The sequence below is a fragment of the Candidatus Halocynthiibacter alkanivorans genome (assembly GCF_003333265.1).
Classification (GTDB): Bacteria; Pseudomonadota; Alphaproteobacteria; order Rhodobacterales; family Rhodobacteraceae; genus Halocyntiibacter_A; species Halocyntiibacter_A alkanivorans.
On record NZ_QOLB01000090.1, the window covers coordinates 1 to 55,784 of the forward strand.

A 55,784-nucleotide genomic window follows, 5' to 3' on the forward strand; every position below is an offset into this window, starting at 1 on the left:
CAGCGGGAACCCCCCCTGGACGGCGAGTCGGATTGCGGCGACCGGGCGGCTGCGGCAGGCGGGAACCGGGCGGTGCTTTGCAAAGGAGGAAGCCCGGCAAAAGTCGTCAGGACCGGATCTTTCAGCCCGGCGATTCCGGCGCGATTTGAGCTTGGCGCGCCGCTTTGCCCCGAAATCTGCAGAAATATTTTGCCGGTGGTGATTTGGCCGGGGTGTTCAAAGAGGCCCAATTGTGCCGTCTTCTGCATGTTGTGGGTGCGATGGCGGTCCGACGCCAGACATAGGCGGATCAGCTGTTTTCCGCAGCGAAAATCAGCACCCAGTCGCGCGTAAATACACCGCAAAACCCCTTTTCCCTGCGAAGATCTGACCGGCGTTTACCATAAATCCATTCACTTTTGCGGCCAAATATGGCTTTCTTAATGCGGGGAAATGTTTGTGTGACGCTGATTTTTGTGCGGCGTGAGTAAAGAGTTGGGGGACGTATTTTGATACATCCGGTGATCCTGTGTGGTGGTTCGGGGACCCGACTCTGGCCGAGTTCGCGCCGCGCCTATCCCAAGCAATTTGTGGCTCTTCTCGGCGGCGAAAGCCTGTTTCAGAACACGCTGCGGCGCCTGTCCGGGCCGGCATTTTCAACACCTTTGATTATGACCAATGAACGCTTTCGCTTTCTGGCCCAGGAACAGGCTGCGGCCATCGGGCTGAACGATGCGCAGATCTATCTGGAACCCGCAGTGCGCGACACTGCGCCGGCCATTCTGACTGCAGCGCTGACGCTGCAGGATGTGCCCGATGCGTTGATGCTGGTGGCGCCTTCTGACCATCTGGTACGCGAGCCCGACAAGCTGCATACGGCGATTATGGCGGGTGTGCCCGCTGCGCGCGACGGGGCGCTGATCACCTTTGGGGTGCAACCGGCGCGGCCCAGCACCAGCTTTGGATATCTTGAACTGGCCATTGGGTCAGGTGCGGCGGAGTCCGGGCAGGCGGTAGCGCTGCATGCATTTCGCGAAAAACCGGAGGCGGCGGAGGCCGCTGACCTGCTGGCGGCGGGCAACTGCCTGTGGAATGCCGGCGTTTTTCTGTTTCGGGTCGGGGACATTCTGGCGGCCTATGAGACCCATGCACCGGATCTGATCGCGCCCTGCCGCGCTGCACTTGCGGCGGCGGAACCTGATCTGGGTTTCATCCGGCTTGGCGATGAAGAGTATGAGCAGGCGCGGCGCATTTCGATTGATTATGCGGTTATGGAAAAGGCCGACAACCTGGCAGCAGTGGCGTTTGACGCCGGCTGGTCGGATCTGGGCAGCTGGGACGGGTTGCTGAGCGAGCTGGCCTCCGGAGAATTGAACGGAGACGCGACCACGGAGCGGGGCGTGGTCTGCACCGGCAATGCCACCGCAATTGAGTGTGAAAACACCCTGCTGCGCTGTGAAGAGGATAACATTCAGCTGGTTGGGCTGGGCCTGAAAAACATTGCGGCGGTGGCGATGCGCGATGCGGTGCTGGTGGTGGACCTGGACCACGCGCAGCAGGTCAAACAAGTGGTGGCGGATCTGCGCGCCGCCGGTTGTGCCCAGGCCGATGACTATCCGAGATTTTTCCGCCCCTGGGGCTGGTATGAGACCCTTGGGCTGGGGGACCGGTTTCAGGTCAAACGCATCATGGTCAAACCCGGCGGCGTGCTCAGCCTGCAAAGCCATGTGCACCGCGCCGAGCACTGGGTCGTCGTCGCCGGCACCGCGCGGGTTGTGGTCGGCGAAGACACCAGGCTGCTGACCGAAAATGAATCTGTCTATATTCCGCTGGGCGCCACCCACCGGATGGAAAATCCAGGCAAAGTGCCGATGTATCTGATCGAGGTACAGACCGGCATCTATCTGGGCGAGGATGATATCGTGCGGTACGAGGATATATATCACCGCGGATAAATGCGCCCTGCGTGTCGTTGCTGTGGTCGCTGGCCACGGCCTTGTTGGAAGCCGGTGTTTCATCGCCGCCGGTTTCGCCCTTTGAAACCGTGGATGACCTTGTATGAAAGTCGTTATTCTGGGTCTGGGATATGTGGGATTTACCTCGGCGTGTTGCATCGCCAGCGAGGGCCACGAGGTCGTCGGCATCGATGTGAACGCCCGCAAGGTGCGCGAGATCATGGCCGGCACCGCGCCGATTGTAGAACCTGAAGTGGAGGCGCTGTTGCAGCAGGCGCTTGCGGAGGGCCGCATCAGTGCGGACACCGTGATCGGCACCCATCTGGACGCCTGCGACCTGGTGATTGTCTGCGTCGGCACCCCGTCCACGGCGGATGGCTCGCATCATATGGGCTTTATTGCCGATGTGACCCACCAGATTGCCACCGCCGTCAGAAGCAGCCGTCAGTCGCCGCTCCCGGTGGTCTACCGATCAACCTTCCGTCCTGGCACCATTGAAGAACTTGTGTGGCCGATCTTTGGCGCCACCCTGGGCGAAGACCCTCAGCAACGTGTCGAAATCATCTACAATCCCGAATTTCTGCGTGAAGGCAGCGCGGTGCGGGACTATTTTTCACCGCCCAAAATCGTCACCGGCACCAGGGACGGTGCCCCCAGCCCGGTGATGGAGCAGCTGAACGCGCGCATTGACGCCAGAAGCTTTGTGGTGGGCTATCGCGAGGCGGAGCTGACCAAGTTCGTCGACAACAGCTGGCACGCGGCGAAGGTGACTTTTGCCAATGAAATCGGCCGTATTTGCATGGCGCTGAGCATTTCCGCGCAACAGGTGCATGAGATTTTTGTCTCTGATACAAAGCTGAATATCTCGCCCCGCTATATGCGGCCGGGCGGCGCGTTTGGCGGCTCCTGCCTGCCCAAGGATGTGCGCGCTTTGCAGCATATCGCGGCAGAGGCCGGGGTGAATCTGAACATGATCGGCAGCCTGCTGCGCTCCAACGAGATGCACAAACACCGGATGTTTGAATATGCGGTCGAGGGGCTGGAAAAAGGCGCCCGTGTGCTGCTGGTGGGGCTGGCGTTCAAGGCGGAAACGGATGATCTGCGCAACAGTCCCAATGTGGACCTGGCGCGCAAGCTGCTGGCGGCGGGGTACCGGCTTGAAGTGTATGATCCGGGCATAGATGCGGCCAAGCTGATTGGCGCCAACCTGGGCTATGCCTATTCGCAGCTGCCGGCGCTCGAACAATTGCTGGTCGAAAAATGTCAGGCCGAGACCGTGGCTTATGACCGGGTGATTGTCAGCAATGCCGCCGCCGGTGCGCTGCATCTGCCGCCGGGCTGTGACATCCGCAACATAGGGGTTCTGGACTGACATGCTGAACTCTGACATGACCCCGTCGCGGCTTGATATGGCCCGTTTTGAACAGCCATTGGCGGGGCGGCGGGTGCTGATCATTGTGGAAAATCTGCCGCTGCCGTTTGACCGGCGGGTCTGGCATGAATGCTGCACGCTGCGCGCGGCCGGCGCAGACGTGGCGGTGATCTGCCCCACTGGCCGCGGCTATGAAAGCCTCTATGAAGAGCTTGAAGGCGTGCATATCTACCGCCATCCTCTGCCGCTGGATGCCAGCGGCGCGCTGGGCTACGCGGCGGAATATGCGGTGGCGCTGTATCATGAGTTGCGGCTGGCGGTGAAGGTGGCGCGGCGGCACGGGTTTGACACCGTTCATGCCTGCAACCCGCCGGATCTGATCTTTCTGGTGGCGCTGCCGTTCAAACTGGCGGGCAAGCGCTTTCTGTTTGATCACCACGACATCAACCCCGAGCTTTATGAGGCCAAATTCGGCCGCCGGGGATTTTTCTGGCGGCTGATGCTGCTGTTTGAACGGCTGACATTCCGCGCCGCTGACGTGGTGATATCGACCAATGAAAGTTATCGCGACATCGCGCTGGACCGGGGTGGCATCGCGGCGCAGGACGTGTTTGTGGTGCGCTCAGGTCCGGATCTGCACCGTCTGCGGGTCAGCGCTCCGGAGGCGCGCTGGCGCAAGGGCCGCGCCCATATGGTGGGCTACGTCGGGGTGATGGGCGATCAGGAAGGCCTTGATCTGTTGTTGCAGGCGGCGCGCCAGATGATTTTGGACGAGGGCTGCGACGTGCAGTTTGTGCTGGTGGGCGGCGGGCCGGCGCTGCGCGGGCTCAGGTCGATGGCGGCGGATCTGGGCATTGCGGATCACGTGACATTCACCGGCCGCGTACCGGATGCTGCACTGTTTTCGGTGCTTTCCAGCGCGGATGTCTGTGTCAATCCGGACCGGGTCAATGCGATGAATGACAAATCCACCATGAACAAAGTGCTGGAATATATGGCCTTTGGCAAAGCGATGGTGCAGTTCGATCTGAAAGAAGGCCGGTTCTCTGCTGGCCGCGCATCGCTTTATGCGCGGGCGAATGACACCGCAGATCTTGCCGATAAAATCTCCTGGTTGCTGGAGCATCCACAACAGGCGCGGGAGATGGGTGTTTTTGGCCGTCAACGGGTGGAAAACGAGCTGAGCTGGGACCACCAGGTAGACACGCTGATCGCGGCCTATCAACGTCTGGAGGCCAAAAAACCCGGCCGGAAGCGCACCGCGTCTAAGGCGTAGGCCGGCGACCTGGGCGGCGTTAAAGATTGTCCGGGCCGGGCCGGGCCAGGTCAGTCCAGCCCAGGCAGGGTCTGCGGTTGGAAGTCTGATGTCTGAAGGCCGTGGTCTGAAGGCTGTGGCTTGAGGTTTAGCGCCCGGGGTTTGGGCACAGAGTGTGGGCTTGCAGCCGGGCCGGGGCGCGGCTCCGGAGCCGCCAGTTACGGCCGCGGCAATGTTCAGGAGGAGACCGCTTGGGGGAAACGACACCACAGCCGCAAAACCGCAATATCACCACGCCGGCAGGGCTTGGCCCTGAGGTGCGGCGCTCCCGCCTGCGCCGCTTTCAGCAGGAATTCCCCAGTTTTGTCAAAAAGAACCGCGGTCTGCTGGCCCGGCCCGCGTTCTGGGCCATGCTGGCGCGGCTGGCGACGGCGCGGCTGCGGCCGATGCCGCTGGGGGCAGGGGCGAGGGCTAAAGTGAAGGTAAAGGCGGGCGCGCGCTCGGAACCGGTGATGTTTATTGCCACCCATCACAAGGTGATGACCACCTATTTCACCGCCGTTCTGCGCCTGCTGAGTTTTGGGATAAATCGACGCTATCAACGGGTTTTCAGCGACCCGCCGGACCCGGGTGCGCGGCTGGTGCTTGCGGCCCATGGCAAGCTGGATCTGCCGGCGCTGTGCCCGTCATACCGAGGTGTTCATATCATGCGTGACCCGCGTGATATGATTGTATCGGGCTATCACTATCACAAATGGACCTATGAGGACTGGGTGCATCGCCCGGATGAGGCCGGCGTCAGCTATCAGCAGAAGCTGAACCGGGCGGACCGCCGCGCCGGGCTGTTCATGGAGATCGAGCATTTCATCTTTTTCTATCGCGAAACGCTGGAACGGTGGGATGTGGAGGACCCTGATATTCTGGAAGTGTCCTATGAAGATCTGATGTCGGAGCAGCGGTCACAATTGTATCGCGACATGTTCACCCACCTGGGTTTTGCGGGCCGCGATCTGGACCTGGGCTGCGATCTGATGCGGCTGTTTGAAGCCGGCAGCCGCACCGGCCGGAAAACCGGCGTCGGATCGGGCCGCGGAGCTGCCGGGGCGGCGGGCGGCGGCATCGCTGTCGTGGCCAAAAACAATCATCTGCGCAGTGGGCGTTCCGGGCAATGGCGCGACGAGTTGGAGGCGGAACATCTGGACTATATCGAGCGCGAGCTTGGCCCGGTGTTGCGAAAATTCGGCTACTGAGCCCGGCCAGGCTGGTGTGCGGGCTTGCTGGTGCGCTGATCGGCCGGACTGGCCATAGTCAGACGCGCTGGGCGACGGCTGCGGCAGCCCTGCTGGCCCGGCATTGAACAACAAGGGGGGCGCCGCACAGGGTTTGCATCGCCCGGGGGCAACGAAGGCGTCGCCGGGGGGGCAGACAAAGCGGCCAGCCCGAGAGGCCGGACGGGGGGGCTCAGGCCGCTGGCAGAGCTGTCGGCAGACTTGCGGGCCGATCTGCTGGCCGAACAATGGACCGGACCATGGCGGCGACTGTCCGCGCCCGGCCGGTCAGGGGCGATAGCTGAAGTCGCGGCTCAGGCTTATGAACACCCCGGTTGAGGTGGCCTTGCCAACGGTGTCTTCGTCGCGCAGCCGGTATTTCGCCCCGAAGTTCATATCCCAGTCAGCGTTCACCGCCCGGCTGTAGGTCGCCGTCGCGGTGCCCTGGGTCACGGAATTGGCACCGATCTCGTCGAGCCAGGCGTAATCAAGGTCAAAAGAAATCGCGGAGACCTGGTTGATATCGCGGGCATATCCCAACGAGACCAGGGTGCGCAGCTGATAGCCGTCATCACCGACGGACCGTACACGGCGGGCCAGGCGCGCCTCAATCGCGCCAGTGGGCAGCGCCTGCTGCCAGCTCAGCGCGCCAATCAGATCCGTGCCGCGGTCATCGGTGTCAGACACCCCCAGGCGTGCGGAAATTTTGCTGCTGCGCCGTTCCAGCACACGCCCGAAGCTCAGGGTCCTCTGGGTGCCGTTCTGATCGATGGTGGAGGCAAAATTCGCCTCAATACTGCCGTCGGGCATGTCATATTCAATACTGAGCCGGGCGGTTGAGCCTTCTTCGCGGCTGCTGAGGCCGGGCTCTTCGGTGTCGATGACAGCATAGCCGAGCGCCGCCTCAAACCGGGTGGCCGGGGACAGCGCATGTTTGACGCCAAAATTGACAGTGGAAGTCTCGCGCTCGGTGTCGTCAGAGTCCTCATAGGTGGCATAGCTCAGCGCGACGGTGCCCTCGGTCACCGGCGATATCCGCAGTCGTGTGGTGGCGGCCAGGTTGCGACGGCTGCTGTCGACCAGGTCCGGGTCGGTGGTGCTGGAATAGTCCACCTCGCTCAGACCCGCGTCAAAGATCAGACCCAGTGGCGCGGCGGTGCCCAGCTCCAGCCTGGCTTTGGCACCATAGTTGATCCGCTGTCCGGTGCCGGTGATATCTGTGGTTTCGCCGGGATCGGTGTCGCCGCCATCCCCGTCTTCCCCCTCGTCACCGTCGTCAAACGGGGTCAGAAATTCGACCTGTTCCTCGCGGTATCTGGCGTCAAAGCTCAGCGCCGCATTGGCGCTCTGGCGTCCATAGGTGAGGCGCAGCGCCGGGCGGGCTATGCGGGTGTCGCTGCCGGTGCCGGGCTCTTCCGATAGCCACAGCGCGGCGGAGCCGGACAAGGAAAACTGCTGCGTGCGGGTGGCGCTTTCAAGCGCAAAAGACAGCGCGGTCGAGGCGCGGCTGGTCCGCCCCTCCGCAGGGAAGTCCAGCGCCAGGTTGTCGGTGCTTTCCAGCCGGTGTTCGATGCCGAAATCCAGCTGCAGACCGCCTTCCTGGGCGACCCCGGGAGAGATAGACAGGCTGCCCGCAGCCGTAGTGGCAGCCGCTGCCGCAGCGCGCAGTATGGATCGTTTTGCCAGCATGTTGTTTCCGTCCTGCCTGCCCGTGTCTGTGACGGGCTTGTTGTGAGACCCCGGCGCCCGGGATCCCGCCTCGGTTACATCTTATTCAAACAAGCGCCGTGACGGGACGATGACCACGTCCCCCGGTGCCATAACCGTTGGTCTGCTCAGTGCGGCGCCCCGTTCCAGGGCATGGTAGTTGACGGTGATGACCTGCGCAACACCGGCGCTGCTCACCCGTCGTAACTGGATGCGTTTGGTGGCTGCGAAGGGTGAAAACCCGCCGCTCAGGGCCATGAACTGCAACAGCGTGGTGCCTGGCTCGACCTCGTATTTACCGGGAGCTGCCGCCTCGCCCATTACAAATACATCGATCGTATGCGTCAGGTGCGGCACCACCTCTGTCTTCGGCGCCAGCGAGGCCACGCCGACGAACACATTGGGGGACACCGCAAAATTCCCCGCCAGCCGTTTGATTACATTGGCCTGGATCTGTTCGACCGTCAGACCTTCGGCCTGGATGCTGCCGGCCGTCGGGATCGAGATGCGCCCGTCAGGCAGCACCAGGATATTGCGGTTCAGGCTCGGATCTTCCAGAACCTCGACGCGCAGAACATCACCCGGGTTCAGCCGGTAGCCATCCTGTGCCAGCGTGGGCAGCGCCATCAGAAAAAGGCCTGCCAGTACGAATAAAAAGTGTCTCATCTGTTTCAACCCCTCATTCTCAACTGATTTGTATATGAAAAAGTCTAATGTTTATTGGTGCATCGGGGAAGACATAATCCGGTTATACCCATCCGGGGCGGTGGGCCTTACGGGGGTGTGTTGTTGCATATGGCGCCTGCTTCCATCCGGGACAGGGCGCTGCTTGGGCCATGGTTTTGCTGCCGGTGCAAAATATCCGGCGGCGCAACCACCAGCCCGGGGCGGGAAGGGGTCGCAGAACCGTGCCCGGAGTGCTCCGCCTCACTGGACCGTCTGCCCGTGGCGGATGCGCTCGCGGCGTGGCGTCAGCGGCCCGCTGCGAACCGGCGCGCCGGGGCGCTGACAACAGACAGCCCGCGTGGGCGCCGGGTTCCCCGCCGCAGCCAGAGCGCAGTCTGAACGGGCGGGCGTCGTCTGAGGGCTGCAGCCCCGTGCGGGCATCTGGTGCCGGCATCCGGTGCCCAAATCCCGCGTCTGATTCCCGCGTCTGAATCCTGGCCCGAAACCCGGGCCTGGCGCGCGCGCGGGCGCCAAATGCGAAAACGCTCGAATTTTTCGGCAAAAAGCGGTAAAATGACCCACGATCTGTTGCAGCGCATCTGTTCACTGCCGGATGTTGTCTGGAACCCGCCAATGTCTTGAGACCAGGGCGATTGTTCATAAAACCGGGCCAATTCAGCGCGTCTGCTGCGCTTTGCCCGGGCTCTGTAAGTGGCGCGTTTTCGTTCAGCGGGGCGATTCGGTTTGAGTATTTCACAACGCCGACCGCGTTGTCTTGCGACCAACTGCTGAGCGCTGCACCGGGGTTTAATCTGCGGGCCGCGCCTGCGCGGCGTGATCTGTGGTTCGGGATTGTTGCCCGGGACTGCGGGCCGGGACTGCGGTGTGGGGCCGTAGTGTGGGACTGCGGTGCGGACGCTGCCGGCTGCGAATGACATTCGGGGACGACACGCTGGGACCGGCAGGCGGCGAATGACCGGTCCGGAACGGCAAAGGCGCTGGTCAAATCACCGGAGACCGGTGCGTGTCTGATCTGCAGCGACACGCGGTCGGAACCAGGGAACTATAGAGCCCTGCAACCAGGGCTGCACGGGAACGACAACACAGGGATGAAACGGGACGCGGGGGATTTAGTAGGGGGTAACAGTGATGTTTTTTGTATGAGTGCAATTGGATCCGTCGACATCTATACCGACTATTTCGGGTTGCTGGAGCGCCCGTTTTCGCTGGTGCCGGATCCGGATTTTTTGTTTTGGTCTGCCGAGCACCGCCGCGCCTATACCACGCTGGAATACGGGCTGGTAACGCGTGCGCCGATTACATTGATCACCGGCGAAGTGGGCGCGGGCAAGACCACGCTGCTGATGCAGCTGCTGCGCTCGCTCGAGGACGACGTCTCCGTTGCCATGATCGCCAATGCTCATAGCGGCGACCGCGGCGAGCTGATCCGCTGGGTGCTGCAGGCACTGTCACAACCCGTGGGCACGGAGGCCAGCTATGTGGATATGTTTCACCAGTTTCAGGCCTATCTGGTGGCGGAATATGCCGCCGGACGCCGGGTGATCCTGATCTTTGACGAGGCCCAGAACATCAGCCGTGAATCGCTTGAGGAGCTGCGCATGTTCACCAATATCAACACCAACAAAGACGAACTTCTGCAGTTGATCCTGGTCGGCCAGCCGGAGCTGCGTGCGATGATAAACCGACCCGACCTGACCCAGTTCGCGCAGCGCATTGCCGCAAGCTTTCATATCCCCAACATGGATGCGGATACGGTGAAATCCTATATCGCCCATCGTCTGCGCGCCGCCGGGGCCACGGTCATGTTGTTCGACGGCAGCGCCTGTAAGATGATCCACCAGGTCACCGGCGGCGTGCCGCGGCTGGTCAACCAGATCTGCGACCTGTCGATGGTCTATACCTTTGCCGACAACCGCAAACGCATCACCGCCAATACCGTGCACCAGGTGTTAAACGACGATGTCTTTTTTGGCGGTGGCAAAGTGAACGGAAAGCCGCTGATTTTACAGGATCCGATCCATGAAATCTAATCTGAAATATTATCTGTCGATCTTCATGCGCCGGCTGCATTATTTCCTGCTGGTTGTCATTATTGTCTCCACCAGCGGCTTCATAATCGCCACGATACTGCCGGCCCAATACCGCTCTGAAGCGCTGCTGCTGGTGCAGAGTGAACAAATCCCGGACCGGCTGGCCAGCTCCACCGTGCGCACCGGTGTGGTGGAACGCATGCAGATCATCGAACAGCAGTTGCTGGCCTCTGGCACGTTGCTGGATATCGCGATGCAATTTGAACTTTACAGCGCGCAGCCCGGTCTGACGCGGCAGGAGATTGTCGATGATATGCGTATGCGTATCCTGATTGATGCCCGCTCCAGGCGCGGCGCGGCCACCACAATAGCGGTGATCTATGAGGGCAACTCTGCCGCAAAAACGCTGCAGGTCACCAATGATATTGCCGCACGTATCCTGCAGGCCAGTGTCGATATGCGCACCTCCAGCGCGGTGCAGACCCTGGAGTTCTTCAAACAGGAAGTGGCGCGGCTCGGGGCTGATCTGGACCGCAACGAAGCGGCGCTGCTCGCCTATCGCACCAGCCACCAGGACAGCCTGCCCGACAGTATTTCCTATCGCCGCAGCAAACAAAACGGATTACAGGAACGCGCGCTTCAGCTGCAGCGCGAGGCCGGCGCGCTGATCGAGCGGCGGGTGCGGCTGGCGGCCCTGTTCAAACTCACCGGCCGCACCGCCCGCAGCGAGGCTGTCAGCCCGGAGCTGCGTCTGTTGCAGCGGCTGGAAGCCGAGCTTGCCTCCTTGTTGCTGACCTTTTCGCCGCAGAGTCCGCAGGCGCGGCTGCTGCAAAGACGGGTGGATGCCCAGCGCCAGGCCGTCATCAGCCAGCAAAGTTCCAGCCTGCCGGTCGAGGACCCTCAGGTTGATCTGACGCCGTTTGACATCCAGCAGGCGGAGATCGACGGGCAGCTGTCCTATCTCTCAGTACAACAGAGTCAACTGGAGGGCGAGATCGAGATCCTGCGGTTGTCGATCGCCTCAACCCCGGCAGTTGCGGCGGAACTTTCAGAACTGGAGCGCGACAATGCGATCACCCAGGGACAATATAACGCCATGGTCAACCGGCTGGCTGAGGCGCAGACCGGCGAACGTATCGAATCCCTGTCCAAGGGCCAGCGCATCGTGATGATCGGGGAACCGGTCTTGCCCACGGACCCCTACAGCCCGGACCGCAAACTGATCGCCGGCGGCAGCGTTCTGGGCGGCATGGTGCTGGGCCTCGCGCTGGTTCTGTTGCTGGAACTTCTGAATCAGGCGATCCGCCGCCCCTCTGAAATTGTCGCCGGGCTTGGCCTCACCCCGATTGCCACGCTGCCCTATATCCGCACCAGGCGCGAAGTGGTGGCCCGGCGCAATATCATCGCGGCGACGTTTCTGGGCGCGGTGATAAGTGTCACCGGCAGTCTCTATGTGATCCACCAGTTTTATATGCCGGTGGACATGATTATCAGCCAGATCAGCAACCGGATATCACCCTGAAGAAAGCGGGACCCGCCTATGGAACGCATTCAGTCTGCCATCAACAAAGCGCGCGCTAACCGGCAGGGTGGCGGGGCGCCGCCGCCACAGGCAGCGGCGCCCCGGGCGCTACAGGCGGGCGGGGGCAGTGCGGATATTATTGCAGGGGCCTGGCAGGATATCGCGATGTTCAAACCGTCGGTGCGGGCGTTGAAGGACAACCGGGTTTTTACTTTGAAAGCCGGCGGCGACGCGGCGCCGTTTGACATGATGCGCACACGGGTGTTTCAGCAGATGCGCAGCAACAACTGGCGCCGGCTGGCAGTGGTTTCCCCTGGCAAAGCCTGTGGCAAAACAACGCTCAGCGCCAATCTTGCCTTCAGCCTGGCGCGGCAGCCGGATCTGAACCTGGCGCTGATTGAACTGGATATGCGCCGCCCGTCGCTGGCCAGAACACTGGGGTTGCAAGCGGGCAATGAGCAGTTTTCCCGCGCCCTGGAAGATCGTGACCCGGCGTTTCAGCATATGTTGCGCTATGGCCATAATCTGGCTTTTGCGTTCAACCGGAGCCCGGCCCCCAGTATGGAAGAACTGCTGCAAAGCAGTCACGCAACTGAAGTGTTCAGCGATCTGGAGCGGGTGCTTGATCTGTCACTGATGATTTTCGACATGCCGCCGATGCTGAGCAGTGGCGAAATGATGGGTTTTGCCGATCAGGTGGATTGTGTGTTGCTGGTGGCGGCGGCGGAACTCACCACACTGGAAGAAATTGACCTCTGTGAACGCAATCTGAGCGAAGTGACCAATCTGCTGGGGGTGGTGCTGAACAAGTGCCGCTATGCCGATCTCGCCGGCGGCTATGGGTAAGGTGGCCAGAGGGCAGCCAGAGACAGCCAGCGGGCAGCCAGCGGGCAGCGGCGACAAACAAAGGGGGCCGGCCCCCGCTTCGCCCTGGGCCGGCCCCCGGTCCCGCACTATACGAGCGTCACCTGGACGTCACGCTGGCGCCATCCAGGCTTAACCCGATACGGCCCGGTCCAGCCCGGCGGAGCCTGACGTACCGCCTGCGAAACTCCGGTGTGGCTCCGGTCCGGCACACCCTTCGCCGCGCAGGTGCCATGCAGTGCATGCGCCCTTCCTGTTTTCGCTGCCCCGCCCGCACCCCTGCTGCGGGGCGGGGCCAGCCGCGGCCCATTGCCCGGTTCAGCCCACCGGGGTTCAACCCTCCGCCCGGCCCGGCTCACATCCTGGCCCACATCCCGTCGCGCATCCCGGCCCGCAGCCCGGGCTCAGCCGCGGCGCCGCCAGGCGCCTGACATCGCCCTGCCGTCGCCGCCCGCCAGCAGCCGCAACATGCGGGTGCAGCGGTACAGCCGGATACGGCACAGGCAGCGCCACGCCAGCCAGCGTTCGCGCGCCCCTGATATGCGCTCTGAACCCAGAATGCGCAGGATCTCGGGCAGCGGCGACGCGGCAAGGGCCAGCGCCCGTATTCCCCAGCGCAGGTGTTGCCCGGCGCCGGACAGGGTTTCAAAATCATGGCCGATATGGCGGTCCCATTTGCGCGCCAGCTGGCAAAAGTCTTCGCGCGCGGCGGTGTCGATCCGCATCAAAGGCACGTAGTCCAGCTGCACCCCCTGTGCCGCGGCACGTCGCCCCCAGTCCATATCTTCCGCGATATGAATGCCGGCAAAGCCGCCGACCTGTTCAAACACGTGCCGCCGCACCGCCATATTGCCGGAGCCGCTGTAGCCGTGTTTTTCGATATAGAGTTTGAAACGGTAGCCATAGACGCTTTCATAAGCTTCAATCGCGGTGGCGCGGGCCGGATCGACCCGGGCGATACAGACATCGCCGCCGATGACGTCTGTGTCCGGATGGCGGGCGAAATGCTGCGCGATGCATTTGACCCAGCCGGGATGCGCGATACAGTCGCAGTCAATGAACGCCAGCAGCGGGCTCATGGCAAGGCTGGCGCCATGGTTGCGGGCCGGGCCGGGGCCGGGCGTTGGCTCATCGCTGAGCCGGACAAAATCATAGGCCGCACAGACCGCTTCCGGTCGCTGCTCGGAACCATTGTCCACCACGATCACATCAAAACGTACGCCGTCGTCGCGCTGGGCGGACAGTGCCCGCAGGCAGTGCTCCAGAACCCGGGGCGCATTCAGATGCGGGATGACGACCGTCAGGTCCGGCACACTGGCCGGCGCCGGGATCTCGGGCGGGATGTCGGACGGGGCCGGGATGTCACTCATGCGATGCTCCGGGTTTTTTCCCATGTTAGGCGGGTTCGCGGCACTTGCCAATCCGGCGGTGGGAGTGCAGTGCAGCGCGCGCAGAGCAACCCTTTGCCTGCAGGGGGAAACTGTCTGAGCGAACGGCGGCACACCGCGGCAACCACAGGGACATCCAAAAGGGCCGGTGCAGCGGATTATGAGTGGAACCGCCACAATTTCCCCCGGACAGGAGGCGTCAGAACAATTGAAAAATGTCCCGTTTGGCGTTAGTATTAAAACATTAATACCGACCATTTGATTCGAGTTTGATTCCACGAGGGGGGAATTGAGCACCGGCGAACCGGGCCATATTTTTAGAGGTATAGTGACGAGCTTCCAGTTGTGGAGTTATTAGTATGGCGATTCAGCTCAAAGGTGGGCCTGATGTTTTCAGAGCGTCAGGAAGTGTAAAGAGCATTGCGTTAAGCGGATCAGAAGGGGGATTTTATCGCAGACATGTGAAACGTGTATTCGATATTCTCTTTGTCGTGCTGAGCGCGCCGGTGCTGCTGCCTGTCATCTTCGTTTTAGTGCTTATCACCGCCTGCCAGGGCGGCAAGCCGCTGTACAGCCAGCGTCGTATCGGCCGCGGCGGTCGTATTTTCCGCATGTTGAAAATCCGCACCATGGTGACCGATGCGGACCAGATCCTGGAAAGCTACCTGGCTGAAAATCCGCGCGCACGGCAGGAGTGGGACGAAAGCCAGAAACTGAAGAACGATCCGCGCATCACCGCGCTGGGCCGGTTTCTGCGCAAATCCTCGCTGGATGAGCTACCGCAGTTCTGGAACGTCCTGTTGGGGGAAATGTCATTGATTGGCCCGCGTCCGATGATGCCGGAGCAAAGCGGTCAGTATCCGGGCACCGCCTATTACCAGCTGCGTCCCGGTATTTCGGGGTCCTGGCAGGTGTCCGCGCGCAACGGCAGTTCATTTGCCGCCCGTGCCAAGTTTGATACCGAGTATAACAACCAGTTGTCGTTAAAAACCGATGTGGACATTTTTGTGCGCACCCTCGGCGTTGTGCTGAGCTGTACCGGATACTGATCCGCCGGCGTCGGCCGCGCGCCTGATTTCTGACGGAACCGTTTGCCGCCGCATCCGCCGCACCATCTGGCTCCCCATCTGCACCACTATCCTCCTCAAGATCTGTCTGACCCTCCGTTTGTCATCGGTCAGACCCTCCGTTTTCCATCGGTCATGACGTCCGTTTGCCATCGGCCATGACAACCTTCAAGCCACCCGCCACGCCATCCAAAGCAGCTTTCGCCATGCCAACCGCTGGCGACGCGGTAACCCGCTGTCCGCCCGGTAAGCGGCGCCCCAGCTCCTTCGGCGAAGCCCCAAGGTCAGAGCGCTGGCAAGGGCGCAAAGAAGGACGCAGCGAAAGGAGAGGTGCCGCGCCGCTTATCCGTCGCGGAAGGCGCGCTGCAGCTGGTCCATCAAAGGTTTGGTCAAATAGTTCATCACCGAGCGCTCTCCGGTCAGCAAAAAGGCCTCAATCGGCATGCCGGGGATCAGATCCACATCGCCCAGCAGCGCCATTTGTTCCTCCGGAACGGTCAGGGTGATGCGGTAATAAGACACTCCGGTCGCCGGATCGGTAATACTGGTCGGGGAAATACTGTCCAGCGCGCCGAACACATCCGGGCTGACGCGCAAGTTAAACGCCGGGAACAGGATTTTGGCGCGCTGACCGACAAAGATTTCGTCCACCGATTTGGGGTCAACGCGCAGCTCCAGCACCACGCCTTCAGTCAGCGGCACCACCGACAGGATCACGCCTTCGGGTGCCACCACACCACCAACAGTGAACACCTGCATCTCGTGAACCACCCCTTCCACCGGCGCCAGCACGTCGATCCGTTCCAGCTGTTTCTCGGCGGTGACAATTTCCAGCACAATCTCTTCATGTTTGGCGGTGACTTCGCGCAGCTCTGTGACCACCTGTTCGCGGAATTGCCGTTCAGTCTGCAGAATTTCAAGCTCGGAATCGCGGATGGAATTGCGGATCCTGGCCAGTTCTGAGCGGTGCCCGACCAACTGGCCCAGCAGATCAGCCTCGTCGCGCTGCAGCGCCAGCACTTTGCTTTCCAGCGCCAGCCCCCGCTGTTTCAGCGCCAGCACATTTGTCAACTCGCTCTGGACAAATTCCAGCTGGGTCTGTTTTGACACGATCAGCCCTTCGACGCCGGCGATCTGATTGTTGAACTGCAATATGCGTTCCTGCAGTTGTTCTTTGCCGCCCGCCAGCACGTCGCGCCGGGCCTGAAATATCTCGTACTGTCCGGCGATGTCGCGCGCCAGCGCCTCCGGGTTCAGCGTGGCGGTCGGCGCCGGAAAGGTAATTTCGTCCTGATTGAGGTATTCCGCTTCCAGCCGGCTCTGGCGGGCAATGATTTCGGCCAGCCGGCTCTGGTAGATGTCCAGATTGATGCGCAGCAGGGTCGGGTCAAAGCGCAACAGCACATCGCCGGCGGCCACCACATCGCCATCGGTGACAAAGATCTGGTCCACCACACCGCCGTCGAGACTTTGCACCACCTTGGGTTTGCCGCGCACTGCGGTCTGCCCCGAAGCGATCACCGCGCCGCTGATCATGGTGAGATTGAGCAGCGCAAACAGGATCAGCAACATGCACAGGCTGGCAAAGATGCCCAGCCGGGCCACCCCGGTCAGATTGGTCTTGGGAATATAATCTGCGTTCACAGGAGCCCCCGTTATTTGGTTCCGGTTTTTTTGCCGGCGGCTGTCTCTGGCGGCAGAGACACGTTGACGATGTCATCGCGGTCGCCAAAATGCGCCACCTGGCCTTGTTTCAGGATCAGGATCTTGTTCACCGCTACAATCACGCTGGGCCGGTGCGCCATCACCACCACCACCGAGCCGCGACGGCGCAGGGTGCGGATCGACGCCGCCAGGGCTTCGTCGCCGCCGGCATCCAGGTTGGAGTTGGGTTCGTCCAGAATGATATACCGCGGGATGCCAAAAATGGCGCGCGCCAGACCGACACGCTGGGTCTGGCCGCCCGACAGCGGCTGGGCGATCATGCCGACCTGGGTGGCATACCCATGGGGCAGCGCCAGAATCATATCATGTACCCCGGCGATCTGCGCGGCCTCAATAACGTCCTTGTCATCTGCGCGGGGGTCAAAGCGCGAAATATTCTCGGCAATGGTGCCGGGCAGCATTTCCAGCGATTGCGGCAGGTAGCCGATGTGGCGGCCCAGTTCCTCCGGGTGCCACTGGTTCAGGGTGGCGCCGTCGAGCCGGATTTCGCCGGCGTCCGGCTCCCAGGCCCCGACCAGCAGTTTGGCGAGGCTCGATTTACCGGCAGCAGAATTGCCCACCACCCCAACCGCATCGCCGGGGTTCAGGGTGAAGCTGACCCGGTCGATGATCTTTTTGACTTCGGCGCCGCGGCTGCCACCGGGCACCAGTTTGGTCAGGTTGGAAACCTGTAACAGGCCTTTGGGATCGGGCAGTTTGATATGGCGGCGGGCGGCGGGCATCCGGTCCAGCGTCGCCAGCAGCCGTCTGTGCGCTTCTTTGGCCCGGGCAATACTGCGCCACTGGCCGATGACCTGGTCCACCGGCGCCAGCGCCCGACCGGCAATGATCGAGGTGGCGATAATGGCCCCGGCAGAGACCTCTTGCTGGATCGCCAGATAGGCCCCCAGCGTCAGCAACATCGATTGCAGCAACAGGCGGAAAGACTTGGAAAACGCGGCAAAAAACTCGGAACGGTCGCCGCCACGCTGCATTTGCGACAGGCTTTTTTCATGCATTTCGCGCCAGCGCTGCACGATCTTGTTCTGCATGCCAAGCGCCAGCACCGCTTCGGCGTTGCGCCGGCCCCGTTCAATGAAACTGCGCTCCGCCCCGTCCATCTCCATCGCCCAGCCGATCATCCGCTGGGTCAGCAGTTGATTGAGCAGCGCCGCAATCGCCACCACCACCGCGCCGGCCAGCGTCAGAAATCCAAGCCAGGGGTGGATGAAAAAGACGATGGTCAGGAAAAACGGGATCCACGGCACGTCAAAAATGCCCAGAATTGCCGGGCTGGCGAGAAAACCGCGCACGATTTCCAGATCGCGCACCGGGTTGTTGCCGCGGCGGTCATAACCGATGCCGGTGCGCATCCAGAAATCAAACGCATGGGCGCCGACCAGCGCATCAAGCCGGTAACCCGCGCGTGACAGCAGCCGCGCCCGCAGAAATTCGTAGATGCCCAAAAAGGTGTAAAGCACCACCACAAAGACAAACAATCCCTGCAGCGTCGGCACCGACCCGTTGGCCAGCACCCGGTCATAGACCTGCAACATATAGATCGGGCCGGTCAGCATCAGCAGGTTGATAACGGCGCTGAACAAGGCGACCTGGACAAAACTCCGCCGCAACTGGCGTTTTGCCTTCCGGTACGGATTATTTTCCGGGTTCGCGATATTTTGCATGTTTCCCACCCTGGCCTGAACCGGGCATTGGGGGCGGCAGCACATGTTTTTACCCGGTGCAGATCCCAAAACCCGACAGTGATAACACGTCACGCCCGGGTCTCCGCGCAGAGCCCCCGACGTCAGCTGTGCAGCCAATCAGTGGCTGCGAGTATGCCTGTAACGCCGCCTCAAATCAAATTCGCCGGTTTGAAAGCGCCGTGTGCGGGCGTCAGTGCCAAGGCCGCAGCGCTCAAACGCTGCATTTACGAATCTTGCGGGGACGGTTGAAATCCAGGACACTGGCCACGGGCCGGGCTTAATCTCAGGTCTGCCGGATCGGTGAGACGTTCCCGGTGGCAAGGCGGCGGGCCAATCGTGACCGGCAACACGGGCTGATCGCACAGAGCTCAGAAAAACGCAGCGCTGGTGCGAAGTATCCACCCTGGCTGTCCTGGATGGAGTTGATATGACAATGTCCAAAACGCAATTGATTTCCGGCCAGCCACCCGTCGTCAGCATCGGGCTGCCCGTCTACAACGGCGCCAATTTCCTTGCCGAGGCGCTGGAGTCGATCCTGGCGCAGGACATGGGGGATTTTGAGCTTATCATTTCGGACAATGGCTCGACGGATGAAACGCCGGATATCTGCGCGCGTTTTGCTGCCCGTGACAGCCGGATCCGCTGGCAGCGCCAGCCCTCGAACATGGGCGCTGCAAAAAACTACAACCTTGTGTTTCGCCTTGCCTCGGCCCGCTATTTCAAATGGGCCGCGCATGATGATCTGTTGATGCCGCAATTCCTGTCACACTGTATTGCGGCCTTTGAAACCTCAGCAAACGTGCCGGCGTTAGTCTATCCGAGATCCGATTTTATTGACGAGTCCGGCCAGGTTCTGCGACCTGACCCGGCGACGATGCATACGGGTTCGGCCTATCCGGCTGTCCGCGTATTCCGGGCGATTCAGGGCATGAGCAAGGTGACATCGGTGTTTGGCCTGTTCCACCGGGACACCCTGGCGCGGACCGGGCTGATCGGAAATTACATCTCTTCCGATTATGTGCTGCTGGTGGAATGTGCGCTGCTGGGCAATATCATGCATCTTGAGGGCGCGCCGCTGTTTCAGCGCCGCTTTCACCAGAAGATGTCGGTTAAGGCCAACAAGACCGACCAGGAGGTTCTGCGCTGGTTTGATCCGGAAGCACGCTCAAAACTCACCGCTCAGCAACGGCTTTACCTTGAGTATCTGAAGTCGGTCTACAACATCGGCGGGCTGACTGGATTTCAGCGACAGCTATGCGCGGTATCGCTTATCAGCAGTGTGCTGTCCCGCCGCGCACGGGTGGCGGCCGGGCGCTGGCGCAGGCAGCTGTTTCCCCACGCCTGAACACCCGCCTGGCGAGGTGACCGATTCGCGGAGATTCAATCCTGTCGCGAGGCGTGGATTCCTTAAAGTTGTAAATCCCAGGCCCTCGGTGGGAAATGCTTATTCAATACGCCTCAAACGGGCAAGTATGTAGAGTTTTGGGTGGTTTTCAGGTAGTGTATCCGGGTTGATGTAACGATTTTCTAAGCGAGATCCGTGAGCCCCGGAGGAAACGCTTTGAGTACTTCTGACGACTTTTCAAATGGTGTTCTGGACCCGGTATGGCGCCTCGAAGGCCCCGCCGGAACCGCCGCCAGCCTGGGAACAAATGCCACCGATGCGTACCTGTCTCTGGTCACACCGGACGGCGACTATGACATCTATGGTTCAAACAATTCCAGCCGCGCGGTGCAGGACACTGCCGATACCGACTTTCAGATTTCGACGCGGTTTCTGACCACGCCGACCGAAAAATATCAGATCCAGGGTCTGCTGGTGGAACAGGACGCCGACAACTGGATCCGCTTTGACACCTATTCCAACGGTAAAAAACTCTTCGCTTATGCCGCGATCACCATCGACGGCGTCACCAGCCAGCAGCTCAGAGTGCGCATACCCGAAGGGACCGCGCCCTATCTCCGGGTAACGCGCGAAGGTGACACCTGGACGTTGGAATATTCCATCGACGGTGCCAGCTGGACCACTGCCGGCAGCTTTACCCATGTGATGGCGGTCAGCGCCGTGGGTGTCTATGGGGGCAATACCGGGGCCGCCACCGGCTATACCGCCGAGGTGGATTTCTTTGAAAACTCCGCCAATCCGATCCTTGACGAAGACGGTGTCATTACCCCCGTCAACATGCCACCTGTGGCGGTGGACGACCCTGGTTTTGTCACCGCTGCGGACACGCCACTTGTGATCACCAGCGCCACAGAGTTGCTGGGCAATGACAGCGACCCGGAGGGTGACGGGTTCAGCATCACCTCTTTCACCCAGCCCACCAACGGCACACTGAGCGACAACCTGGACGGCACCTTCACCTACACGCCAGATGCCGGTTTTAATGGCGACGACAGTTTCACCTATACCATCTCGGACGGCAGCCTGACTGACAGTGCCACGGTAAGCCTGACCGTCGGCGTGCCGCCCAACACGGCACCGGTGGCGGTGGATGACGCTGGATTTACCACAGCTGAGGACACGCCGCTGGTGATCACCAGCGCCACAGAGTTGCTGGGCAATGACAGCGATCCGGACGGTGACGCGTTCAGCATCACCTCTTTCACCCAGCCGGCCAACGGCATGCTGACAGACAACCTGGACGGCACTTTCAGCTATACGCCCGATGCCGGCTTTAATGGCGGCGACAGTTTCACCTATACCATCTCCGACGGCAGCCTGACTGACAGCGCCACGGTCAGCGTGACCGTCGGCGCGCCGCCCAACACGGCACCTGTTGCAGTGAATGACGCTGGACTTGTCACCGCTGAGGACACGCCGCTGATGATCACCAGCGCCACAGAGTTGCTGGGCAATGACAGCGATCCGGACGGCGACGCCTTCAGCATCACCTCTTTCACCCAGCCCACCAACGGCACGCTGAGCGACAACCTGGACGGCACCTTCACCTATACGCCGGATGCGGGCTTTAATGGCGGCGACAGTTTCACCTATACCATCTCAGACGGCAGCCTGACTGACAGCGCAACGGTAAGCCTGACTGTGGGCACCCCGCCGCCCAGCACGCTGGTGTCAGATGATTTTGCCGGTGGTTTTCTGGACCCGGCAGTCTGGCGTATCGAAGGTCCGGCCGGCATTTCCGCCGGACTGGGCACAAGTGCAACAGAGGCCTGGCTTGAGTTGGTGACCCCGGACGGGGACTATGACATTTACGGCTCAAACAACACCAGCCGCGCGGTGCAGGACACTGCCGATACCGACTTCCAGATTTCGACGGGGTTTCTGACCACACCGACTGAAAAATATCAGATCCAGGGCCTGCTGGTGGAACAGGACGCCGACAACTGGATCCGCTTTGACACCTATTCCAACGGTAAAAAGTTATACGCTTATGCCGCGATCACCATCGACGGCGTCACCACTCAGCAGCTCAGAGTGCGCATACCCGAAGGGGTCGCGCCCTATCTCCGGGTAACGCGCGAAGGTGACACCTGGACGATGGAATATTCCATTGACGGTGCCAGCTGGACCACCGCCGGCAGCTTTACACATGCGCTGGCGGTCAGCGTCGTGGGTGTCTATGGGGGCAATACCGGCGCCGCCACCGGCTATAGCGCCGAGGTGGATTTCTTTGAGAACACCGATGATCCGATCATGAATGAAGACGGCGTCATTACCCCCGTCAATACGCCACCTGTGGCGGTGGACGACCCTGGTTTTGTCACCGCTGCGGACACGGCGCTGGTGATCACCAGCGCCACAGAGTTGCTGGGCAATGACAGCGATCCGGACGGCGATGCCTTCAGCATCACCTCTTTCACCCAGCCCACCAACGGCACGCTGAGCGACAACCTGGACGGCACCTACACCTACACGCCCGATGCCGGGTTTAATGGCGGCGACAGTTTCACCTATACCATCTCTGACGGCAGCCTGAGTGACAGCGCCACGGTAAGCCTGACCGTCGGCACGCCGCCCAACAGGGCACCGGTGGCGGTGGATGACCCTGGATTTACCACTGCTTTGGGCACACCGCTGGTGATCACCAGCGCCACAGAGTTGCTGCTCAATGACAGCGACCCGGACGGCGACGCGTTCAGCATCACCTCTTTCACCCAGCCGGCCAACGGCACGCTGACCGACAACCTGGACGGCACCTACACCTATACGCCGGATGCCGGTTTTAATGGCGACGACAGTTTCACCTATACCATCTCGGACGGCAGTCTGAGTGACAGCGCCACGGTCAGCGTGACTGTGGGCGCCTCGCCGCCCAGCACGCTGGTGTCAGATGATTTTGCCGGCGGTGTGCTTGATCCGGTGTGGCGCATCGAAGGCCCGGCCGGGATAACTTCCAGCCTGGGCGCCAGCGCCACGGAGGCCTGGCTGGAACTGGTCACCCCAGACGGGAATTTTGACGTCTGGGGCGTCAACAACGGCAACCGTGCGATGCAGGACAACAGCGATGAAGATTTCATTATATCGACCCGGTTCCTGACCACACCGACGGAACAATATCAGATCCAGGGTCTGCTGGTGGAGCAGGACGCCGGCAACTGGATCCGGTTTGACACCTATTCTGACGGCAGCACGCTGTCTGCATTTGCCGCAGTCACCGTTGCCGGCAGTTCCGCGGCGCAGTTCAGCGTGGCAATCGCGGGCAATGTCGCGCCCTATCTCCGGGTGACCCGCGCGGGTGATCTCTGGACCATGGAATATTCTGTGGACGGCACCAGCTGGACCACTGCCGGCAGTTTCACCCATGCGCTGACGGTCAGCGCCGTGGGCGTATTTGCCGGCAATACCGGGCCGACCGCCGGTTATACTGCCCAGGTCGATTTTTTTGAGAACGCTGACGCGCCGATTACGGATGAAGACGGCACCATCATTATTCCCAATGATCCGCCCGAACCCACCAATGACGCCTATCTGCTGGCGGCGGATGGCACGCTTGCGGTGATCGCCAGTGACGGTGTGCTGCGCAATGATGTGGACCCGGACGGCGATCCGATGAGCGTGGTGGTCGAAACCGGCCCCGCCAACGGCATGCTGACCCTGAACCTGGACGGCAGTTTTACCTATGTGGCCGACGCGGGATATGCCGGTGACGACAGTTTCACCTATACGGTCACCGATGACCAGGGCGCCGGCGGCAGCGCCACCGTCAGCCTGCGTCAGGCCAATACCGCGCCGCTGATCGTGACGGGCACCAGCGCCTTCACAAAAACCATTGTCAGCACCGCAATGCCGCTGACCCATATCGCGCTGGCGGCGGATTTCGACTTTGATGGCGACCTCGATATCGTCGCCACCTCGGAGCAGAACGATTCCGTGGTCTGGTTTGAAAATGACGGAGCGTTGAATTTTACCCCCCATGATATCGACATAAATCTGGAGTCCTCTTATCCCGCCTCTCTGGCTGATCTGGATCAGGACGGCGATATGGACGTGCTGGCTGCCGGCTATCGCTCGGATGAATATGTCTGGTATGAGAACAACGGCGCCGGCGGGTTTGTCAAACATATCATCGCGGTGCAGGACGGGGCCCATTCGCTGTTCGCGGTGGATCTGGATGGCGACGGCGAGATGGATCTGGTCACCGCCGGGCAGGATTCCAACTCGATCAGCTGGTATAAGAATGACGGGGCGGAAAACTTCACCGCCATAGAGATCGACGGGGCTTCGATGGCGGCCAAATCGGCGGTGCCGGTGGATCTGGATGGCGATGGCGACATCGATATTATCACCGCAAGTTTTGATGATGATACTTTTGCCTGGTATGAAAATGACGGGGCAGAAGGTTTTACCAAACATGTGATCGACAGCAGTGCCAACGGCGCTTATTTCGCCACCTATGCCGATATTGACGGTGACGGCGACATCGACATTGTCACGGCCAGCAAACAGGATGACACCATCGCCTGGTATCGCAATGACGCCGGCATTTTTAGCAAGGTGCTGATCAGCGCCAGCGCCGAAGGTGCCCGTTATGTCTCCACCGCCGACATTGACGGGGACGGCGATATTGATGTGCTCTCCGCCAGCGTCGATGACAATACAATCGCGCTGTATGTCAATGACGGCAGCGGCGGTTTCACCACGGTGATTGTCGACAGTGCCGCGCTGGGGGCCTATGGCGCCACGCCGGTGGATATGAACGGCGACGGGCTGATGGATGTGCTGGGCGCAAGTAAGACCGACGGCACCATTTCGGTCCTGTTGCAGCAAAAAGAGCAGCAGATCGCGCTCACCCCTGGTCAGAGCTTTGTGCTGGACACGGCGCTGCTGCAGGCCACCGACTCCGAGCAAAGCGCCGCTGAGCTGATCTACACCCTGGTGAGCACCCCGGGCCTTGGGGAATTGCGGCTCGATGGCACCGCGCTTGCTCTGGGCGACAGTTTCAGCCAGCAGGATGTGGATCTCGGGCGGGTGTCTTATGTCCAGAACGGCAGTGTCGACGGGCTGGATGTGTTTGAGCTGTCGCTGAGCGACGGTATCGCGCCGGCTTCCACCGCCGCCTTTGAGCTGGCCATTGGCACGCCACCACCCGGCAGCCCGATTGTTTCGGATGATTTTTCAAACGGGGTGCTGGATCCGGTCTGGAACATTGAAGGCCCGGCCGGGATTTCCGCCGGGCTGGCGACAAGTGCGACAGAGGCCTGGCTGGAACTGGTGACACCGGACGGCAATTATGACGTCTATAATACCAACAATGGCAGCCGGGTGATGCAAAGCACCACTGATACGGATTTCCAGCTGAGCACCCGCTTTCTCTCCACGCCCGTCGAGCAATATCAGCTGCAGGGCATTCTGGTGGAACAGGACGCCGATAACTGGATCCGCTTTGACACCTACTCAGACGGCAGCAATCTCAGGGCTTTTGCCGCAGTAACGCTTGGCGGCAGTTCCAGCGCTCAAATCAGCGTGATCATCCCGGGCGGGACCGCGCCTTATCTGCGGGTGACCCGTGCAGGGGACAGCTGGACGCTGGAATATTCCGTGGACGGGGCCAGCTGGGTCACCGCCGGTAGTTTTGTCCAGGCGATGAGCATCAGTTCAGTCGGAGTCGTCGCGGGCAATACCGGAAGCGCCACCGGTTATACCGCCCAGGTGGATTTCTTTGAAAACGCGGATGCGCCGATTGTGGATGAGGATGGCACCATAGTGCAGGTGAACAATCCGCCGGTGGCGGCGGATGATGTGTTTGTCACCGATGTCGGTGTGGTATTGAACATCAATGTCGCCGCCGATCTGCTGGCCAATGACAGCGATCCGAATGATGACGTGATCAGCCTCACCGGATTTACCCAGACGGTGAACGGCACTCTCGTTGACAATCTGGACGGCACCTTCACCTATACGCCTGACGCGGGTTTTAACGGCGGCGACAGTTTTACCTATACCATCACCGACGGCAGCCTGTTTGACACCGCCGATGTCAGCCTGACCGTCGGCAATCCGATCGATGTCTGGTACGGGCTGAATCAGACCTTTGCCAGCCAGGGCGAAAGCCAGGTCTGGATCAACATTCTGGGCAATGTGTCGGGCAGCGTCACCTCGCTGACCTATTCGATCAACGGCGGCCCCGAACAGGTGCTGGAACTGGGGCCGGACACCCGCCGGCTGCAAGACGATGGCGATTTTAACGCCGACATTGCCTATGCCCAGCTGGATGGCTCGGCCACCGATGATATTGTCACCATCACCGCCACCATGGCGGACAGCAGCGTCTTTACCCGGGACGTCACCATCGATTATCAATCCGGTGCGGTCTGGAGCCCCAATTACAGCATCGACTGGGCCACGGTCACCGATCTTCACGATGCGGTGCAGGTGGTGGACGGCACCTGGAGCTATGACGCCAGCGGCGCCCGCCCGACGGATCTTGGTTATGACCGGCTGCTGGTTCTGGGCGATCAGGACTGGGACAATTACCGGCTTGAAATGACCATCACCATGCATGACCTGACCAATGTCGATCCGCTGGGGCGGGACGGCGGCGGCGTTGCCATCGGCATGCTCTGGGACGGGCACACCGATCAGCCGAAGGCTGGCTGGCAACCGAAATCCGGTTATGAACCCGGCGCCACGTTCTTTTATGAGAACAACTTCAAGAGCCACAGTTATCACAGTTTCTCCGAAGTGCTGGGCAGCCAGGCGTTCACGCTGACCGAGGGGCTGAGCTACAATTTTATCGTCCAGGTCGAACAGACCGGGCTTTATGACCGGATCTACAGTCTGAAAGTCTGGGAGGTGGGCACCTCTGAGCCGGTGGGCTGGACGTTGCAGACAACCGAGGTCTTCAGCATTGATGAAGCCCCGGCCACCGGGTCGATCTATCTGAATGCGCATTATTATGACGTGACCTTTGGCGATCTGAGCGTCACCGAAATTACCGGCAGCGATATTATCCAGGGTGACGCGCAGAATGAGATGCTGATCGCAGTGGACACAGGCGCGGCGCTGCCGGGGTTGGCGGAACTGGATGTCTTTGTCGGTGCCGGCGGTGCCGATCTGTTCATATTCGGTGACGAAGACAACGTGTTTTACGACGATGGCGACGGGCTGACCACTGGTGTGGCGGATTACGGGTTTGCCTGGGATTTTGTCTCCGGCACCGACCAGGTGCAGCTGCACGGGGCAGAGACGGACTATCTGCTGACTGAGGATGCGGCCGGACTGCCCGCGGGTACTTCGATCTGGCGCGTCGGGACGGGCGGCGATACGGACGAGCTGATCGGGGCGCTGAACGGCGTCTACGGGCTGGATCTCAACAGCAGTGATTTTGTCTTTGTCGATACGCCAATGGCGTGATGCGGCAACAGGGTCAGACCGGACCGACTGAGCGGGGGGCGCAGCAGCGGACGGGATGCAAATGATCAGCACCGGGGTCTTGGGGGCCGGGTTTTGAGGGCCGGAAAATGGGGGGCAGATTTTTGACAGGCCGGGCTTATGCGCCGGTTGGGAATTTTGAGACGATATTGAGACTGAAAGAGGGGGAAACAGATCCGAGAAATTGGTTTTAACTGTCTGTAGTGGAGAAAACGTCCATGAAAGTAGCAATTCTCGCTGGCGGCAAAGGCACGCGCCTTGCAGAAGAAACAACCATCCGACCCAAACCCATGGTCGAGATCGGCGGCAAGCCGATCCTGTGGCATATCATGAATATTTATTCCCATTACGGGTTCAACGATTTTGCCGTGGCGCTGGGTTATAAGGGCGAATGCATCAAACGATATTTCGCCGAATATGGCGCGCTGTCGGGCAATCTGACCATCGATATGAACAACACGGACCCGGTGATCCGGCACGAAAAGGCGCACGCGCCCTGGACTGTCGATCTGATCGAAACCGGTGCTGAAACCCTGACCGGCGGCCGGGTGAAACGGCTGAAACCTTACCTTGGAGACGGCACCTTTATGCTGACCTGGGGCGACGGGGTGGCCGATATCAACATCGACAAACTGCTGGACTTCCACCGCTCGCACGGCAAGCTGGCGACCATTTCGGCGGTGCGCCCTCAGGCCCGTTACGGCCACATGCGCTTTGACGGCGATCTGGTCACCGCCTTTGAGGAAAAACCGCAGACCGCGGAGGGCTGGATCAACGGCGCTTTCTTTGTGCTGGAACCCGAGGTGCTGGACTACATCGACGGCGACATGATGATGTTTGAACATGCGCCGCTGGAAAATCTGGCGCGGGATCATCAGCTGATGGCCTACCGCCACGAAGGCTTCTGGGCGGCGATGGACACGCTGCGCGACAAGCACATCCTGCAAAAAATCTGGGACTCGGGCGAGCGGCCCTGGGCAGTATGGGAAAAATGATATGCGCGTAATGGTAACGGGCCACCGCGGCTATATCGGTACAGTTCTGACACCGATGCTGCGGGCCGCCGGACATGAGGTCGCCGGCATCGACAGCGATATTTATGAACGTTGCACCTTTGATCCGGGTGGCAAAATGCCCTTGGTCGCGACTACATTAAAGGATATCCGCGAGGTCACGCCCTCGGATTTCCTCGGCTTTGAAGCGGTGTTGCATCTGGCGGCTCTGTCCAATGATCCGCTGGGCGATTTTCGGCCTCAAACCACCTTTGACATCAATTTTCAGGCCACAATGCAGGTGGCGCGGGCGGCCAAAGCGGCGGGGGTTGAACGGTTCATCTTTTCCTCCTCCTGTTCCAACTATGGCGCGGGGGGGGCGGATTTCATTGACGAGGATGGCGCTCTGAACCCGGTGACGCCTTACGGTGAAAGCAAGGTAATGTCGGAACAGGGGCTGGCAGAGCTGGCCTGTAATACGTTCTGCCCCACCTTCCTGCGCTCGGCCACCGCCTATGGGGTCAGCCCGCGCATCCGCTTTGACCTGGTGCTCAACAACCTGGTGGCCTGGGCGGTCACCACCGGTCAGATCCATATGAAATCAGACGGCACCCCGTGGCGCCCGATCACCCATATTGAAGACATCAGCCGCGCCTTTGTCGCCACGCTGAACGCACCGCTGAACCAGATCCGCAACGAGGCGTTCAACGTCGGCATTACCGAGCACAACTACCAGATCCGCGAACTGGCGGAGATCGTGGCGCAGGTGGTGCCGGGCTGCGAGGTGACTTTTGCAGAGGGCGCCGGGCCGGACAAACGCTCGTACCGGGTGAACTGCGATAAAATCCGCCGGGTGATGCCAGATTTTCAGCCGAAATGGGACGCGGTAAAAGGCGCGCAATCGCTCTATGCCGCTTACAAAAAACAAAAGCTGACGCTGGAGATGTTTGAAGGCGCGCGCTATCAGCGCATCGGCCATATCAAACAGCTGATCAATGATAATATCATTGATGAGAGCCTGAAACACACGCCTCAGGCCCTGCGCAAACGTCGTTCCAACGGGGCTTCGGTCTCTGAGCCGGACTGGGCGGGCGATGCGGCAAAAGTGCGCTGTATTTCCTGCGGTCACGCCGGGTTAAAGCCGATCCTGGACCTTGGGCTGATGCCGCGCTCAGACGGGTTGCTGGACAAAAAGATCCTTGATCAGCGCGAATCCCTGGTGCCGCTGCGGCTCGGTTTTTGCCCTGGCTGCACCACGGTGCAGCTGCTGGAAACGCGCCCGGCGGAAGAAATGTTTGGCGATGACTACCTGTATTTCTCCTCCTTTTCCGAAGATCTGCTGCGCCACAGCCGCGAAAACGCGCTTGAACTGATTGTTAACCGCGGGTTGGACAAGGACAGTCTGGTGGTCGAGATCGCCTCAAACGACGGCTACATGTTGCAGAACTTCAAAGAAATGGGGGTGCCGACCCTTGGCATTGACCCGGCCAGCAAACCGGCAGCGGCGGCGCAGAAAAAGGGCATCGATACCCTGGTGGATTTCTTTGGCACAAGAGTGGCGCGCCAACTGCGCAGTCAGGGCAAACGCGCCGATGTCATCATCGCCAACAATGTGGTGGCCCATGTGGCCGATCAGAACGACCTGGTGGCGGGCTTTGCGGAGTTGCTGGCGGAGGACGGCATTGTGGTGGTTGAATTCCCCTATGTGCGCGACCTGATCGACTTTATCGAGTTCGATACCATCTATCACGAGCACCTGTGTTATTTCTCGGCCGGCTCGGCGCAGAGCCTGTTCGCGCGTCACGGACTTTACCTCAATGACGTGCGCCGCCTTCCAATCCACGGCGGCTCATTGCGGCTCTATTTTGGCAAAACAGATGCACCCTCTGATGCGGTAAACTACCTGCTGGCCGAAGAAAAACAGCTGGGGCTGGACAGGTTTGAGTATTACCAGAGCTTTGGCGCCAGGGTGCGTGACTTCCGCAACAAAGCCCGCGCCCTGATCGGAACGCTGAAAGCCGAGGGCAAAACCATTGCCGCCTATGGCGCCGCCGCCAAGGGCACCATCATGCTGAATTTCCTCAATCTTAATGCGCGCACTATTGAATATGCGGTCGATAAGAACGTGCACAAACAGGGCAAATACATGCCCGGCGTGCGGGTGCCGATCGACGACCCGGCCCGGCTGCAGACCGACCGGCCGGATTACGTGATGATCCTGCCGTGGAATTTCCGCGATGAAATCCTGCGCCAGCAACAGGATTTTTTGCAGGCGGGCGGTAAATTCATTGTGCTGATCCCGGAGCTGGAGATCGTTGAACATTAAACCCAGGAGGTCGATTTGAGTGGAGATCTGAACCCTTGTCCGGCCTGTGGCGGGCGGCACCTGAGCGAAATTTACCGGCTGGATGCCATTCCGGTGCAGAGTTGCGTGTTACTGGACAGCGCGGACCAGGCGCGGGCGTTTCCGCGCAGTGCTCTGGTGCTGATGTTTTGTGACAGTTGTGGCCTGGTCTTTAACCGCGCCTTTGACCCGGGGCTGGTGGATTACGCGTCCACCACCGAAGAAAGTCAGCATTTCTCCGGCACGTTCAACCGGTTTGCCCGCGATCTGGTGGCTGAAATCGCCGCGCTCTACGATCTGGACGGCAAGCAGACGCTGGAGATCGGCTGTGGCAAAGGCGATTTTTTACAAGAGCTGGTGCGCCAGACCGGGACAAGGGCGTTGGGAGTGGATCCTGGTTTTATTCCCGAACGTCTGCCCGGCGCCAACGGCAAGGATATCCGCTTCCGGCGCGAATATTTCGACTCCACCCATATCGACTATGCGCCGGACCTGATCGTCTGCCGCCATACGCTGGAACATATTCCGCAGGTGGGGCGGTTTCTGCGCGACATTGCCCGCCTTATTGGCGCGCGGCGCGATGTGGCGCTGTTCTTTGAAACGCCGGATGTGCGCCGGGTGCTGGCAGAGGGGGCGTTCTGGGACATCTATTACGAGCACTGTTCTTATTTCACGCTCGGCAGCCATGCGCGTCTGTTTCAACATACCGGGCTGGATGTGACCCGGCTCTATGCCGCTTACGCTGATCAGTACATCATCCAGTATGCCGCGCCGGCGGCAGGGCGGGTGATGCCACCGGCGGCGGATGACCTGGCGGATCTGCGCAAGCTGGCGGCGGCGTTTCCTGCCCGGGTCGCCGAAATTCGCGCCCACTGGGCGCAGTTTGTGCGCCGCCGTCAGGGGGCGGGCAAGCGCGTCGCGATCTGGGGCGGCGGCTCCAAAGCGGTGTCTTTCCTGACCAGCAATGATCTTGGGCCTGAGGTGACGGACGTCATCGATATCAACCCGTATAAGCAGGGCAAATACCTGCCCGGCAGCGGCCACCGTGTCAGCGCGCCCGAAAGTCTGCAACAGGCGCCGCCCGACACGGTGATTGTGATGAACCCGGTTTACCTGGCGGAGATCGGCGCTCAGTTGCAGGGTATGGGGCTCGACCCTGAACTGGTGGCGGTGTGATGGAAAGTACAAGCCATTGCCCGGTCTGTGACGCTGTGGATCCCAAGCCGGTGTTTGCGCTGCGCGATGTGCCGGTGCTGTGCAATCAGCTCTGGCCTGACGCCACGGCCGCGCGTGCTGCCGCCTGTGGCGATGTGGAGCTGGTGCGCTGTAAACACTGCGCGATGATCTGGAACCGCGCCTTTGACGCGGCCCGTATGGTCTATGCGCCGGGATATGAAAACGCGCTGCATTTTTCGCCCCGTTTTCAGAGTTTTGCCGAAGATCTCGCCGCCGGCCTGGTCACCCGCCACGACCTTGCGGGCCGGCATGTAGTGGAGATCGGCTGTGGGGACGGCCATATTCTGGATCTGTTGGCTAAAAACGGTGTCGCGACGGCCACCGGCTTTGACCCGTCGATGGCAGGCAAAGACAGCCCGTTCTCCGCGCGCGAGGGTGTTGCCATCATCCCCGAGTATTTCCACGCCGATCACCTTGAACGCCCCTTTGACGCCGTGATCTGTCGCCATGTGCTGGAGCATCTGGACCAGCCGGCGGCGCTGCTGCACCAGATCCGCGCTGCGATCGGGAATCGCGATGTGCTGGTCTATTTTGAAGTGCCAAACGCCGGCTGGATGCTGGACACCGTGTCGATGTGGGATGTGATCTATGAACATGTGGGCTATTGGAGCGCCGCCCCGCTCAGCACAATGTTCCGCCGCGCCGGGCTGGAACCCGTTTCGGTCGCCACCGGCTATGACCGTCAGTTCCTGATGATCGAGGCCCGCGCCGGCGCGCCGCAGCCGCATTTTCTGTCCAATACTGGCGGTGAAGGCGGCGATGTGCGCCAGGAGAGGCGCCGTGGTGACAGCGCCAACGCTGCCATTTCCAGCGGTCCCACGAGGCCTGCAAGCCGCACCAGGCCCGGCGGGTATGCCGCCCATGCCCGGACGGATGGGACCGCAGAAGGCACCGGCGGTATCGCCCGCGCCGCCGACATATTCGCCGAAGTCGCCAATGGTGAACTCGAGCGCTGGAAAACGCGCCTCGCGGGATTGCGCGGCCGGGCGGTGATCTGGGGGGCGGGCTCCAAAGGCATTACTTTTGCCAATGCGCTGGGCGAGGCGGGGGTGTCACTCGCGGCGCTGATTGATCTGAACCCGCGCAAACACGGATTGTTTGCGCCCGGTGTGGCTTTGCCGGTGCTGGCGCCCACTGCGCTCTCCTCCCTGCGTCCTGACCTGGTGCTGATCTCCAACGCGCTGTACCGCGGTGAAATCACCACCCGGTTGAACGCCATGGGGCTGGCCCCCGATATCGAAGTGATTGCGGGATAATGGCGCAGGTTCAGCATCAGAATATCGTGCTGTCCAAACGGCTGGTGGTGGTCAATTCCGCCAGCTCGGTGCTGGCGCGGGTGGTAAATTTCTCCGTGCTGCTCTGGGTCTACCAGTTCCTGCTCAGACATCTCAGCGCCGAAGAATTCGCGGTGCTGCCGGTGGTCACCGCGCTGATGATCATTGCACCGCTGTTCTTTTCGGTTTTTGTCGGCGGCATCGGCCGCTACACAATCGACGCCTATGCCAAAGGCGATTTTACCGAGGTGCGCCGGCTGGTCAGCTCGCTGTTCCCGATCCTGGCGCTGGTGGCAGCGCTGTTTATGCTGGGCGGGATGCTGTTGGCACTCAATATCGACCGGGTGTTTAATATCCCCCCCCAGTCCGCCGCAGATGCGCGGCTGATGATGGCGCTGCTGGTGGTCAGTTTTGCGCTGCAGATGCTGGTGGTGCCGTTTAAGACCGCCTATCTGATCCGGCAACGCTATCTGGAGATGAACCTGCTGGAGATGGGCCGCGACGTGCTGCGCGCGCTGCTGCTGGTTTATTTTCTGCTGTTCATTGACGTGGCGGTGCTCTGGGTGGTGGTGGCCACGTTTATTTCCCAGGTCTCGCTGTCGGCGGTCACGCTGCTTCGCGCCTTAAAGATGGTGCCGGAGCTGCGGCTGGACTGGCGCCTGTTTGATGCGAAGAAAGCGCGCCAGCTGATGTCTTTTGGGCTCTGGACCTCGCTGGGTCAGCTCGGCACGATCCTGTATACCAGCGCCGCAACGCTGATCCTGAACCTGCTCGGCACCGGGGTGGATGTCACCACCTATCATATCGGCGCCACGCTGTTCCGTCAGTTGCAGATGATCATCAGCAAAGCGGCGTCGCCGCTGCAGCCGGCGATCACTGCGATGAACGCGCTGGGGGATCATCAGCGCCTGGCCTCAACCGTGCTGCGTGGCGGACGTTATGGGCTCTGGGTCTCGATGCTGCTGGCGACGCCGCTGATCATTTATGCGGATGTTTTCATCGGGCTGTATCTGGGTGCGGATTACGCCAGTGCGGCGGCGATCATCATCCTGTTCATGATCATCTTCCCTTTTACCCAGCCCACTGCACTGCTGGCGATCACCGCCCTGGCGATGGCAAAGGTGCGCGCTTTTTTTCTGCCGGCGTTTCTGTTTCAGTTCGCCGGCGTGGTGCTGATGCTGGTGTTTATGCGCTGGTTTGACATGGGCGCGGTGGGGGTCACCCTGGCGTTGACGCTGATCACCATCGCCTCGCAACTGGGTTATTTCTGGTCCCTGTGCCTGCGGCTGACCGGCGAGAGTTTTCACCGCTTTGCAACCGAAGTTCTGCTGCGCGGCCTTGCGCCGGCGCTGGCCGGGGCGCTGGTCTGGGGCGGGCTCAGGCTGATCGCGGAACCCTCAAGCTGGGCCGGGCTTCTGGCTTATGGCGGCGTCGGCGCGCTGGTCTATTTTGCGGTCATGCTGGGCCTCTGTCTGACCGGCGCGGAACGCCGTGATCTGCGCGCGGTTTTGCACCGGGTGCGGCCCTGAGCCGCTCTGCCCTGGCGAGGCCGCAGCGGTGCCACGCAGCGGCTGCCGAACGGCGGTGATATTAGGTGAAGCGAGGCTGGCGTGATAAAATAGCCGCGCGGATCAGAGAGGATTGAAAGCCGCAACCTGGTTGCGCGCTGAACAGAAGGAAGCGCTGAATGAACCCGTTGGTCTCTGTTATTCTTCCGGTTTTTAACCGCCGCCTGACCCTGCAAGCGGCCGCCCGCAGTGTGTTGGATCAAAGCTTTCGCGATCTTGAACTGATCATTGTCGACGACGCTTCAACCGAAGATCTGCGCCCGGTTGTCGAAGCGCTTGAAGACCCGCGGGTGGTTTTTATCCGGTTGGCGGTGAATGGCGGGGCTTCGGTGGCGCGCAACGCCGGGCTGCAGGCCGCGCGCGGTGCGTTTATCGCATTTCAGGACAGCGATGATTACTGGCTGCCCTGGAAACTGAAACTGCAGATGGACCTTATGGAGACGCTGCCATCAGAGTTCGGCGTGGTGGTGCACAGCAAGATTGTCTACGGCACGGGCGGCAAAAAAAACCTGAACGGTCGCGGCGGTGTTGTGCTGTTGCCACCGCCGGAGAGGATCCTGAAGCAGGACGAAGATCAGGTGCGGAAGTTTCTCGTCGAAAACCGGATTAGCCTGCAAAATTCCCTGTTTCGCCGAGAGTGTTACCCGAACATGACTTGGTTTGACGCCAGCACCCGCGCCAACGCCGACTGGGCATTCAGCTCATCTCTGGCCCAGCACACCCGCATTTATGAGAGCCCGGAACCCGTGGTGCTGGCCTTTATGTCGGATGACAGTATTTCGCGAAACCGCAAGCAAAAGGCGATCGGGCTGATCCGCATCATGAAGCGGAACCGCAAGCTGTTTGATACTTACCCGGCAGAATACGCCTGGAACCTCTGGCGCATTGGCCGCATGTTGATGGCGGTTGGCCACCGGCGCATGGGCGGCCGGTTTTGCCGTGGTGCGCTGCTGCGGCGGCCGCAAATCATCAAGCTGATCCTGAAGCGGATACTGGCATGAACCCGCAACCTGACATCAGCGTCTCTCCCTGCGAAGTCGGTGCGTTTTGCCGCTGCATTGGCCCGCTGGAGGGCGGCAGATGAAGTATCAGCGTATTCCCGATATCCAGAGCGCAGCAGGGTCGACGCCCGGCCGGCTGGCTCTGCCGGTTGTATTTCTGCTGCTCAGCCTTGTCATCCCCTTTGTGTTTTCGGCCGGGCCGCTGCGCCTGTCAGTTTACCGGCTGGTGCTGATCTTCTTCTTCTTCCCCTGTGTGATTCTATGGGTCAGGGGCAGGGCCGGCCCGGTCCGCCTTGCGGATCTGTCGCTGCTTTTCTTCTGCGCCTGGGCCGCACTCAGCTTTGCGGTCGTTCACGGGGTCGGAAAGTCGATTGAAGGCGGGGGGATATTGTTTCTGGAAACCATGGGCGCGTATCTGATGGCGCGATGTTTTGTCCGCGATGCAGAAAGCTTCCGGCGCATGGTGCGGCTGCTGTTTATCATTATCGCGGCCATGCTGCCCTTTGCTGTTTGGGAATCCGTCACGGGTCAAAATATCATGCGTGAGATTTTTGATAAAATTTACCCCGCTTACCACGATGTGTTCAAGCTGCCGCGCTGGGGTCTGCGCCGGGTTCAGGGCCCGTTTGAACATCCGATCCTGTTTGGGGTGTTTTGCAGCGGCATTCTCGCGCTGGTGCATGTTGTGCTGGGCTATCAGACCTCCTGGATCAGACGTATGTCGCAGACGCTTGCTGTTGCGACGACCGCATTTTTGTCTCTCTCTTCCGGGCCATTGATTTCCATGGGTGTGCAGATCGCATTGCTGGGCTGGGACGACACACTGAAAGCGATCAAAAGCAGGTGGAAAATATTCGCCGGCCTGGCGCTGTTCGCTGTGTTGCTGGTCAATCTGTTCTCAAACCGCTCGATTCCAAGATTGCTGATCAGTTTTTTCGCCTTCAACACTTCAAGCGCATGGAACCGTCTGCGCATCTGGGAATACGGCTCGGCTTCGGTGCTGAACAATCCGCTCTGGGGCATTGGCCTGAATGAATGGGAACGGCCAGAGTTTATGGTCAAAAGCGTCGATATGCTGTGGCTGGTGCCGGCCATGCGCCACGGGCTTCCGGGCGGGCTTGCGCTCCACCTGGCCTTTTTTGCAGTGTTCCTGCCGGTGCTGTTTAAAAAGGGGCTGGACGCGCGACAGAAACGGTTCCGGGCCGGATTTCTGATTTCCATGGCGGGGTTTTATATATCCGGCTGGACGGTGTATTTCTGGAACGCCACCTATGTGCTGTTTATTTTCCTGCTGGGCAGCGGCGTCTGGTTGCTGGAGGCAAAACCCTCATCGGGTGCGCACCGCGATGTCAGACCGGTCCGCCCCGTCGGGCAGATGCCACGCGGCTCACTTTACCGGAGAAACCCAATCAAGAACCGGCACCGCGATGCCCAATCACACAGTGGGACCGGTCGGGCATCGGCGGAGTCGCCAGAAATTCACACGGGAGCTGGCGCCCCGGCCGCAGAAGAGAAGCAAACCGGTGCACATGCTCAAACAAGGGTAAAAGATCCGGCCAGCGCAAAGAGTCACGGCGGCGGGAAAATGCGCACAAAAAGAAAACCACCTGCCGGCGCCGCACGCCTGAGAGGCCGTCTCAACCAGGCCCGGCCCGGAAGGCGGTCCTGATGGCTGGGCAGAAAACAGAGAGCGTGCCAAATCTCTTTGTGATCGGCGTTGCCAAGTCGGGAACCACGTCCCTGTTTCAGTGGTTGAGTGATCACCCTGAGATTGGGGCCAGCCGGGACCGTGAAACGCGACACCTTATGGATGCGGACGACGATCTTTGCCACAGCGACGGCTATGCCGACAATGGCCTTCAGGGCTATGCGGATCTGTTTGAGGACAGGATCGGAACCGGCGGAATCCGCTACCTTATCGACGTCAGTCCGCAGTATTATTATCAGGAAACTGCGCTGGGTGTCATTCCCTTCCTGGCCAGTAAAAAGGTCATTATGGTCCTGCGAAAACCTTCAAGCCGACTGTATTCACTGTTCAAATACACCAGTCACAATCTGTCGATTCTGCCCGACGACATGGATTTCCCGGGGTTTGTCGAACATCTTCATCTCGGGCGTGATTCATCGCTGTTTCAGGGCAAACGCATGCTGGAAGACGCATTGCTTCACAATCAGTACGCCATGTATATCCGCCAGTGGGCGCTACAACTTGAGCCGCAGGATTTTCATATATGCCAGTTTGACGATCTGAAAAAAGACCCTTTGCAATTCGCGCTACGCCTGTCTGAATTTCTGGGGATCGACCCTGAATTCTACGCAACCTATTCCTTCCGCGCTGAAAATAAGAGTGTCGCAATTCGTAATAAAAAGCTCCACCGGCTGATCAGGCGGTTTCGGGCGCGGATCCCGGCCCCTCTGCGGCGACGTCTCAAGCCGCTGTACATGGCGGCAAACAGTACAAAATCAGCCCGTAGCATTCCCGCCGGCGACCAGGCAGCCCTTGCGGCGCTGGATGCACATTTTTTGGACTGGGAAAAAGATCTCTCAATCGTTTTGAAGCGCAACGCTCCGTTTTAGCGCTAGGTACATCGGCAGCAGAAAGGGCTCGCTTCCTGCCAGGCAGCCCTGACACCAACTGGTGGCAGACCCGCCCCTGGAGCCCGGCCCGCCGCGTCTCTGACCAGGCACATAGTCCGCAGTGAGGTGAATATCATGGCTGATACCTATACCGTTACCAGCGCCAGCGAACTGCAGACTGCGCTGACACTTGTTGCCAGCGGCGGTACTATCCTGTTGCAGCCCGGGAATTATGGCGCGCTGGACATCAGCAACCGGGACTTCACCAGTTTTGTCACCCTGCGCTCTGCTGATCTTCAGAACCGGGCGGTAATGACAGCTGTGACGCTGAACAATGCAAGCTTCATCCGGCTGGATGGTCTGCACGTCAGCAGCGGCAGCAACGGCGCCCCCGGCTCCAAAATCATGCAGATCATCAACCGCAGCCGGAATATCGAAATCATTAATTGCGAAGTGAACGGTCTGGTCGACGGCAATTTCGACGGCCATTATGGCATCTATGTCGACCACTCTGATGTCGTCAGCCTGTACAACAACAACGTGCATGACGTGCATGACGGCATCGTCGCTTTCAGCGTCCGGGACTTTGTCGTCCGCGAAAACTTTGTTGATTATGTCGGCTCCGACAATTTCAAGTTTGGTGGCCTCACCGGCGTACTGATCGAGAACAATACCGGGGGCGGCAATCTGTTTGCCAACGCCGGTGCCCATGCGGACTTTATGCAATTCCAGGCAGCCACCCGGGACGCAGTGATCCGGGGAAACGTTTTTCTGGCGCAGAACTCCGAGCGGCCCCAGGGCATTTTTATGGGCTCTGACTTTTTGCAGCGCAATATTCTGATCGAGAACAACATCATCTATTCCGGCAAGAGCAACGCCATCCGGATCAAACAAGGCACCGATATAATTGTGCGCAACAATACACTGCTGACCACGCCCTGGCTTGGCCATGAGAGTGCCAATATCCGGGTGCCTCCCGGAAGCATTGTGGAGAATAATATTTCAACCGCCAGCGAGGGGCGTTATTCCGGCAGCAACATTATCGCCCAGTATGACGACCCTGGTGACATTTACTATTATGGCGATTTGTTCCTCAATGCGTTTGCGGGTCCCGGGATCAGACCGGAAGATCTGCGCCCGGTCCCGGGCAGCCCGGCTGCAACCACCGGGGCCTGGACGCGGCTGCAGGAACTTCTGAACGCCAGGCCCGGGCCAGAAACGGCACCGGAAACGGCGCCAGGGACTTCGCCGCCCCCTGAAGTGCCGGCTGCACCCGCTTCAGATCCCACAGCCGTACCCGCCGCTGAAGACAAAGCAGGGTATTCAGACGGGCCGTCGGATTTTTACCCTCGTTTGGCTGCTGTAAAGTGCAGCACCGGTGCAGCGGCAACGGACTGGACCAGCCAGCAGGTATTCTTTGCGTACGGCGAGGCGGGCTGGTTTGAAAACAGCAGCGCAGGAACGCGTGCGGAGGTGCGCGCGGAGACGGCTCTTTTTGACGCGGTCCTGATCCCGCCTGCCGGTGATTTTTTGGCTTAACGCGGCCCGGCTGCCGCAGCGTAAGCTTCTGACAGTGCCTGGCACGGCTAATGTTCCGGCGGAAGGCGGCCCGGCTCAGGGCGCATTTTTGCGGCGGTGTTTGCGGCGGGATTTCTGCAGCCAGGCGGCAGGGAAAATTGCAGGGCCGTCCGGTGCAGATCCGACGGCATTTGGTACGCCGGTTCTGCAGGTATCTTGCCAGGTTTTGAGAACCGGATTTCCCCCCCCCGGACGGCGGCAGACATAGCCAGCCTGCAGCGGCGTTCCAACTTTTGTCCCCGTGTTTTCGGCGTCTCCCTAAAGTTGTACACTGTCATATTAATACTGCCGCTGGCGCATCTCTGCCGGTAAAACGCGATGTGGACATTTGCACCGCGGGTCCGAGATAATCCGCAAAATAAGTTAATAATCTCGATTTTTGGCGCCGAAATCAGATTTTATCTCGGCGGAAACTTGCGCAATGCGAATCCAACCGCGCAAAACCGCGCCCTGAACGTCAGCGAAATCATGGTTAATATCTTGAAAACAAATCCTTCTGTCTTTCCCCCTGCGGGAAGCTGCCGACAGCACAGGGGGGATCTTGATCCGGCATGGTTGCATCCGTAATTGTTGGGACAAGAACACCACAGGCAACACGAAAAATGAGTACAAAAAAACATGGCTAATACATATACAGTTTCCAGCGCCAGCGAACTGATGTCGGCGATCGGAAACGTTTCGGGCGGTGATACTATCCTCCTCGAAGCAGGTGATTACGGTTCAGTAAACCTAAGCAATCTGAATTTTTCCAGCTATGTCACGCTGCAGTCGGCTGACCCCGACAATGTCGCGGTGATGGACTATCTGAAGGTGGACAATTCAAGCTTCATCCGGGTGGATAATGTGCATGTCAGCAGCCCGTCCAATGGTGCCCCCGGAGCCGCGGTCGTTAAGATCATCAACGGCAGCACTAATATCGACATCATCAATTCCGAAGTGAACGGTCTGGTCGATGACGATTATACCGGTTTCTACGGTATCTATATTAAAGACTCCAGCTCGATCAATCTGATCAACAACAACGTGCATGACGTAAAGGACGGCATTGTCGCCTTTGGCGCACAGGATCTGGTCATCAACGAGAACTTTGTCGACTACGTCGGTTCCGATAACTTCAAGTTCGCAGGCATCGACGGCATCTTGCTGGAAAACAACACCGGTGGCGGCCACTTGTTTGCCAGCGTTGACGCCCATGCGGATTTCATGCAGTTCCAGGGTGAAACCAATGATGCGATCATTCGTGGCAACGTCTTTCTGGCGCAGAACTCTGAACGTCCTCAGGGGATCTTCTTCGGCTCGACTGATACGCACAGCAATATCCTGATCGAAAACAACATCATCTACTCGGGCAAAGCCAACGCGATCCGGGTGGCCAACGGTGAAAATATCACCGTGATCAACAATACACTGCTGACCACACCTGATGCCGGTCACGATGTGGCCAATATCAGCGTTCCTGCCGGCAGCACGGTCGAAAACAATATTGTCACCTCTAACAACGGCAGTTTCTCGGGCAGCAATGTTGTGGCCCAGTGGGATGACGCCAGCGACATCAACTATTATGGTGACCTGTTTGTGAATGCGGATGCCGGGCTTGGCGTCACGCTGGAAGACCTGCGCGCCGTCAGTGGCAGCCTTGCGGAAACCACCGGCGCTTATGCGCGTCTGGCTGAATTGCTTGATGGTGTGGCCCCGGTTGACCCGGCGCCGACGCCGGACCCCACTCCCGAACCCACACCTGAGCCGACACCGGAACCCACACCGGAGCCCGAGCCCACACCAGAACCCACTCCGGAACCCACTCCGGAACCCACACCGACCAACCCGAATGCGGTCTATCAACTCGCCGGCGACCTCGAAGTGTCCAGCTCCTCTGACGTGGTCGAAATGGCGTCTTCCGCCGATTGGAACCTGGCGGCCGCAACCATCGCGCTGACCTTCAATGCCGATACAGTTGCTGGCAGCCACGGGCTGTTCTCTAAAGACGCCAGCGGTTATGCTGGCGGCGGCAACCACTTCACCAGCTACGTCAAAGACGGCTCGCTGTTTGTGCGCTTCCAGGACGGTGACAGCAGCGAAGTGATTGAAGTCCCCGGCATCCTCGCCAACACAGACTACAATCTGCAGATGGGTTTTGGCGACGGCACTGTTGCGGTCTATCTCGACGGCACGCTGGTCGGTGAAGCGGCAATGGACACCTCCTGGGTGACCAATGGCGAACACATCCAGATTGGCGCCAACGGCTGGGCCAGCGACACCGGTGCTGCCGGCTTTACCAATGTGTTTGACGGTACGATCTCCAATGTGGTGGTCGTTGCCGGTCAGCAAACTCCGGCGGAACTCCAGGCGATCCTGGACGGCTCGGTTGATGCGCCGGTGGCCGAAGTTCCAATGGATCCGATGCCCGTCTATATGCTGCAGGGGGATACCGAGTTTAACGGCAGCAAACGGAGCATCGTCAACGTCGACCATGACGCGGCAATGGAAACGGATCAGGGCACCATCGCCTTCAGCTTTGATGCGGACAATGTGCGCAAAGGCGGCCTGATCTCCAAAGATGCCAGCGGTTATGAGGGCGGCGGCAACCATTTCTCGATGTGGCTGAAAAACGGCACCCTGAACGTGCGTTTCCAGGACGGCGACTCTGATGCGGTTATGCAGATAAGCGGCATTGAGGCCAACACCCAGTATGATGTCATGGCGACATTCGACAATGACACCGTGAACCTCTATCTCGACGGCGAACTGGTTGGCACCCAGGAGTTCACCATGGACTGGAGCAGCAATGAAGAGGTCCTGCAGGTCGGTGGTCTGGGCTGGGGCAGCGCCACTGGCGATGACGCGGTCAGCACCGCGTTTGACGGCACCATTTCTGATGTTGTGATCCTGGACGAGGTCTTTACCCCGACTGAATACGACTACTTCGCCTGATAAAAAGCAGATGGCACCTCCCTGGTGTCATCTCAACTGGGCCGCCCCTTCACCGGGGCGGTCTTTTTTGTGCGTTTTTTCCGGATTGAGCCGCCAATTTGCTGTCCGGCAGGCGGCGCCGTTTACAGCAAGTCCGGAACCTGTTTCGCCCGTGTCTCTGCGATGAAATCCACCAGGGTCACCGGTTTTCGTTCCGCAGTTGTGCCGGAGAAATCCCAGTGCCGGGCGCGCGGGATCACCAGTTGCAGCCCGTTTGTCGACATCTCTTCCAGCTGATGGTCCGAGATCTTGGTCTCCAGCGTGACCAGGTATTTTAAGTCCAGCCGGTGCGCTTCCGAGAGCACCTGACGCCAGCGGTCCTTACAACTGGTTTTGGCGCCCAGCCCGGTGAGATAGCGGGTCGGAAAACCCTGGTCGTGATAGAGGCTGCCACGGGGAAAGAAAAAGTCGATGGTCTTGCGTCCCTCGGTGCGGACCTCGCGTTCAAACAACAGCTCATTGGCCGCAAGCACCGCCGCCACCTGGTTGGCAAAACCGGCCCCCGCACGCGATTTGCGCCGGTTCTGCACGCTGAGCGAATATTTCAGAAACCCGTCCACATCAGCAATACCATCGCGCATGAACCCCTGTTCAATGCGTTTGGAAACGATCGATTGCTCCAGCGCCCGGAACAACAGGTCTTCCTGTTCAAACCAGCTTAAAAGCGCATGATCCGGATCGGCGCGGGCATCCGTCCTGCCAGCCACATGGCGGGCAAATTCGGAGAACTTAGTGGTGCTGGGAAAGGTGCCGCGGAATTTTTTGATCATGCGCTGCAGATGCTCGGGCGCTGACACCGTCATCGAAATGCCGAGATCGTCCAAAATGGCGCGGGCCTGGAAGTCGGGGCTGATCTGCGCGATTTCTGCGGTCTGTGCCTGCTCCGCCATCTGTTCAAGCGACAGGCCAAAGAGCCAGGGCAACTGGCCAAACATGGTGCTGCCTGCGGGCGTGGCGATCACCAGCAGTGAGCCGTCCGGCCGCAGCGCCACGATCAGCAGATCGCCGGGCTGACAGCGTTGCATCACCGGGTTGGAGCGGCCGTAATAGAGCCGCCATTCCGGACTGCGGCCCGCTTTGCCAGCGCGGCTGTCATACCAACTGGCGCTGCGGGAATGGGTGATCACCTGATCGGATTCATCCGGCAGCCAGATGAATTTCGCCGCAAAACCATTGCCCGCCGAACCCTTGCGCGGCGCGTCCCCCAGAAACTGGGCGAAAGAGGTGGTCTTGCCGATCTCGTTCTGGTGCGAGCCCTGCGGTGTGTCCACTTGCGCCAGCCGCTTGCCGCCAATGCCCTGAAACTGATCTGCCAGAAATCCGGCGGTTAACTGTGTCATTCCAACGCCTTATGTCATGGGCCGGTCAGGTGTTGTCGCCCGGCTGTGCCACTGCCCTGCGCCACGCGGTTCGTCCCACTCCGCCCGTGCCACCCGGCCCGTCCAGGTCTTGCACCGGTCTTCCCCGCCGCGTGTCTGTGGCGACCCGTGGGCTGCGCGCCCCGCTCAGCCGACCGATTTTTGGGGCCGGATCGCCACCGCATTGTGCAGCCATGGCTCCATACATTCCGCGATCGCGCGGGCCACCGGCGCGGCCACCGCATTACCGAACTGTTTATAAGCCTGGGTGTCCGACACCGGGATCACAAAGGGGCGGTTGCTGCCGGCACGGTCAAACCCCATCAGCCGCGCACATTCGCGTGGTGTCAGCCGGCGCGGGTTTTTGCCTTTTTGGGCAATCAGGATTTCCGAGCCGTCTTTGTAGTAGCGCGCCGACAATGTGCGCGCGGTATTGCTGCCATCCACGAGGCCAAAGCCAAATCCGTTGCCCTTGGCTTTGTGTTTGGCGGCGTAGTTCTGCAGATATTGCCACAGCCCGTCGGTCAGGGTGTATTTGGCCGCCACACGCGCCTCCGCGCCCTCGGTAAAGGGCGCCTCGGCGGTTTCGCTGCCATCCTCCGGGTGCAGAATGCTCGACAGGGTCGGGCGCTCCGTCGGGATGTTCAGATCGTCAAAGCTAAAATTGCTCGGGTCGCGGAAGCCAACCATAAAAATGCGTTCCCGGTGCTGCGGCAACCAGGGTTTGGCGTCCAGAATGCGCCAGTGCACCTGATAGCCCAGATCCTCCTGCAACACTTTCAGGATCACTTCAAACGTCTTGCCCTTGTCGTGCGACACCAGGTTTTTCACGTTCTCCAGCAGAAACGCTTTGGGCCGGTGATGGCGGATGATGCGCGCCACGTCAAAAAACAGCGTGCCCTGGGTTTCATCCAGAAACCCGTGCGCCCGGCCCAGCGAATTTTTCTTGCTGACGCCGGCAATGGAAAACGGCTGACAGGGAAACCCGGCCAGCAACACGTCATGGGCGGGGATATCGCTTTCGGCCACCTCGGTGATGTCGCCGGCAATGTCATGGTCGCACTCGTAGTTTTCGCGATAGGTCTGCTGCGAAAACTTGTTCCATTCGGAGGTGAAAACACATGTGCCGCCAATGTCTTCAAAGCCAACACGCAGCCCGCCGATCCCGGCAAACAGGTCAATAAAGGTAAAGCCTGGTTTGTTCTGCATCTGCCTGCCTCAAGCGGTCCTGCCCGGCGTCACGTCCGACGCTGCGCGGCCACAGTTATGGTGATTTTTGAAACAGGAAGTTCCTGTATTGTTCACGGGGGATTGTAACAGAGGCGCGCGCGATCGCAAGTTCCGTTTCCGCCTTTTGCCGGGCTGTGGTTTCCGTGGCAACATGTTGCTGCCTCTGCGTGTCTCTGCGTTGACCGCGGGGGCGAATCACTGCGTGGCAGGGGCCCGCCTTTGCGCTGGCTTCGCTGCAGCCTCCAGTTGAGCTGCGCGGCCGCCCGGAGCCCCGGCACCGGGCCGGGCAGATTTTGGGAACCGGAAATGCGGGGTTTGACAGGGTGCGACAATTTGGCACAGCCGTCGCTGCAGGCGCGCTGTGCAACCGATTGCAAAACGGGAAGAAATACAGGTGTCCAGTCACCGGAACCACCCCGGATGTTCGGCCGCGCGAACTGCGAAAGTATCAGAAAAACCATGCAAAAACGTGACCGTATCAGCGGCGATGTTAGCGAAAACAGTTGGCAGATTGCGCGCCGGGTGTACTCTGATCTGAGAAATTATCTCTGGGAGGAAAACGATATGAATAAATCTGTTTATTTACTGACAGCTGCCACCTTTGCTCTTGTTGGTTTTACCAACTCAGCCATGGCCGCCAAGCTGACGCTGTATTGCAGTGCCCAGGAAGACTGGTGCCAGGTGATGGCACGCGGCTTTGAAGACGCCACCGGCATTGATGTGAACATGACACGCAAAAGCTCGGGTGAAACCTTTGCCCAGGTCAAAGCCGAAGCGGTGAACCCCAAGGGCGATATCTGGTGGGGTGGCACCGGCGATCCGCATCTGCAGGCCGCCGAAGAAGGGCTGACCCAGGCTTATATGTCGCCAATGCGTGAACAGCTGTTCCCCTGGGCCATCGCCCAGTCCGAAAGCGCTGACAATAAAACCATCGGCATTTACAGCGGTGCGCTTGGTTTTGGCTATAACTCCGAACTGCTGGCCGCCAATGACCTGCCAGTGCCTGCCTGCTGGAAAGACCTGCTGAAGCCGGAATACAAAGGTCATGTTCAGATGGCCAACCCGAATTCTTCCGGCACCGCCTATACCACGCTGGCCACCATGGTGCAGCTGTTTGGCGAAGAAGGCGGCTTTGACTTCATGAAAGGCCTGCACGCCAATATCAACCAGTACACCAAATCCGGCTCCGCCCCGATCAAAGCCGCAGGACGTGGCGAAAACACCATCGGTATCGTGTTTATGCATGACGCGGTGAAACAGGGTGTTGCCGGTTTCCCGGTTGTGACGGTGGCGCCCTGTGAAGGCACCGGTTACGAAATCGGCTCGATGTCGATCATCGACGGCGCGCGCAATCTCGACGAGGCCCGGCAGTTCTACGACTGGGCTCTGAGCACTGAAGCACAGAACCTGGCGCTGCAGGTCAACGCCTTCCAGGTGCCCTCCAACATGGGCTCGGAAACATCGGACAAAGCGCCGGATCTGTCTGAAATCACCCTGATTGACTATGATTTCAAAACCTACGGCTCCAGTGCCACCCGCAAAGCCCTGTTGCAGAAGTGGGATGAAGACGTCTCGGTTCTGCCGCAGTAACACGTAAAGCAGCAGTTAATTCATGAGAGAAGTTACCTCTGAAAGAACCGCCCACCCGGTGTTGATCTTCTGGATCCTCGCCGGGTGGGTCGGTTTTCTGCTCCTGCCCTGGTATGGGATTGAGGACGGATTCTTCAGTTTCGGCTGGCTGCTGGACGGCTATCCGACTGATACAGATTATGCCCCCGCCGCCTTCCTGGTGGCGCAGGGCGAAAAAACATGGCTGGCACCTCTGCTGCTGCCGCTGCTGGCACCGCTATTGGTGCTGCGCCGGCGCAAGACGGACCCCGCCTATGCGAAAATCCTTATTGCGGCGGGCGCAGTTGGCTTTGCCTGGCTGATCGCCCAGGGCTTTGGCATCGGCATCCGCGGCTGGAACTTTGCCTGGCTCGAGACCGCTTTTGGTCCGCTGGGCGACCGTCAGTTCGGCATGGGCTATGGCGCCATGTTGCTGGCCAGCTCATTCCTGTTCCTGTTCGCCCAGGGCATCGCGGCGCGCGGCGCCATCAATGGCGATGTCTTTGTGGTCTCCGCCGTGAGCGGCATCATCGTCATTGTCACGGTCTTTGTCTTTTTCCCCATCGCCAAGCTGATGCTGGCCGCCTTCATCACTGAAGAGGGCGGCTATTCCCTGTTGGTGTTTGCGGCCAAATTCACCGACAGCCGGATCTGGAGCCTGTCCTGTGTGACCGGGCCCGGGCGCTGTGGCGCAGCGTGGAACTCGCTGTTTCTTGCGGTGATCGTCGGGGCGCTGACCACCATTCTTGGTCTGGTCTTTGCGCTGGTCGCGACCCGGTCGGGCTTTCGTTACAAACGGGCGTTGCGGGCGCTGACGGTTTTGCCGATCATCACGCCGCCTTTTGTGATCGGTCTGGCGATCATCCTGCTGTTTGGCCTGTCGGGCTCAGTCACCGGGTTTTTCTCTGATCTGTTTGGTATCCGCCCGACACGCTGGATCTACGGCATGCCCGGGGTGATGATTGCCCAGGTGCTGGCCTATACGCCGATCGCCTTTCTGGTGCTGATCGGCGTGGTCGAAGGTGTCAGCCCGTCAATGGAAGAGGCGGCGCAAACCCTGCGCGCCAGCCGCTGGCAGGTGTTCCGCACTGTGTCGCTGCCCCTGATGCGGCCGGGCCTGGCCAATGCCTTCCTGCTTGGCTTCATTGAAAGCATGGCTGATTTTGGCAACCCACTGGTGCTGGGCGGCAATTACGACGTGCTCTCGACCGAGATTTTCTTTGCCATTGTCGGGGCGCAATATGACCAAAGCCGCGCTGCGGTGCTGGCCATCGTGCTGCTGAGTTTCACCCTCGGTGCCTTTTACGCCCAACGCAGATGGCTGGGCAAAAAAAGCTATACCACCGTGTCGGGCAAAGGCGACTCCGGGGTGCATCCGGAGATGCCGGCAGGGCTCTCTGTCCCGGTCTATACCATCGCTGCGGCCTGGGCGGCCTTCACCATCGTGATCTACGGCATGATCGTGTATGGCAGTTTTGTCGAGCTTTGGGGCGTGCGCGATACGCTGACCTTCAAACATTATCTCACCGCGTTCTCGATGCGCCTTGAGGACGGTGGCATCCGCTGGACCGGCTCGGCCTGGGACAGTTTTTTCACCACGATCAAAATTGCCACCATTGCCGCGCCTCTGACGGCTGCGGCGGGGCTGACCACCGCCTATCTGCTGACACGGCAGAATTTCGTCGGCAGAAATGCCTTTGAATTCGGCACCATGCTGAGTTTCGCCATCCCGGGCACCGTCATTGGGGTCAGCTATATCCTGGCCTTTAACGTGCCGCCGATTGAGCTGACCGGCACCGGCGTCATCCTGGTGATCAGCTTTATCTTCCGCAACATGCCGGTGGGTGTGCGGGCGGGCATCGCCTCGATGAGCCAGCTGGACAAATCGCTGGATGAATCCTCGCTGACGCTGGGGGCCAACAGCTGGCAGACCTTCCGCCTGGTGATCCTGCCCCTGCTGCGCCCGGCAATTCTGGCGGCGCTGGTTTACAGTTTCGTGCGGGCGATGACGGCGATCTCTGCGGTGATCTTCCTGGTCTCCGCCGAATATAACATGGCAACCAGCTATATCATCGGACGGGTCGAAAACAACGATTACGGCCTGGCGATTGCCTATTCCACAACTTTGATCCTCGTCATGCTGACAGCCGTCGGGCTGCTGCAGGTCGCGGTCGGAAAAACACGCATTGGCCGGCGCACAGGTCAGCGCACGGGCCAGGCAAGCGGAGACTGAACAGATGGCAGACACACGAATACACAGCAAAGCGGCCTCCGTCAGCTTTCAGGGCGTCAGCAAAGTCTATGGCAAGGATGTTCTTGCCGTGGACGATGTCTCGCTCGACATTGAACCGGGCACGCTGGTGACCCTGCTGGGGCCTTCGGGCTGCGGCAAAACCACCACCCTGCGCATGATCGCCGGGCTGGAAATGGCGACAAAAGGCAAGATCCTGATCGGCGGCAAGGACGTCACCAGCCTGCCGGCCACCGACCGCGATGTGTCGATGGTGTTCCAGTCCTACGCGCTGTTCCCACATATGACGGTGATGGAAAACGTTTCTTACGGGCTGAAGTTTTCCGGTTTTGACAAAAGCGAAACGCGCGACCGCGCCATGGCCGGACTGGATCTGGTCGGGCTTGGGGGGTTTGGCGCAAGGCTGCCCAGTGAGCTTTCAGGCGGGCAACAGCAACGGGTCGCGGTGGCGCGGGCGCTGGTGCTGGAACCCCAGGTGCTGTTGTTTGATGAGCCGCTCTCAAACCTCGACGCCAAGCTGCGCCGTCAGGTGCGCGAAGAAATCCGCGAGATTCAGCAGAACCTCGGCCTGACAGTGGTTTACGTGACCCATGACCAGGAAGAGGCGCTCGCCGTCTCTGACAGGATCGTGGTGATGCGCAACGCCGGCATCGCCCAGGTCGGCACCCCGCGCGAACTCTTCGATGCACCGGCGGACCGGTTCGTGGCCGACTTTATCGGTGAAGCCAATCTGCTGGACTGTGCCATCGAGACGGTCGAAGGCGACATGGCGCAGATCAACCTGTCGGGCTACCGACACCAGCTTGACGCGCGCGGCATGTCGCCCGGGCCGGCCACAGTGGCAATCCGGCCAAGCCGGTTGCGGCTGACACCGGGAGCCGACGGCGATGGCATCGCGGCGCAGATCGAAAAGGCCACCTATGTCGGCAGCCGGATGGAATATATCGTCGCGGCGGAGTTTGGTCAGGTCTTTGCGGTCTCGGACAACGTCGACGCGCCGCTGTCCCCCGGCGATGCGGTGCGCCTCAGCTTTGACGCGCGCGGCCCGGTTTTGTTGCCCGCCGGATAAGATACCGGCGCTGCCTGGCGCTTATGCCGGGCGCCGAAACCAGATCTGATCACCGGCTGTCCGCACGTGTTGCGGCTGGCCGGGCTGGCGCAGGGCAGAAAGGACAGTTGAAGTGCAGCTGGATTTTTCCGGATATGACGCGGTGATCTTTGATCTCGACGGCACGCTGGTGCTGACGGAACATGTCTGGCAGGCGGCCAAAAGATCGGTTGCCGCCAGATTTGATGTCACGGTGCCGGATGCCACGCTGCACGCCCATACCGGCCGCCGGCTGACGGATTTTGTGTCTGAGCAGCTGTTTACCGCCAACGACCAACCGATGGCGTTTGGGGTGGCCGTGGCGGCCATTGAAGCGGAGGCGCTGCAACGCCTGGGCGCGGAGCTTTCTGCAGTGCCTGGCGCGCAGCTTCTGATCCGCCAGCTGCATGAGAGCGGCCACCGGCTGGCGATCTGTTCGTCCTCATCGCTGAAGGCGATCCATATCGCGCTGGATGTTTTAGCGATCCGCGACTGTTTTCAGGAGATCTTTTCCGCCGCGGATCTGCCGCTGGGCAAGCCGGATCCGGCGCCGTTTCTGGCCACAGCGCAACTGATGGGGGTGGCGCCCGGCCATTGTGTTGCGATTGAAGACTCGCTGGCCGGGGTGACCTCGGCCACATCCGCCGGGATGTTTACCATTGCGGTCGGCAATGAGCCCGGGGTGGCCGAAAGCGGGCTTGCTGACCTGATCTGCCCGCACCTGGCGGACCTGATCCCCGCCGGCGCGGCTGTCTCGCCCGGATAACGGCCGCCACTGTTCCTGCCGCCTCTCCAGCCGCTTCGCCGTCTTCGCCCCTCCGTCGTTGGCAATGCGCCCGGCGCCGCCGGGCAGCGCCTGCCGCAGGGCTCCGGCCGCTCAAACCTGAAATGATCCCCCGGACCATTTCCAGGACGGTTCTCACGCCGTCGGCAATGCGCTTCACGCCGCCCCAGGGTCAGGCGTGCCCTGGTCGTGGGCCATTTTGGGGCTCAAAGCCAACCCGGATGAAGTGCTTACACCTCCGGATTGGCGGCGGTGAACGTCAACAGCCGTCAATGGAAATCCCGGCTGGGGAACAGCGCTTTGGCCTGATCGCGCGGGTGGCGGGCGGCGCGGGCATGGCCGGCGCGCAGCCCCTTTGGCACGTCATCGGCCTGGGGCAGGGTCTCGCCGATGGCGTCCTCCCCCGGGTGCCCCAGCCCGGCCAGCAGCTCTGAGCAATCCTCAATGCGCTGCGCTATCAGATGCACCACGATGCCCTCGCGCTGCAACACGCCGCTGACGCGCAACAGCCGCCCGCCCATCACCTCGCGGCGGAACTGCTCATAGACCTTGGGCCAGACAATCACATTGCTGACCCCGGTCTCATCCTCCAGCGTCAGAAACACCACACCGGATGCGGTGCCCGGGCGCTGCCGGGTGATCACCAGGCCACAGACCATGGTGGGGCGCAGCGCAGCGTCCACCAGCGCTGCATGCGGCGTCAGCCCGGGCATGTCGGGGCGCAGCAACTCCATCGGATGCGCCCGCAGACTAAGCCGCATGGCGACATAATCCTCCACCACCTCCTGGCCCAGATGCATGGAGGGCAGGGTGACCGCCGGCTCCTGAATGCTTTCGCCCTCAATCGGGTCATTGAACAGCGGCAGCGGCTGCGGGCTGCGGATCGCCTTGATGCGCCAGAGAGCATTGCGCCGCCCCAGCCCCATATCGGCAAACGCGTCGGCCTCGGCCAGCCGCTCAAGTGCCGCCGGTTTGATGCCGGCGCGCTGCCACAGGCTTTCGGGATCGGGATAACCATTGCCCCGCGCCGCCACAATCCAGCCCGCCGCCTCCTCGCGAAAGCCTTTGATCTGGCGAAAACCGAGCCGCAGCGCCAGGCTGCCATCGGTGCGCCGCTCCAGGTGGTTGTCCCAACCGCTGTTGTTGACACAGACCGGCCGCAGCTCGATCTGATGATCCCGCGCATCGCGCACGATCTGCGCCGGCGCATAAAACCCCATCGGCTGGGAATTCAGCAGCGCACAGGCAAAGGCCGCCGGGTGATGGCATTTCAGCCAGGCCGAGACATAGGCCAGCATGGCAAACGCGGCAGCATGGCTTTCGGGAAAGCCGTATTCGCCGAACCCCTCGATCTGACCAAAACAGCGCTCGGCAAATTCCATGTCATAGCCCCGCTCCAGCATGCCTTTGGTAAAGCGGTCCTTGAAGGTGCCGATGGTGCCCATGCGCCGGAAGGTGGCGAGCGAACGGCGCAACCGGTCAGCCTCTTCCGGGGTGAAACCAGCGCCCACCACCGCGATCTGCATCGCCTGTTCCTGAAACAAAGGCACACCCATGGTCTTGCCCAGCACCTGTTCCAGCGCCGCCGAAGGGTAATGCACCGGCTCGCGCCCTTGCCGGCGGTTGATATAGGGGTGCACCATGCCGCCCTGGATCGGCCCGGGCCGCACGATCGCCACTTCGATCACCAGGTCATAGAACTCGCGCGGTTGCATCCGCGGCAGGAAATTCATCTGCGCCCGGCTTTCGACCTGAAACACCCCGACCGCATCGGCGATACAGAGCATGTCATAGGTGGCGGTGTCCTCCTGGGGGACAGAAGCAATGCAATAACGCGCGCCGCCGTGTTCCTCGATCAGATCAAAACATTTGCGGATACAGGTCAGCATGCCGAGGCTCAGAACATCCACCTTGAGAATGCCAAGCGCGTCGATGTCATCCTTGTCCCACTCAATGGTGGTGCGGTCCTCCATCGCGGCGTTTTCAATCGGGCACAGCTCATCCAGCCGGCCCCGGGTCATGATGAAGCCGCCGACATGCTGGCTGAGATGGCGCGGAAAGCCGATGATCTCACCGATCAGCTGCAGCGTCAGCGCCAGCCGGGTGTCTTCCGGGTCCAGCCCCAGTTCCCGCACCCGGTCCATGTCCACACCACCGCCGGACAGGCCCCAGATCTGACCGCTCAGCCCGGCGGTGACATCCTGAGACAGGCCCATCACCTTGCCCACTTCGCGGATGGCGGCGCGGCTGCGGAAATGGATCACTGTGGCGCAAAGCCCGGCGCGGTGGCGGCCATAGGTTTCATAGATATGCTGGATCACCTCTTCGCGGCGCTCATGCTCAAAGTCGACATCAATATCGGGCGGCTCTTCGCGGTATTCCGAGATGAAGCGCTCAAACACCATGGTGATGGTGTCCGGCCCAACGTCCGTAATGCCAAGCGCATAACACAGCACCGAATTGGCCGCCGAACCGCGGCCCTGGCACAGGATGCCCCGGCCGCGGGCAAAACTGACAATGTCATGCACGGTGAGGAAATAAGCGGCAAAACCAAGCTTACCGACCAGCGCCAGCTCCTTTTCCACCAGCGCCTGCACCCGCGGGCTCAGCCCCTCAGGGTAACGCCGCTCCAGCCCCGCGTAACTCAGCCGGGTCAGCCGCTGCTGCGGGCTCTCATTTTTCGACACCTCGTCGGGGTATTCATAGGACAGCTCGCTGAGGCAGAAATTACAGCGCGCGGCAATGTCCACGCTGCGGCGTACGGCGGCCGGATGATCGCGAAACAGCCGCGCCATATCGGCGCCGGATTTCAACCGCCGCTCGCTGTTTAATTGCGCCAGGGTGCCGATCTGATCGATGGTGATGTGATGGCGCATACAGGTCAGCACATCCGCCAGCCGGCGGCGGGATCCGTGATGCATCAGCACATCCCCCAGCGCCACCATTGGCGCGGCACAGTGGCGGGCCAGCCGGGCACAGTCGTCAAACCAGGCCGGGTCGCCGCCGTCATAGCGTGGCGCCGCGCCGAGATAGACATCGCCGGGAAAGCGGTTGGCGGCCTGGCGGATATGATCGCGGCACTGCGCCCCCGCATCCGCCGGCAGCGCAATCAGGATGATGCCCGCCGCCCCCTCCAGCAGATCATGCAGGTCCAGATGACAGTCGCCCTTTTTCGCCCGCCGCTTGCCCAGGGTCAGCAGACGCGACAGCCGGGCATAAGCGGCGCGGTGCCGGGGCAGGGCGAGCCACTCGACCGGGCTGTCGCGCAGCACCAGCCGGCAGCCGATGATCAGCCGGGGCAGACCACTGGGGGGAATGGTGGGGGGAGCGCTGGCCGGACTTGTGGGCCGCCCGCCGCCCTGCGTGCTGGCCTGAACGGCGGCCGGGCCACCGCCCCGCGCACTGGTTTGAATGCCAGGCTGGGCGCTGGACTGGACACAGGACTGTGCGCTGGGCTGAGCTGGGGTCGGTCCACCGCCCCGCCCGCTGCTCAGAGCGCCACCCTGATCGACACCCTGCGTGCCGGGCCGGGTGCTGAGCTGGGCGCTGAGCTGAGTACCGGGCCGCCCCCCAGCCTGTCCGCCCGCCTGATTTCCCGCCTGATTGCCGTTCTGGTTTTTTCTCTGACGTCCACCGATGTTTCCACCCTGGTCCCCGTTCTGGCCGCCTGTGTACCTTCCCGCCTGGCCCTGGTGTTGGCCATCTGTGCGCCCCGCGTTGCTGCCCCCCGCCTGGCCCGCGTTCTGACCCCGGCTCTGGTCCCGCGCGCGCGCTCCTGTCTGGCTCCGGGTTTGCTCTCCACGCTGGTCTGCTGTCTGAGCGTCCCCCCCCGCGTTGCCACCCTGCGTGCTGTTTTGCGGCCGCGCCACGCCGGGCCCGGAGCTGATCTCCATCCGGCAGCCGCTGTCGACCTGATGTTGCGAGCGGATGTGGATCGCCTCATCCCCCTGACGTTTCAGCTCTTTTAAGGCCGCATAGGCCCGCACCACCCCAGCCAGCGAATTGCGGTCGGTGATGGCGATGGCGGCCAGCCCCAGCGCGGCAGCACGGGTGACCAGCTCTTCGGGATGGGAGGCGCCGGTGAGAAAGGTGAAATTGCTGGTGACACAGAGCTCAGCGTAAGTCATGCGAATTCCCCCTGCACAAACCAGCCGGGGTTCTGCGGCGTGTGAAACAGCCACAGCCGGCGGCCCTCGCGGCTGTCCACCCGCCAGTAATCGCGCAGCCCCGCGCGCCAGGCCTCGTCTTCCAGCCACCATTCCGGCGCGATGCGTTCCGGGCCGCAGGCGCTGGCCAGTGACAGCGACATGCCACGCCAGCGAAAGTGCCGCGGCGGGGTGCGGCCGGCCCCCGCGATGGCTTCGGGTGGGAACAGGCAGAGGGGCCGCGGGCGACTGGCCTGCCCGGCGGGCCAGTCGCCCGCAGCCGTGCTCCAGGCTGCCGCCGCCACGATAAAACTGCGCTCGGGGATATGGCTGTCGGCGGGCAGGTAACGGCTGATGTTGTCGAGCCCGATGCGGCTGCCCAGCCGGGTCATCAGATCCTCCAGCCCTGCATCACTGTCGCCCCCCACATGCGCGCCGCCA

At 60.7% G+C, this 55,784-nt stretch carries 32 protein-coding genes and 1 pseudogene; 24 read left to right on the forward strand and 9 right to left on the reverse strand.

Annotated features, from left to right (window positions below):
- Window positions 1-488 precede the first annotated feature (488 nt).
- The 4 genes from DWA01_RS10595 (at window position 489) to DWA01_RS10610 (ending at window position 5,811) form a co-directional block, all read left to right on the forward strand.
- Window positions 489-1,934, forward strand: coding sequence for a mannose-1-phosphate guanylyltransferase/mannose-6-phosphate isomerase (locus DWA01_RS10595; protein WP_114285812.1), 1,446 nt, complete (start codon window positions 489-491; stop codon window positions 1,932-1,934).
- A gap of 103 nt (window positions 1,935-2,037) precedes the next feature.
- On the forward strand, window positions 2,038-3,306 hold the full coding sequence (locus DWA01_RS10600) for a nucleotide sugar dehydrogenase (RefSeq protein ID WP_114285813.1): 1,269 nt from the start codon (window positions 2,038-2,040) through the stop codon (window positions 3,304-3,306).
- Window position 3,307: 1 nt separating this feature from the next.
- A complete protein-coding gene (locus DWA01_RS10605; protein ID WP_235008518.1) occupies window positions 3,308-4,582 on the forward strand; it encodes a glycosyltransferase family 4 protein in 1,275 nt (424 codons plus the stop codon).
- A 230-nt stretch (window positions 4,583-4,812) separates the two neighbouring features.
- Window positions 4,813-5,811, forward strand: coding sequence for a sulfotransferase domain-containing protein (locus tag DWA01_RS10610; protein WP_114285814.1), 999 nt, complete (start codon window positions 4,813-4,815; stop codon window positions 5,809-5,811).
- Between the two features lie 306 nt (window positions 5,812-6,117).
- On the opposite strand, the gene DWA01_RS10615 is transcribed toward DWA01_RS10610, so the two are convergent.
- A complete protein-coding gene (locus DWA01_RS10615; RefSeq protein ID WP_114285815.1) occupies window positions 6,118-7,518 on the reverse strand; it encodes a hypothetical protein in 1,401 nt (466 codons plus the stop codon).
- An 81-nt stretch (window positions 7,519-7,599) separates the two neighbouring features.
- Window positions 7,600-8,202 carry a polysaccharide biosynthesis/export family protein gene (locus DWA01_RS10620; protein ID WP_114285816.1) on the reverse strand — a complete coding sequence of 201 codons (603 nt, stop codon included), beginning with the start codon at window positions 8,200-8,202 and terminating at the stop codon, window positions 7,600-7,602.
- Between the two features lie 1,160 nt (window positions 8,203-9,362).
- Between DWA01_RS10620 and DWA01_RS10630 the strand changes: the two genes are divergently transcribed.
- The 3 genes from DWA01_RS10630 to DWA01_RS10640 are packed head-to-tail and all read left to right on the forward strand — an operon-like array spanning window position 9,363 to window position 12,621.
- Window positions 9,363-10,253 (forward strand): ExeA family protein, encoded by an 891-nt coding sequence (locus DWA01_RS10630; protein ID WP_114285818.1) that lies wholly within the window; start codon window positions 9,363-9,365, stop codon window positions 10,251-10,253.
- Window positions 10,243-11,775, forward strand: coding sequence for a GumC family protein (locus tag DWA01_RS10635; protein WP_114285819.1), 1,533 nt, complete (start codon window positions 10,243-10,245; stop codon window positions 11,773-11,775). Before DWA01_RS10630 ends, DWA01_RS10635 begins: the two co-directional genes overlap by 11 nt.
- 18 nt (window positions 11,776-11,793) lie before the next feature.
- Window positions 11,794-12,621 carry a CpsD/CapB family tyrosine-protein kinase gene (locus tag DWA01_RS10640; RefSeq protein ID WP_114285820.1) on the forward strand — a complete coding sequence of 276 codons (828 nt, stop codon included), beginning with the start codon at window positions 11,794-11,796 and terminating at the stop codon, window positions 12,619-12,621.
- Window positions 12,622-13,043: 422 nt separating this feature from the next.
- Here DWA01_RS10640 and DWA01_RS10645 read toward each other — a convergent pair whose 3' ends face one another.
- Window positions 13,044-14,009: a glycosyltransferase family 2 protein gene (locus DWA01_RS10645; RefSeq protein WP_160116007.1), complete on the reverse strand. Its 966-nt coding sequence runs from the start codon at window positions 14,007-14,009 to the stop codon at window positions 13,044-13,046.
- A 479-nt stretch (window positions 14,010-14,488) separates the two neighbouring features.
- On the opposite strand from DWA01_RS10645, the gene DWA01_RS10650 reads away from it, so the two are divergent.
- Window positions 14,489-15,076, forward strand: coding sequence for a sugar transferase (locus tag DWA01_RS10650; protein ID WP_235008519.1), 588 nt, complete (start codon window positions 14,489-14,491; stop codon window positions 15,074-15,076).
- A 360-nt stretch (window positions 15,077-15,436) separates the two neighbouring features.
- On the opposite strand, the gene DWA01_RS10655 is transcribed toward DWA01_RS10650, so the two are convergent.
- Window positions 15,437-16,738, reverse strand: coding sequence for an HlyD family type I secretion periplasmic adaptor subunit (locus DWA01_RS10655; RefSeq protein WP_114285823.1), 1,302 nt, complete (start codon window positions 16,736-16,738; stop codon window positions 15,437-15,439).
- Between the two features lie 11 nt (window positions 16,739-16,749).
- Window positions 16,750-18,483, reverse strand: a complete 1,734-nt coding sequence (locus DWA01_RS10660) for a type I secretion system permease/ATPase (protein WP_160116008.1) — start codon at window positions 18,481-18,483, stop codon at window positions 16,750-16,752.
- Window positions 18,484-18,931: 448 nt separating this feature from the next.
- Between DWA01_RS10660 and DWA01_RS10665 the strand changes: the two genes are divergently transcribed.
- The 12 genes from DWA01_RS10665 (at window position 18,932) to DWA01_RS10725 (ending at window position 42,841) form a co-directional block, all read left to right on the forward strand.
- The gene (locus tag DWA01_RS10665; protein WP_114285825.1) at window positions 18,932-19,849 is read left to right on the forward strand and encodes a glycosyltransferase family 2 protein; all 918 of its coding nucleotides are present in this window, start codon (window positions 18,932-18,934) and stop codon (window positions 19,847-19,849) included.
- Between the two features lie 216 nt (window positions 19,850-20,065).
- Window positions 20,066-27,322 (forward strand): cadherin-like domain-containing protein, encoded by a 7,257-nt coding sequence (locus DWA01_RS10670; protein WP_160116009.1) that lies wholly within the window; start codon window positions 20,066-20,068, stop codon window positions 27,320-27,322.
- A 236-nt stretch (window positions 27,323-27,558) separates the two neighbouring features.
- Window positions 27,559-28,335 (forward strand): glucose-1-phosphate cytidylyltransferase, encoded by a 777-nt coding sequence (gene rfbF, locus DWA01_RS10675; protein WP_114285827.1) that lies wholly within the window; start codon window positions 27,559-27,561, stop codon window positions 28,333-28,335.
- Window position 28,336: 1 nt separating this feature from the next.
- Window positions 28,337-30,658: an NAD-dependent epimerase/dehydratase family protein gene (locus DWA01_RS23275; RefSeq protein WP_200832552.1), complete on the forward strand. Its 2,322-nt coding sequence runs from the start codon at window positions 28,337-28,339 to the stop codon at window positions 30,656-30,658.
- A 15-nt stretch (window positions 30,659-30,673) separates the two neighbouring features.
- Complete coding sequence (locus tag DWA01_RS10685; RefSeq protein WP_235008520.1) at window positions 30,674-31,852, forward strand: class I SAM-dependent methyltransferase; 1,179 nt, start codon at window positions 30,674-30,676, stop codon at window positions 31,850-31,852.
- A complete protein-coding gene (locus DWA01_RS10690; protein ID WP_114285828.1) occupies window positions 31,852-33,168 on the forward strand; it encodes a class I SAM-dependent methyltransferase in 1,317 nt (438 codons plus the stop codon). The genes DWA01_RS10685 and DWA01_RS10690 overlap by 1 nt, the downstream gene beginning before the upstream one ends.
- Window positions 33,168-34,715 (forward strand): lipopolysaccharide biosynthesis protein, encoded by a 1,548-nt coding sequence (locus DWA01_RS10695; RefSeq protein WP_114285829.1) that lies wholly within the window; start codon window positions 33,168-33,170, stop codon window positions 34,713-34,715. The genes DWA01_RS10690 and DWA01_RS10695 overlap by 1 nt, the downstream gene beginning before the upstream one ends.
- A 158-nt stretch (window positions 34,716-34,873) precedes the next feature.
- Window positions 34,874-35,755, forward strand: a complete 882-nt coding sequence (locus DWA01_RS10700; protein ID WP_114285830.1) for a glycosyltransferase family 2 protein — start codon at window positions 34,874-34,876, stop codon at window positions 35,753-35,755.
- A 79-nt stretch (window positions 35,756-35,834) separates the two neighbouring features.
- Complete coding sequence (locus DWA01_RS10705) at window positions 35,835-37,424, forward strand: O-antigen ligase family protein (RefSeq protein ID WP_114285831.1); 1,590 nt, start codon at window positions 35,835-35,837, stop codon at window positions 37,422-37,424.
- Window positions 37,424-38,332: a sulfotransferase domain-containing protein gene (locus DWA01_RS10710; RefSeq protein ID WP_114285832.1), complete on the forward strand. Its 909-nt coding sequence runs from the start codon at window positions 37,424-37,426 to the stop codon at window positions 38,330-38,332. The genes DWA01_RS10705 and DWA01_RS10710 overlap by 1 nt, the downstream gene beginning before the upstream one ends.
- Window positions 38,333-38,467: 135 nt before the next feature.
- Window positions 38,468-39,871: a right-handed parallel beta-helix repeat-containing protein gene (locus tag DWA01_RS10715; protein WP_114285833.1), complete on the forward strand. Its 1,404-nt coding sequence runs from the start codon at window positions 38,468-38,470 to the stop codon at window positions 39,869-39,871.
- A gap of 657 nt (window positions 39,872-40,528) precedes the next feature.
- Complete coding sequence (locus DWA01_RS10725) at window positions 40,529-42,841, forward strand: LamG-like jellyroll fold domain-containing protein (protein WP_114285835.1); 2,313 nt, start codon at window positions 40,529-40,531, stop codon at window positions 42,839-42,841.
- Window positions 42,842-42,963: 122 nt separating this feature from the next.
- Here DWA01_RS10725 and DWA01_RS10730 read toward each other — a convergent pair whose 3' ends face one another.
- Window positions 42,964-44,220 (reverse strand): type II restriction endonuclease, encoded by a 1,257-nt coding sequence (locus DWA01_RS10730; RefSeq protein WP_114285836.1) that lies wholly within the window; start codon window positions 44,218-44,220, stop codon window positions 42,964-42,966.
- Window positions 44,221-44,385: 165 nt separating this feature from the next.
- The gene (gene dcm / locus DWA01_RS10735; RefSeq protein ID WP_114285837.1) at window positions 44,386-45,447 is read right to left on the reverse strand and encodes a DNA (cytosine-5-)-methyltransferase; all 1,062 of its coding nucleotides are present in this window, start codon (window positions 45,445-45,447) and stop codon (window positions 44,386-44,388) included.
- Window positions 45,448-46,098: 651 nt separating this feature from the next.
- Between dcm and DWA01_RS10740 the strand changes: the two genes are divergently transcribed.
- The 4 genes from DWA01_RS10740 to DWA01_RS10755 all read left to right on the forward strand — a co-directional run bounded on the left by DWA01_RS10740 (window position 46,099) and on the right by DWA01_RS10755 (window position 51,180).
- Window positions 46,099-47,058, forward strand: a complete 960-nt coding sequence (locus tag DWA01_RS10740) for an ABC transporter substrate-binding protein (protein WP_419186996.1) — start codon at window positions 46,099-46,101, stop codon at window positions 47,056-47,058.
- Window positions 47,059-47,080: 22 nt separating this feature from the next.
- Window positions 47,081-49,309 (forward strand): ABC transporter permease, encoded by a 2,229-nt coding sequence (locus tag DWA01_RS10745; RefSeq protein ID WP_114285838.1) that lies wholly within the window; start codon window positions 47,081-47,083, stop codon window positions 49,307-49,309.
- A gap of 4 nt (window positions 49,310-49,313) precedes the next feature.
- A complete protein-coding gene (locus DWA01_RS10750; RefSeq protein ID WP_114285844.1) occupies window positions 49,314-50,396 on the forward strand; it encodes an ABC transporter ATP-binding protein in 1,083 nt (360 codons plus the stop codon).
- Window positions 50,397-50,508: 112 nt separating this feature from the next.
- The gene (locus tag DWA01_RS10755) at window positions 50,509-51,180 is read left to right on the forward strand and encodes an HAD family hydrolase (protein WP_114285839.1); all 672 of its coding nucleotides are present in this window, start codon (window positions 50,509-50,511) and stop codon (window positions 51,178-51,180) included.
- 287 nt (window positions 51,181-51,467) lie between these two features.
- Here the strand turns inward: DWA01_RS10755 and DWA01_RS10760 are convergent, their stop codons facing one another.
- Window positions 51,468-55,325 carry an error-prone DNA polymerase gene (locus DWA01_RS10760; protein ID WP_336470004.1) on the reverse strand — a complete coding sequence of 1,286 codons (3,858 nt, stop codon included), beginning with the start codon at window positions 55,323-55,325 and terminating at the stop codon, window positions 51,468-51,470.
- Window positions 55,322-55,784, reverse strand: a pseudogene (locus DWA01_RS10770) (Y-family DNA polymerase); the annotation flags it as partial. The gene DWA01_RS10760 and the pseudogene DWA01_RS10770, both read right to left, overlap by 4 nt.

Bases quoted from the DNA above. Each gene is read 5' to 3' on its own strand.
- DWA01_RS10635 (WP_114285819.1), top strand. From the start codon at position 10,243: ATGAAATCTAATCTGAAATATTATCTGTCGATCTTCATGCGCCGGCTG.
- DWA01_RS10645 (WP_160116007.1), bottom strand. From the start codon at position 14,009: ATGAGTGACATCCCGGCCCCGTCCGACATCCCGCCCGAGATCCCGGCG.
- DWA01_RS10745 (WP_114285838.1), top strand. From the start codon at position 47,081: ATGAGAGAAGTTACCTCTGAAAGAACCGCCCACCCGGTGTTGATCTTC.
- DWA01_RS10640 (WP_114285820.1), top strand. From the start codon at position 11,794: ATGGAACGCATTCAGTCTGCCATCAACAAAGCGCGCGCTAACCGGCAG.
- DWA01_RS10600 (WP_114285813.1), top strand. From the start codon at position 2,038: ATGAAAGTCGTTATTCTGGGTCTGGGATATGTGGGATTTACCTCGGCG.
- DWA01_RS10665 (WP_114285825.1), top strand. From the start codon at position 18,932: ATGACAATGTCCAAAACGCAATTGATTTCCGGCCAGCCACCCGTCGTC.
- DWA01_RS10760 (WP_336470004.1), bottom strand. From the start codon at position 55,325: ATGACTTACGCTGAGCTCTGTGTCACCAGCAATTTCACCTTTCTCACC.
- DWA01_RS10700 (WP_114285830.1), top strand. From the start codon at position 34,874: ATGAACCCGTTGGTCTCTGTTATTCTTCCGGTTTTTAACCGCCGCCTG.
- DWA01_RS10740 (WP_419186996.1), top strand. From the start codon at position 46,099: ATGGCCGCCAAGCTGACGCTGTATTGCAGTGCCCAGGAAGACTGGTGC.
- DWA01_RS10750 (WP_114285844.1), top strand. From the start codon at position 49,314: ATGGCAGACACACGAATACACAGCAAAGCGGCCTCCGTCAGCTTTCAG.
- DWA01_RS10605 (WP_235008518.1), top strand. From the start codon at position 3,308: ATGCTGAACTCTGACATGACCCCGTCGCGGCTTGATATGGCCCGTTTT.
- DWA01_RS10615 (WP_114285815.1), bottom strand. From the start codon at position 7,518: ATGCTGGCAAAACGATCCATACTGCGCGCTGCGGCAGCGGCTGCCACT.
- DWA01_RS10710 (WP_114285832.1), top strand. From the start codon at position 37,424: ATGGCTGGGCAGAAAACAGAGAGCGTGCCAAATCTCTTTGTGATCGGC.
- DWA01_RS10660 (WP_160116008.1), bottom strand. From the start codon at position 18,483: ATGCAAAATATCGCGAACCCGGAAAATAATCCGTACCGGAAGGCAAAA.
- DWA01_RS10715 (WP_114285833.1), top strand. From the start codon at position 38,468: ATGGCTGATACCTATACCGTTACCAGCGCCAGCGAACTGCAGACTGCG.
- DWA01_RS23275 (WP_200832552.1), top strand. From the start codon at position 28,337: ATGCGCGTAATGGTAACGGGCCACCGCGGCTATATCGGTACAGTTCTG.
- DWA01_RS10690 (WP_114285828.1), top strand. From the start codon at position 31,852: ATGGAAAGTACAAGCCATTGCCCGGTCTGTGACGCTGTGGATCCCAAG.
- DWA01_RS10630 (WP_114285818.1), top strand. From the start codon at position 9,363: ATGAGTGCAATTGGATCCGTCGACATCTATACCGACTATTTCGGGTTG.
- rfbF (WP_114285827.1), top strand. From the start codon at position 27,559: ATGAAAGTAGCAATTCTCGCTGGCGGCAAAGGCACGCGCCTTGCAGAA.
- DWA01_RS10620 (WP_114285816.1), bottom strand. From the start codon at position 8,202: ATGAGACACTTTTTATTCGTACTGGCAGGCCTTTTTCTGATGGCGCTG.
- dcm (WP_114285837.1), bottom strand. From the start codon at position 45,447: ATGCAGAACAAACCAGGCTTTACCTTTATTGACCTGTTTGCCGGGATC.
- DWA01_RS10695 (WP_114285829.1), top strand. From the start codon at position 33,168: ATGGCGCAGGTTCAGCATCAGAATATCGTGCTGTCCAAACGGCTGGTG.
- DWA01_RS10725 (WP_114285835.1), top strand. From the start codon at position 40,529: ATGGCTAATACATATACAGTTTCCAGCGCCAGCGAACTGATGTCGGCG.
- DWA01_RS10705 (WP_114285831.1), top strand. From the start codon at position 35,835: ATGAAGTATCAGCGTATTCCCGATATCCAGAGCGCAGCAGGGTCGACG.
- DWA01_RS10730 (WP_114285836.1), bottom strand. From the start codon at position 44,220: ATGACACAGTTAACCGCCGGATTTCTGGCAGATCAGTTTCAGGGCATT.